This is a genomic window from Pseudomonas sp. S2_A10 (genome assembly GCF_054668465.1).
On the sequence record NZ_CP162773.1, the window covers coordinates 1778994 to 1836664 of the forward strand.

51 protein-coding genes and 2 pseudogenes (2 of these 53 cut by a window edge) are annotated in these 57671 nt (G+C 60.5%); 19 read left to right on the plus strand and 34 right to left on the minus strand.

The window, feature by feature from the left end:
- The 17 genes and pseudogenes from tssM to tssA form a co-directional block, all read right to left on the minus strand.
- Positions 1–685: the start of a type VI secretion system membrane subunit TssM gene (gene tssM, locus AB4N41_RS08240; RefSeq protein WP_016772512.1), read on the minus strand. Its footprint begins 2855 nt before the window's first position; only the first 685 of its 3540 coding nucleotides appear in the window; its start codon is at positions 683–685; the stop codon falls past the left edge of the window.
- A 14-nt stretch (positions 686–699) separates the two neighbouring features.
- A complete protein-coding gene (icmH, locus tag AB4N41_RS08245; RefSeq protein ID WP_016772511.1) occupies positions 700–1575 on the minus strand; it encodes a type IVB secretion system protein IcmH/DotU in 876 nt (291 codons plus the stop codon).
- A gap of 5 nt (positions 1576–1580) precedes the next feature.
- Positions 1581–2912 (minus strand): type VI secretion system baseplate subunit TssK, encoded by a 1332-nt coding sequence (gene tssK, locus AB4N41_RS08250; RefSeq protein ID WP_016772510.1) that lies wholly within the window; start codon positions 2910–2912, stop codon positions 1581–1583.
- A gap of 2 nt (positions 2913–2914) precedes the next feature.
- A pseudogene (tssJ, locus tag AB4N41_RS08255) lies at positions 2915–3414 on the minus strand (type VI secretion system lipoprotein TssJ).
- A 5-nt stretch (positions 3415–3419) separates the two neighbouring features.
- Positions 3420–4616 (minus strand): type VI secretion system-associated FHA domain protein TagH, encoded by a 1197-nt coding sequence (gene tagH / locus AB4N41_RS08260; RefSeq protein WP_016772508.1) that lies wholly within the window; start codon positions 4614–4616, stop codon positions 3420–3422.
- An 18-nt stretch (positions 4617–4634) separates the two neighbouring features.
- Complete coding sequence (locus tag AB4N41_RS08265) at positions 4635–4775, minus strand: hypothetical protein (RefSeq protein WP_003229566.1); 141 nt, start codon at positions 4773–4775, stop codon at positions 4635–4637.
- A 297-nt stretch (positions 4776–5072) separates the two neighbouring features.
- Positions 5073–6593: a sigma-54 interaction domain-containing protein gene (locus tag AB4N41_RS08270; RefSeq protein ID WP_056790872.1), complete on the minus strand. Its 1521-nt coding sequence runs from the start codon at positions 6591–6593 to the stop codon at positions 5073–5075.
- A 10-nt stretch (positions 6594–6603) separates the two neighbouring features.
- Positions 6604–9261 carry a type VI secretion system ATPase TssH gene (gene tssH / locus AB4N41_RS08275; RefSeq protein ID WP_024014823.1) on the minus strand — a complete coding sequence of 886 codons (2658 nt, stop codon included), beginning with the start codon at positions 9259–9261 and terminating at the stop codon, positions 6604–6606.
- Between the two features lie 11 nt (positions 9262–9272).
- Positions 9273–10280 carry a type VI secretion system baseplate subunit TssG gene (gene tssG, locus AB4N41_RS08280; RefSeq protein WP_056790879.1) on the minus strand — a complete coding sequence of 336 codons (1008 nt, stop codon included), beginning with the start codon at positions 10278–10280 and terminating at the stop codon, positions 9273–9275.
- Positions 10244–12031 (minus strand): type VI secretion system baseplate subunit TssF, encoded by a 1788-nt coding sequence (gene tssF, locus AB4N41_RS08285; protein WP_056790882.1) that lies wholly within the window; start codon positions 12029–12031, stop codon positions 10244–10246. Before tssF ends, tssG begins: the two co-directional genes overlap by 37 nt.
- 101 nt (positions 12032–12132) lie before the next feature.
- Positions 12133–12516 carry a hypothetical protein gene (locus AB4N41_RS08290; protein WP_236167786.1) on the minus strand — a complete coding sequence of 128 codons (384 nt, stop codon included), beginning with the start codon at positions 12514–12516 and terminating at the stop codon, positions 12133–12135.
- A complete protein-coding gene (locus AB4N41_RS08295) occupies positions 12513–13364 on the minus strand; it encodes a hypothetical protein (RefSeq protein WP_016772501.1) in 852 nt (283 codons plus the stop codon). Before AB4N41_RS08295 ends, AB4N41_RS08290 begins: the two co-directional genes overlap by 4 nt.
- A gap of 5 nt (positions 13365–13369) precedes the next feature.
- A complete protein-coding gene (locus tag AB4N41_RS08300; protein WP_122612774.1) occupies positions 13370–13873 on the minus strand; it encodes a PAAR domain-containing protein in 504 nt (167 codons plus the stop codon).
- An 11-nt stretch (positions 13874–13884) separates the two neighbouring features.
- Entirely contained in the window at positions 13885–14292 is a 408-nt protein-coding gene (gene tssE / locus AB4N41_RS08305) for a type VI secretion system baseplate subunit TssE (RefSeq protein ID WP_007920274.1), read from the minus strand.
- Between the two features lie 9 nt (positions 14293–14301).
- The gene (gene tssC, locus AB4N41_RS08310; protein WP_016772499.1) at positions 14302–15777 is read right to left on the minus strand and encodes a type VI secretion system contractile sheath large subunit; all 1476 of its coding nucleotides are present in this window, start codon (positions 15775–15777) and stop codon (positions 14302–14304) included.
- Between the two features lie 28 nt (positions 15778–15805).
- Positions 15806–16309: a type VI secretion system contractile sheath small subunit gene (tssB, locus tag AB4N41_RS08315; protein WP_016772498.1), complete on the minus strand. Its 504-nt coding sequence runs from the start codon at positions 16307–16309 to the stop codon at positions 15806–15808.
- Between the two features lie 32 nt (positions 16310–16341).
- Positions 16342–17904, minus strand: a complete 1563-nt coding sequence (tssA, locus tag AB4N41_RS08320) for a type VI secretion system protein TssA (RefSeq protein WP_252877123.1) — start codon at positions 17902–17904, stop codon at positions 16342–16344.
- A 698-nt stretch (positions 17905–18602) separates the two neighbouring features.
- On the opposite strand from tssA, the gene tssI reads away from it, so the two are divergent.
- The 6 genes and pseudogenes from tssI to AB4N41_RS08350 form a co-directional block, all read left to right on the plus strand.
- On the plus strand, positions 18603–20627 hold the full coding sequence (tssI, locus tag AB4N41_RS08325) for a type VI secretion system tip protein TssI/VgrG (RefSeq protein ID WP_252877124.1): 2025 nt from the start codon (positions 18603–18605) through the stop codon (positions 20625–20627).
- Positions 20624–21472 carry a DUF4123 domain-containing protein gene (locus tag AB4N41_RS08330; RefSeq protein ID WP_252877125.1) on the plus strand — a complete coding sequence of 283 codons (849 nt, stop codon included), beginning with the start codon at positions 20624–20626 and terminating at the stop codon, positions 21470–21472. Before tssI ends, AB4N41_RS08330 begins: the two co-directional genes overlap by 4 nt.
- Positions 21469–22260: a hypothetical protein gene (locus tag AB4N41_RS08335; protein WP_252877126.1), complete on the plus strand. Its 792-nt coding sequence runs from the start codon at positions 21469–21471 to the stop codon at positions 22258–22260. Before AB4N41_RS08330 ends, AB4N41_RS08335 begins: the two co-directional genes overlap by 4 nt.
- Positions 22257–24584, plus strand: a complete 2328-nt coding sequence (locus AB4N41_RS08340) for a lipase family protein (RefSeq protein ID WP_460138378.1) — start codon at positions 22257–22259, stop codon at positions 24582–24584. The genes AB4N41_RS08335 and AB4N41_RS08340 overlap by 4 nt, the downstream gene beginning before the upstream one ends.
- A 26-nt stretch (positions 24585–24610) precedes the next feature.
- Complete coding sequence (locus AB4N41_RS08345) at positions 24611–25231, plus strand: hypothetical protein (protein WP_143497966.1); 621 nt, start codon at positions 24611–24613, stop codon at positions 25229–25231.
- Between the two features lie 44 nt (positions 25232–25275).
- Positions 25276–25437: pseudogene (locus tag AB4N41_RS08350) on the plus strand (phosphatidate cytidylyltransferase); the annotation flags it as partial.
- 103 nt (positions 25438–25540) lie between these two features.
- Here AB4N41_RS08350 and AB4N41_RS08355 read toward each other — a convergent pair.
- The 3 genes from AB4N41_RS08355 to AB4N41_RS08365 form a co-directional block, all read right to left on the minus strand.
- Positions 25541–25816 (minus strand): HU family DNA-binding protein, encoded by a 276-nt coding sequence (locus AB4N41_RS08355; RefSeq protein ID WP_003213368.1) that lies wholly within the window; start codon positions 25814–25816, stop codon positions 25541–25543.
- Between the two features lie 190 nt (positions 25817–26006).
- Positions 26007–27155 carry an NAD(P)/FAD-dependent oxidoreductase gene (locus AB4N41_RS08360; RefSeq protein WP_252877128.1) on the minus strand — a complete coding sequence of 383 codons (1149 nt, stop codon included), beginning with the start codon at positions 27153–27155 and terminating at the stop codon, positions 26007–26009.
- Positions 27156–27174: 19 nt separating this feature from the next.
- A complete protein-coding gene (locus AB4N41_RS08365; protein ID WP_041476603.1) occupies positions 27175–27342 on the minus strand; it encodes a rubredoxin in 168 nt (55 codons plus the stop codon).
- A 201-nt stretch (positions 27343–27543) separates the two neighbouring features.
- On the opposite strand from AB4N41_RS08365, the gene AB4N41_RS08370 reads away from it, so the two are divergent.
- On the plus strand, positions 27544–28104 hold the full coding sequence (locus tag AB4N41_RS08370) for a chorismate--pyruvate lyase family protein (protein WP_076564594.1): 561 nt from the start codon (positions 27544–27546) through the stop codon (positions 28102–28104).
- On the plus strand, positions 28104–28994 hold the full coding sequence (ubiA, locus tag AB4N41_RS08375) for a 4-hydroxybenzoate octaprenyltransferase (protein ID WP_252877129.1): 891 nt from the start codon (positions 28104–28106) through the stop codon (positions 28992–28994). The genes AB4N41_RS08370 and ubiA overlap by 1 nt, the downstream gene beginning before the upstream one ends.
- A gap of 115 nt (positions 28995–29109) precedes the next feature.
- Here ubiA and AB4N41_RS08380 read toward each other — a convergent pair whose 3' ends face one another.
- On the minus strand, positions 29110–29493 hold the full coding sequence (locus AB4N41_RS08380) for a COG4315 family predicted lipoprotein (protein ID WP_252877130.1): 384 nt from the start codon (positions 29491–29493) through the stop codon (positions 29110–29112).
- Positions 29494–29644: 151 nt separating this feature from the next.
- On the opposite strand from AB4N41_RS08380, the gene phoB reads away from it, so the two are divergent.
- From phoB to AB4N41_RS08395, 3 genes are all read left to right on the plus strand, one after another.
- On the plus strand, positions 29645–30334 hold the full coding sequence (gene phoB / locus AB4N41_RS08385; protein WP_007896474.1) for a phosphate regulon transcriptional regulator PhoB: 690 nt from the start codon (positions 29645–29647) through the stop codon (positions 30332–30334).
- Positions 30335–30471: 137 nt separating this feature from the next.
- Entirely contained in the window at positions 30472–31758 is a 1287-nt protein-coding gene (gene phoR, locus AB4N41_RS08390) for a phosphate regulon sensor histidine kinase PhoR (RefSeq protein WP_460138414.1), read from the plus strand.
- Positions 31759–31881: 123 nt separating this feature from the next.
- Positions 31882–33222 (plus strand): hemolysin family protein, encoded by a 1341-nt coding sequence (locus AB4N41_RS08395; protein WP_016772486.1) that lies wholly within the window; start codon positions 31882–31884, stop codon positions 33220–33222.
- Positions 33223–33394: 172 nt separating this feature from the next.
- On the opposite strand, the gene AB4N41_RS08400 is transcribed toward AB4N41_RS08395, so the two are convergent.
- The 8 genes from AB4N41_RS08400 to AB4N41_RS08435 form a co-directional block, all read right to left on the minus strand.
- Positions 33395–34291 (minus strand): peptidoglycan DD-metalloendopeptidase family protein, encoded by an 897-nt coding sequence (locus AB4N41_RS08400; protein ID WP_252877131.1) that lies wholly within the window; start codon positions 34289–34291, stop codon positions 33395–33397.
- Between the two features lie 316 nt (positions 34292–34607).
- Positions 34608–35540, minus strand: coding sequence for a response regulator (locus AB4N41_RS08405; RefSeq protein ID WP_041476598.1), 933 nt, complete (start codon positions 35538–35540; stop codon positions 34608–34610).
- 176 nt (positions 35541–35716) lie between these two features.
- Positions 35717–36478 carry a phosphate signaling complex protein PhoU gene (gene phoU / locus AB4N41_RS08410; RefSeq protein WP_016772483.1) on the minus strand — a complete coding sequence of 254 codons (762 nt, stop codon included), beginning with the start codon at positions 36476–36478 and terminating at the stop codon, positions 35717–35719.
- A 119-nt stretch (positions 36479–36597) separates the two neighbouring features.
- Positions 36598–37431, minus strand: a complete 834-nt coding sequence (gene pstB / locus AB4N41_RS08415) for a phosphate ABC transporter ATP-binding protein PstB (RefSeq protein WP_041476597.1) — start codon at positions 37429–37431, stop codon at positions 36598–36600.
- Positions 37432–37524: 93 nt separating this feature from the next.
- On the minus strand, positions 37525–39195 hold the full coding sequence (gene pstA, locus AB4N41_RS08420; protein WP_016772481.1) for a phosphate ABC transporter permease PstA: 1671 nt from the start codon (positions 39193–39195) through the stop codon (positions 37525–37527).
- A 16-nt stretch (positions 39196–39211) separates the two neighbouring features.
- The gene (locus AB4N41_RS08425; protein ID WP_252878198.1) at positions 39212–41245 is read right to left on the minus strand and encodes an ABC transporter permease subunit; all 2034 of its coding nucleotides are present in this window, start codon (positions 41243–41245) and stop codon (positions 39212–39214) included.
- A gap of 504 nt (positions 41246–41749) precedes the next feature.
- Positions 41750–42748: a phosphate ABC transporter substrate-binding protein PstS gene (locus tag AB4N41_RS08430; protein ID WP_016772480.1), complete on the minus strand. Its 999-nt coding sequence runs from the start codon at positions 42746–42748 to the stop codon at positions 41750–41752.
- Positions 42749–42982: 234 nt separating this feature from the next.
- The gene (locus tag AB4N41_RS08435; protein ID WP_016772479.1) at positions 42983–44281 is read right to left on the minus strand and encodes an MFS transporter; all 1299 of its coding nucleotides are present in this window, start codon (positions 44279–44281) and stop codon (positions 42983–42985) included.
- Between the two features lie 377 nt (positions 44282–44658).
- On the opposite strand from AB4N41_RS08435, the gene AB4N41_RS08440 reads away from it, so the two are divergent.
- Positions 44659–45063, plus strand: a complete 405-nt coding sequence (locus AB4N41_RS08440) for an acyl-CoA thioesterase (protein ID WP_003229628.1) — start codon at positions 44659–44661, stop codon at positions 45061–45063.
- 57 nt (positions 45064–45120) lie between these two features.
- Complete coding sequence (locus AB4N41_RS08445; protein ID WP_252877132.1) at positions 45121–46020, plus strand: D-hexose-6-phosphate mutarotase; 900 nt, start codon at positions 45121–45123, stop codon at positions 46018–46020.
- 212 nt (positions 46021–46232) lie between these two features.
- On the opposite strand, the gene AB4N41_RS08450 is transcribed toward AB4N41_RS08445, so the two are convergent.
- The 5 genes from AB4N41_RS08450 to AB4N41_RS08470 all read right to left on the minus strand — a co-directional run bounded on the left by AB4N41_RS08450 (position 46233) and on the right by AB4N41_RS08470 (position 50048).
- A complete protein-coding gene (locus tag AB4N41_RS08450) occupies positions 46233–46769 on the minus strand; it encodes a DUF3299 domain-containing protein (protein WP_056790934.1) in 537 nt (178 codons plus the stop codon).
- A 93-nt stretch (positions 46770–46862) separates the two neighbouring features.
- Positions 46863–47108: a GlsB/YeaQ/YmgE family stress response membrane protein gene (locus tag AB4N41_RS08455; RefSeq protein WP_016772475.1), complete on the minus strand. Its 246-nt coding sequence runs from the start codon at positions 47106–47108 to the stop codon at positions 46863–46865.
- Between the two features lie 111 nt (positions 47109–47219).
- Positions 47220–48302 (minus strand): 5-(carboxyamino)imidazole ribonucleotide synthase, encoded by a 1083-nt coding sequence (locus AB4N41_RS08460; RefSeq protein ID WP_041476593.1) that lies wholly within the window; start codon positions 48300–48302, stop codon positions 47220–47222.
- Positions 48303–48312: 10 nt separating this feature from the next.
- A complete protein-coding gene (purE, locus tag AB4N41_RS08465; protein ID WP_007920220.1) occupies positions 48313–48804 on the minus strand; it encodes a 5-(carboxyamino)imidazole ribonucleotide mutase in 492 nt (163 codons plus the stop codon).
- Positions 48805–49139: 335 nt separating this feature from the next.
- Positions 49140–50048, minus strand: a complete 909-nt coding sequence (locus tag AB4N41_RS08470) for a LysR substrate-binding domain-containing protein (RefSeq protein WP_024014837.1) — start codon at positions 50046–50048, stop codon at positions 49140–49142.
- Between the two features lie 180 nt (positions 50049–50228).
- Between AB4N41_RS08470 and aspA the strand changes: the two genes are divergently transcribed.
- The 6 genes from aspA to AB4N41_RS08500 form a co-directional block, all read left to right on the plus strand.
- Positions 50229–51653, plus strand: a complete 1425-nt coding sequence (gene aspA / locus AB4N41_RS08475) for an aspartate ammonia-lyase (protein ID WP_016772472.1) — start codon at positions 50229–50231, stop codon at positions 51651–51653.
- A gap of 484 nt (positions 51654–52137) precedes the next feature.
- A complete protein-coding gene (locus AB4N41_RS08480) occupies positions 52138–53586 on the plus strand; it encodes an alanine/glycine:cation symporter family protein (protein ID WP_016772471.1) in 1449 nt (482 codons plus the stop codon).
- Between the two features lie 171 nt (positions 53587–53757).
- On the plus strand, positions 53758–54762 hold the full coding sequence (locus AB4N41_RS08485; RefSeq protein WP_056790937.1) for an asparaginase: 1005 nt from the start codon (positions 53758–53760) through the stop codon (positions 54760–54762).
- A 245-nt stretch (positions 54763–55007) separates the two neighbouring features.
- Positions 55008–56000, plus strand: a complete 993-nt coding sequence (locus tag AB4N41_RS08490) for an AraC family transcriptional regulator (protein WP_056790940.1) — start codon at positions 55008–55010, stop codon at positions 55998–56000.
- Between the two features lie 199 nt (positions 56001–56199).
- Entirely contained in the window at positions 56200–57225 is a 1026-nt protein-coding gene (locus AB4N41_RS08495) for a histone deacetylase family protein (protein ID WP_150637187.1), read from the plus strand.
- Positions 57222–57671, plus strand: partial view of a polyamine ABC transporter substrate-binding protein gene (locus AB4N41_RS08500; protein ID WP_150637189.1) — the beginning only. Its footprint extends 645 nt past the window's final position; only the first 450 of its 1095 coding nucleotides appear in the window; its start codon is at positions 57222–57224; its stop codon lies off the right edge, out of view. Before AB4N41_RS08495 ends, AB4N41_RS08500 begins: the two co-directional genes overlap by 4 nt.

Here is a 57671-nt window from a genome sequence, read left to right on the forward strand (position 1 = left end):
CCGGAATGGTCACCAGCACGCCGTTCAACGGACGACCGCGACGACGCTTGCGCAGCAGCTCCAGCAGGGTTGTCCAGGCGTTGCCGTCGACTTCGGCGTCCGGTTGAGTGGTGTAACGCCCGGCGGTGTCGATCAGTACACCGTGATCAGCGAAATACCAGTCGCAATGACGGGTGCCGAGGGTGTCGCGGGTCAGCTTGCGGTCGATCTTGTTGATCGGAAATTCCAGACCGGAAAAGTCCAGCAGGCTGGTCTTACCCGAGGCCTGCGGACCGATCAGCAGGTACCACGGCAAGTCACTGCGCCAGCGCTCGCTGCGACCGCGATACAGGCTCGACGTCTTCAGGGTTTTCAGCGCGTCCTTGAAACGCGCCTTCAACTCTTTCTGTTCTTCGTCGATCAGCTCTTCGCGGCGGATACGGTCCTGACCGTCCTCGCTTTCTTCCTCGGCTTTCTTGCGGATACCGGCGCGCCAGCTGACGAAGACCATGGTCAGGCCCCAGATCAGGAACAGCACGCTGATGGTCAGCAGGCGCGAGGTCGCGCTTTCCCAGAACTTGTAATCATCGACCGCCAACAACGGGCCGACGAACCACACCAGCAGCGCCACGAACAGCACCAGCAGCAGAGTCCAGACCCAGGTCTGGCGCAGGAAGGCGCCGACTTTCTTGAAAAACTTTTTCATCACACGTCCCTGTTTTACGGCTGCGCCTGCGGTTGCACCGCGGCTGGATCAAGCGGCTGATAAGGATGCAGAACGGTGTCGCGTTGTTCGCTCAGGACCCAGGCGAAGCCCGAATACATCACCACCAGGCAAACCAGAGTAAAGAGCACCACCATCCACGCCGGCACGATGCGCACCAGGTTGCGGCGCTGATCGTTGAGACCTTCCCAGTGCGGCGACAACTCGCGCGGCACGTCGCCACGCAACTGACGGATCTGCCGGTACAAGGCGTCGCGGATGCCTTCAAGCTCAAGCATGCCGCGCGCCTGCACGCGGTACTTGCCCTCGAAACCGAGGGACAGGCACAGGTACATCAGTTCGAGCATCGGCAGGTGCTTGACCGGGTTTTTCGACAGCCGATCGAGCAGCTGGAAAAACTTCTCGCCGCCGAAGGTTTCGTTGTGGAAGCTGCTCAGCAGGCTCATCTGCGACCACTCGCTTTCGTTGCCCCACGGCGTGGTCACGACGGCTTCGTCGACCACGGTGCAGAGCACGTAACGCGCGGCCATTACCTGGCTGCTTTCGGCGCCGTTGTGCAGGGCGCGTACTTCAAACAATTTCAGCCCGGCGGTCAGCCGTTCATTCAGCGCGTACAGGTCTTCGCGGGTCTCGCTGTGCTTGAGACGCACCACTTCCGAGAGCAGGTCGGACGAGGCCGCGACCAGCGAGTTGAGGCTGATGTTGAACGCCTCGGCCGGACGCAGGCGCGCGGCGTAGATCATGCGTTCTTCCAGTTGCTCGAAACGCGGCGGCGCGGCGAAGTCGGTCAGCGGACTCGATGCCGGTCCGTGGCCCTGACGGTCGAGCAGGACGGTTTTGTCGTCCTGGTTGTAATCCGTTTCCTTGATCATGTCGGTCAGTTCCTGATGGCCCAGAATTTCAGTTCAAGCTCGGCGAATTCGCCGGACACGTGGAACGCGAAACCGCCGGAGCGCTCGAGTTGTGCCAGGTCTTCGGAACTGAGTTCGAGGATGAAATAGGTTTTGTTCGAATGGAACGCGATCTGCCGTGGGGCCACCGGCAACGGTTTGACCTTGATCCCCGGCAAGTGCAGGTTGACCAGTTGGCGGATGCGCTCCACCGGGCCGACCTTGAGGTGCTGCGGCAAGCGCTGACGCAGTTCTTCGGAGTCGCAGTTGGCACTGGCTGCCAGCACGAACGAGGCCGAGCCGAGCAGTTTGTGATCGTGCAACGGCGAGACGATGATGCCGTACTGACGCGCCTGCAGGATCAGTTCGATGGCGTGCTGTTCGAGCACCATCGACAGCACTTGGCGGATCGCTTCCATCAGTTTGCGAAAGCTCGCGCCCTGATCGGCGTGGGAATAGCGGCTGTCCAGACGCGGGCGTTTGCTCTCGCCGGAGAAGGTCGCCAGATCGCCGAGCATGGTCAGCAGCGTGCGATACAACTCTTCCGGGTGAACCTGCTCAAGACCGAGGTAATGGCGCAGCAGCAGTTCGGTACGGTTGATCAGTTGCAGCATCATGAAGTCGCCGACTTCAGCGCCGCCGACCTTGCCGTTGGAGCGAATCCGCTCGGCGATGGTGTCGCCACGGTGGCTGAGCATGCTGATGACTTCTTTCAGGCACGACAGCAGATAGCTGGAGGCGTGGGCCTGAATGTAGGTCGGGACGAAATCCGGGTCGAGGCTGATCACGCCGTCGGGCGTGGTGTCGAGCACGTCGCAGATTTTCAGCTTCACGTAGGCCTGATCGCTCTGCTGCTCGCCGAGCAACAGTTTGAAATCCGGGCGACCGCAGCTGACCTGACTGGCGGAATCGTCGCCGGCATTGGAGTCGGCGACTTCGGCGTCATACGCGGTGTAGCGCGCGAGCACGTCGGATTGCTCCGGGCGCCGGGCCTCGATGTGGTTGCCAGTGACCAGCGGCAGCGCCAGATAGATCGGCGTGTTGCCGGTGTTCGGCGGCACGTCCAGCGCCAGCGGCTCAGTGTTGCCACCAAGTTCGAACAGGCTGCCGTCCGGCAGAATCCCCGAGGCTTCACTGATCACCAGTTTGCCCATGTTGAGGAACTGCAAGTCGATTTCCAGATTGAGAAAACCCCAGGTGTAGCCACCGAGCAATTGCGTGCGGGTTTTCATCTGGTGATCGTAATAACGATCGTTGTGCTGGAAGTGCTGCGGTCGCAGCAGCATGCCTTCCTGCCAAATGACTTTATGGGTGTTCATGATCAGTCATCCGCCTTGGCGAGCACTTGTTGGGTATTGCGGATACCGGCCTGATCGAGGGTCAGATCAGCCTCGGTGAGTTCCAGCGGAGTGATCTGCACGGTGTGGCGCCACTGGGTATCCGGCAGGTCGCGATAGGCGGCGAGGATGCCCACGTAACGGCTGCCCTCCTCCACGCTGAGTTTCAGTTCCACGGTTTCACCCGGGCGCAGTTCGAGTTCTTCGCTGGCCACCAGGTCCGGGTTGAGGGATTCCTTGGCGCGTTCGTAGAGGCTGAAGAAGTCAGCGTTCTCGAAGGTCACCGGGTGCTTGAGTTCGAACAGGCGCACGACGATCGGCGACGGCCGCCCGTTGAGGTCCGGATTGAGCTGATCGCTGCCGGTCAGCTTGAGGTTGATCTTGGTCACTTTCGAGTACGGCGACAGCGACGAGCAACCAGCGAGCAGCACCAGCACGGTGAGCGCAGTCAGCGTCTTGAAAAAGCGGTCGAGCGGCGAGACATGCGCATCATCCTTGGTGGTCGGTGTGGAGGGTGGAGATCAGGCGGATCTGTTCTTCGTAGGCCTGGGCAAAGTCGCGGGCCAGCAGACGCTCGCTCCAGTCATCGTCCTGACGCAGGGCCTGGTGATAGCGGCCGAACGCTCTCCAGCGCCCGCCCGACGTGGCGATCAACGGCTTGCTGTCGCGCTCGAAACGCAGGGTCAGTTGCTCCGGCGAGAAGTGCTCCAGGGTGCCACGCACAGCGGCGCGACTGGCGGTTAGCAGAGCCACTTGGTGCGCCTGCAAATCACGGAATGCGCGGGAGATCGCTTGCTCGGCGGGCAGATGGCCGGGCTTGCTTGGCTGCAACAGAATCTGCAGTGCTTCGCTCGGATCGACGGCGAATTTCAGCGGGTTCTTGTTGGTGCCTTGCACGGTGGTCTGGGCCAGACGCAATTCGTTTTTCAGCTCGGAGCGGGTGCGCAGGCTCTGCTGCAAACCGCCGATGCTCTGGCGCAGCAGCCGCGCAGCGTTCAGCGCCAGCGCTTCGCGTTCGTCGTGGCTGAGGCCTTTGACGTCGACGCCCAGCGCCGCGCCGAAGTGTTCCCAGAAACCTTCGCTCTGACGCTCGACGGCTTTCGGTGCAGGCGCCGGCTCAGGTTCGACCGGGGCGGCAATCAGCTCCGGGACCATCAGGCTTTCCATGTCGATGCGCGCGTAGTCGGCACGCTGACGGGAGTCTTCCGGCTTGGCGGTGGGCGACAGCAGCTCATCGATTTCCGAGTAGACGCGCTCTTGCTGTTCGAGGGCGTTGAGCGGGTCGAGGTCGAGGAACGCGTCGTCCGGAATGATGCTGCCAGCGGCGCGCGGGCGGCCGACTTCGCCGTCGAAGGTCGCCGGGTCACGAACCAGCCGCGCACGGATCTCGAAGTCGCCGAGAATGTAGGTGCTGCCGTGCTCGATGCGCACCGGCTCGCCCTTGTGCAGGCGCGCGCCGCTGCTGCCGTCCTGGACACCGTTGCTGCTGGTGTCGGTGAGGAAGAACGAGCCCTCGCGGTAGCTGACAATCGCGTGATGATTGGACAGGTGCCGCTTGCGGTCAGGGATGATCCAGTCACAGTCCTCGCCGCGCCCGATCACGCCGCCGGCCTGCTTGAAGGTCCGCTGGCACAGCTCGGTGGGCACGAACTGCTTGGTGTTCAGCATTTCGAAAACCAATTCCATGTTTGATGCTCCTTGCGGTCACTTGCCGCGATTGACCGCTTGCGGATCACCCAACGGGCGATAGTCGTTGTCGTTGAATTTGTAATTGCCGCTACAGCCGCCAAGGCCGCATAGAACGACGAGGGTCAGCAGGACAGCGTGCCAGTGACGAACAGACATCAGAGGGTCTCCAGGTGTAGACAAAGCACAAAGCGCCGACCCTTGCGGGCGGCGCTGAAATAAGTTTTTGAGGTGGGCTCGAAGCCTCTAGATCGAGGCCTTGAGCCATAGCCTGGAGGTACGGCGACCTCCCGTGGCGAGGGGACTTGTCCCCGTTGGGGTGCGCAGCGCCCCCAAAACCTGCCAGCGCGGTCTCTCAGTGAAACCGTATATGCCGGACTGCGACTGCTGCGCAGCCGGACGGGGATAAATCCCCTCGCCACAGGGTATGTGTTGGGTTCGAAGAAGTGCTGTAGCTCAACCATCAAAGTCACCCAAATTGATATTCAGGCGCCCGAGGCGGTACAGCAACGTGCGCCGCGGCAGGCCCAGTTCGCGGGCGGCGAGGGTCTGGTTGCCGTCGTTCTTGCGCAGACAATCGAGGAGCAAAGTGCGCTCGACTTGCTCCAGGCGTTCGCGCAGATTCAGGCCGCTGTTGTCTTCGGGCATCGGTTCCAGACGCAGGGAAAAATGCTCGGCGAGCAACTCGCCACCCTCGCAGAGCAACACCGCGCGCTCGACCAGTGCCTTGAGTTCGCGAACGTTGCCGGGGAAGGTGTAACCGCACAGATGCTCCAGCGCCGAGTCCGACCAGCGCACCGGGTCACGCTGCAAAAACGTGCAGGTCTTCTCGGCGAAATGCCGGGCCAGATCGAGGATGTCGCCTTCGCGCTGACGCAGGGCCGGCAGCTCGATCGGGAATTGTGCGAGGCGGTAGTACAAGTCCTCGCGGAACTTGCCTTCGCTGACCAGCGCCGCCAGATCACGGTGCGTCGCGGCGATGATGCGCACGTCGATCTTGTGCGTGTCGTTGGAACCCAGCGGACGAATCTCGCCTTCCTGCAACACACGCAGAATCTTCGCTTGCAGCGACAACGGCATGTCGCCGATTTCATCGAGCAGCAACGTGCCGCCATTGGCCGCGTCGAACAGCCCTGCGCGATCTCGATCGGCGCCGGTGAAGGCGCCTTTGCGGTAGCCGAACAGTTCGCTTTCCAGCAGGTTTTCCGGAAACGCCGCGCAGTTCTGCACGATGAACGCCTGGGAGCGACGCGGGCCGCAATCGTGGATCGCCCGCGCCACCACCTCCTTGCCGGTGCCGGTCTCGCCACGCAACAGCACAGTGTACGGGCTGTGAAGAATCTTGCTGATCAGCGAATAGGTCTGGCGCATCGCCGCGCTTTTGCCGATCAGGCCGTAGCCGCTGATGCTCGGCACGCTGCGTGTGGCGGTGGCCGATTCGGCGGCTGGCTGACGCAGGCGTTGCAGCAGATGCAGTTGGCCGAGCACGAACGAGCCGAGCTGGCCGAGGGAGTCGGCGAAACCCTGCAAGTCAGTGCGACGACGACTGGCACACAGCAACAAGCCCTCGACCGACTTGTGCTGATTGACCAGCGGCACGCACAACAGCGACTGCCACGGCGTGCTCGCCGCCGGTAGAAAACTGGTTTCGTGCAGGCTGCCGGTCAGGTCGTCGAGGCACACCACGCGGTTCTGGCACAGGGCGAATTGCAGCAGTTGCTCGCCGTTGTAATCCGCTGGCAGGCTCGCCGCCTGACGCGGTTGCAGCGCACCGTCGAGGCACTCGGCGTTCATCCCCAGGCAAGTGTGGGTGGCATCGAGCAGATACAGCTGCGTCAATTCACAGCCGCTCAGCTCGGCCAGGCCACGGACGAATTCACCCAGCAGCGCAGCACTGTCCGCCGCGCGCGAAAGACTGGCGAACTGCGCCAGCAACGCTTCGGCATAGACCAGTGGCTGCGGCACTTGAGTGAACATCACGCCCACCTCAGACGAACTCGCAGGTCACGCTGGAATTGCCGTCGAGCGTGGCATGCACACGCTTGAGGCTCTCGCCGGTCGCCATCGCGTCGAGCAGACGGTCGGCCACCAGCGGCAGTACGTGTTGATCGAGCAGATGATCGATCAGGCGCGCGCCGCTTTCGCTTTGCGTGCAGCGCTCGGACAGGTGATCGACGAGGTTCTGGCACCAGCTGAACTCCAACTGACGACGGTTCAGGCGCTCGCCGAGACGGCCGAGTTTGATCTCGATCAGCTCGCGCAGCACCGGGCCGCCCACCGGGTAGTACGGCACCACTTTCATCCGCGCCAGCAGCGCCGGTTTGAAGTGTTTGCTGAGTACCGGGCGAATGGTTTCTTCGAGCACTTCGGCGGTCGGCCGCGCGCCGTCTTCGCAGAGTTCGCTGATCTTGTCGCTACCGAGGTTCGAGGTCATGAGGATCAACGTGTTGCGGAAGTCGATCTCGCGACCTTCGCCATCGTTGGCCACGCCTTTGTCGAAGATTTGGTAGAACAGGTTGAGCACGTCCGGATCAGCCTTCTCGACTTCATCGAGCAACACCACCGAATACGGCTTCTGACGCACGGCTTCGGTGAGCATGCCGCCCTCGCCGTAACCGACGTAGCCCGGTGGCGCACCAATCAGACGCGAGACGGTGTGCTTTTCCTGGAACTCGGACATGTTGATGGTGGTGATGAAGCGGTCGCCGCCGTACAGCAGGTCCGCCAGAGCCAGCGCGGTTTCGGTCTTGCCGACGCCGCTCGGGCCGACCAGCAGGAACACACCGACCGGTGCATCAGGCTTGTTCAGACCGGCAGCGGTTGCGCGCATCGAACGATCCAGCGCGTGCACGGCTTGCTCCTGACCACGGATGCGTGTGCGCAGGTCGGTGGCGAAACTGGCGACCTTGGCGTTGTGCTCGCGGGCCAGTTGCGCCAACGGCACGCCGGTCCAGGCGCTGATCACTTCGGCAACCAGACGCGGGCAGACTTCGAAGCTGACCAGGCGTTCTTTGACTTGCGCGGCAGTCAACGCGGCGTGGGTTTCATGCAGCTGAGCTTCCAGAGCTTCGACGCTCTGGCCTTCTTCGACTTCGGCGACCACAGTTTCAATCACGGTGCCTTCGGCGTCTTCTTCCACGCTGACGGTCGGCTCAACAGCTGCAGCCTCGCGGGCCTTGGCCAGTTGCTGACGCAGTTCCAGCAGACGCTCGGCGAGCTCTTTCTGCTCAGTCCACAGGGTCTCGAGCGCAACCATCTCGCTTTCGGCTTCGTCCAGCCGCGCTTCCAGTGCTTCCAGCGCTTCGTGGTCGATCAGCAGACCGGCTTCGGCATCGCGGCGCAGGGCCTGACGCTGACGGCCGCCTTCAGCCAGTTCGCCACGCAGGCGCTCCAGACTTTCCGGGGCCGCAGCGAGGCTGATACGCACGCGGGCGCACGCGGTGTCGAGGACGTCTACAGCCTTGTCCGGCAGTTGCCGACCGGCCAGGTAACGCGCGGACAATTCAGCAGCGGACACCACCGCGTCATCGCGCAGGTAGATGCCGTGGCTCTTCTCGTAGACCTGAGCCAGACCACGCAGAATGGTCACCGCTTCGCTGACGGTCGGTTCGTGCAGTTGCACGGGCTGGAAGCGACGCGCCAGCGCCGGGTCTTTCTCGAAGTATTTCTTGTACTCGGCCCAGGTGGTCGCGGCGATGGTGCGCAGTTCGCCACGGGCCAGCGCGGGTTTCAGCAGGTTGGCCGCGTCGGAACCGCCGGCATTGCCGCCCGCGCCGATCAGGGTGTGAGCTTCGTCGATGAACAGAATGATCGGTTTTGGCGAGGCTTTGACCTCATCAATCACGCCTTTCAAACGACGCTCGAATTCGCCTTTGACGCTGGCGCCGGCCTGCAACAGGCCCATGTCCAGCGACAGCAATTCAACGCCTTTGAGTACCTGCGGCACTTCACCGGCAGCGATGCGCGAGGCGAGGCCTTCGACGATGGCGGTCTTACCGACACCGGCCTCACCGACGACGATCGGGTTGTTCTTGCGCCGACGGGCGAGGATGTCGACCATCTGCCGGATCGCGCCATCGCGGCACAGCACCGGGTCGAGTTTGCCGTCGCGGGCCTGTTGGGTCAGGTTGTGGGTGAAGCGCTGCAACAGCGACTCGCCTTGCGCCGCCGGCTTGCCGTTGGCCGCCGGTTGCTCCTGTTGCGACAGGGCAAATTCCTTCAGACGATCGATGTTCAGCTTGGCGAGCAGCGGTTGATAGCGGCTGCCGGCATAACGCATCGGGTTGCGCAGCAACGCCAGGATCAGCGCCGCGTCTTCGACCTGGGTCTGGCCCAGTTCGAGGTTGGCCACCAGCAGTGCGTCTTGCAGCCATTGCACCAGTTCCGGGGCGAACACCGGGTTGCGCGAAGCACTGTGCTCGACCCGCGACTGCAATGCAGCGGTCAGTTCACCGGCGTCGACGTCAGCATCTTGCAGCGCGCGCGACAGCAAGCCGTTCGGGCGCTCGAGCAAGCCCAGCAGCAAGTCTTCGACGAGGATCTTGCTGCCGCCACGGGCGACGCAACGCTCGGCCGAACGTTCCAGATCACGACGGGTTTCGGCGTCCAGCGCCTGGATGAGTTGTTGCAGGTCTACGTTGATCATGGCTCACGTCCTTAATGAATTTTGCTGCCCAGGGTTACCACGCCGTCCGCTTTCTCGCGTCCCAGCCAACTGGTCCAACCGAGGCGACAGGCGTTCTGCTCACCGATGCGCAGTTCGCGGATTTCTTCCTGGCGCAGGACCAGGCGAATGTCGTAATCGAGCGGGTCACGCAAGGTGAACCGCACCAGCGCGCAGAGCGGCTGGTAGCCGAACCCGATCGGCAGGAATTCATGGAATCGCTGCCAGTCGAGTTCGGTGATGTGAATGCGGAATTTGCCGCTGCGGTCGCGCACGTGCTCGCCCAGCACCAGGTCTTCGCCGAGTACGCTGTTGGCGCGGCCCAAACGATTGCGCTGCTCGTCGAGAATTTCCACGCGGCGCTCGATGCACTGCTCGATGACCAGGTCTTCGTGCTTGAAGTAGTAACGCAGCACGGCTTCGATCAACGCCGCCGAGTGCGCCCGCAAGCTGAGCAAACCGAGGTACGGCAGCAGGCGTTTCCAGTTGAGTTCCTTGGCCTTGCGGATCTCGTCGCCGCCCAGGCCGATCAGCGCAAAGAGTTGCGCCGAGAACGGGTCGATCGCGCCGCTCTGGAAGCTCGCGCGGTAGCGGTACTTGCGCCAGATCGGCAGCATCAGTCGTTGCAGGCGATGGTGGAACAGGTCGAGGAAATTGCGCGTCGGGTTGCCGTCCTCGCTGTCGCCCAGGGCTTGTTCGCCATAGAACGCTGGCAGCGGCGAACCGGAGCCGACCAGGCCGATCAGGTTGAAGCGCATGCGCGCGCGCATCTTGCCGTGCTCTTCGAAAAACTCGACGCGATCGACGTCGCTGCGCGGAAAGCCCAGGCTCGGGTTGGCCTGGAACTCGACCTGGTCGTACAGATCGTCTTCGCTCAGATGCGGGTGTGCCTCGCGCAGCCGGTCGATCACCAGCAGCACGGCCTGAAACAGCGAGTACTCGCGTATTACCTTGGTCAGCCCGCTTAAAGCAGGGGCTGCAGGCCCATACGTGGTGTCCATTGGTACACCTCTCCCTGTGTGCTTTTTACCCGCAGTTCATGGAATGAATTGAGACTGGCGTAAAGCGCGAAAAACTCGTTGAGAACCGAAGCGAAGACGAACAGGTCGCCTTCGCCGATATAGCCTTCCGGGTCGATGGTCAGTTCGGTGCGCAAACCGCGCACCGGCAGACCGCGATGCAGTCGGTCGACGTGGTGATGCTTGATGTGCTTGAGGCCGCCCAGCAGGCGCTTGCTGACCTTCTCCGCGTGCTGGTCGTAGTAGCGCGGCAGGTCGTAGGTTTCCAGAATCACCTTCAACGCATTGACGTCCGCCAGCGACAGATAGTTAAGCGACATGTTGCTGATCAGCTTCCACAGGAAGTCACGGTTCAGCGGCGGCGCGAAGCTCGGAGTGGCCGGGGTGATGTTGCGGAAACTGAGGAATTCCGGGGTCTGCTCGCTGGCCATGCAGATGTCGCCGAGCTTGAGCTTTTTCGGCAGGTTCTGGTTGGTGCACATCAGCTCGATCGACAGGGTTTCGTGGGCTTCGGTGTGGCGGATGCCGAAGCTCAGGTAAGTGTCGAGGCCGTCATGCAATAAGGACGAACGCTGGCGAATGCTGTAATGCGGACGGCTGTTGGGCACGTCGAAACTCGGGTCGTGCTCGAAGGACTCGAACGGCACGTATTCCTGATAACCGAGACCGCCGGGCTTCCAGCCAGTGACGGTTTCCACCGAGAACACACCGCAGTTTTCCAGGTCGTATTCCGCCGGTAGCAACAGGTACTCGTCCTGCTTGCCATCGAGACGGATCGGCAGCGCGTCGTGCTCGAACAGATTGACGATCGGCGTGCAGAACAGCTTCACGTTATCGAGGGTCGGGCGCATACGCATGATGCCGCTCTTGCGGATGTCGAAGCGCAGTTCGAGACCACGCATCTGCTTGAGCGTGTCTTCCGGCAGCGCCTTGAGAATGTCCAGACCGTTGACGTCGACGAACAGGAACTTGTCCTGGAAGGCGAAATATTCCTGCAGGTAGCGATAGCCACGGAAGGTGTTCAGCGGATACGGAATCAACGCTTCTTCTTCGGCAAAGCCCACTGGTTTGACCCGATCACCGGGAATCTTGAACGCCATCGGTTTGCCGCTGACGCCATCAATCGGCTTGCCGGCGGCGTCGAGCGGGATCAGCTCGATGCCTTCGAGGTTGCGCAGCAGGCTCAGATACAGCATCTGGCTGATGTAACGCTCACCGGCAAAGTGCAGGCGCAGCTTGCTCAGTTCCAGTTCGCCGAGGTGGCCGTCGGCGCTCATTTCCAGACGCAGGCTGAGCAGCGAACCGTCGCCCTTCACCGAGTAATTCAGCGCGGCAAGATCCAGCGGCAAGACTTCGGTCGGATAGCAGGTGCGGAAGCGGCAGCGCACGTCTTCTATCGGCTTGCTCTCGATCGGCGTATCGCGCTCAACCAGCAGCGCCGGGCCGGAACGCTTGAGCGGATCAAACTGCAAAATGCTGAACGCCGGCAGCGGGCGCATGTAGTTCGGCCACAGCAACTGCATCAGCGAATGGCTGAGCTCCGGCAGTTCGTCATCGAGCTTCTGGCGCAGGCGCCCGGTGAGGAATGCAAAGCCTTCGAGCAACCGCTCTACATCCGGATCCCGCCCGGCCTGCCCCAGATACGGCGCCAGCGCCGGACTACGCTCGGCGAAACGGCGACCGAGCTGGCGCAGTGCGGTGAGTTCGCTTTGGTAGTAGTGGTTAAAGGACACGGGGTACCTGCCTGGTAGTGGAACTCATTTAAAAAAACAGCAGAACAGTTCATGCGGGTAAGAAACTCCCCGCGGGCAATGTCGGCCATAACGCCCAACAGTCATGCTTTAACTTCTCGATTTGAAAAAAAAACGCGATCAATCAATTGGCCAGCAAATATCGCCGCAAAAGTCAGGACACCACCCATCGAGGTGTAAGCCATCGCACGGACGGGGTAGTGAGGCAAAAAATAGTACAAAATAATTCCCAGCATTAATGAGACAGACAGGACCTTTAATTTCAGCTTGGGGACAAAAAACGCTATAGCGTTCATCACCACAAAATACTGAACCATTAGATCCGGCGTCATACCGATGCCGATACCTCTCGATGTCAACCCGCCATACATATCGATATATACGTCGACACCGTAGTTATGCAAAGGAATATACAGGGCACATACTATCAGGTGTGGAATACAGGCAACTAAGCGACGAGCTTTCATTTATTCCATGCCCCGTACTGATCCATATCGCCTTGCGAAATTGGATTTATTAACTTCGCATTCGATACAGGCACATAAGGTGCGTCAGTAAGTTCAATTGTGTGCGGGATACCTTTATCGTATACCGTGTCTTTTTTCACAACCAACTTGCAGTTTTCTTTTGCCCACAATATCCCTCGCAATATGATGAAGTTATCGTAAACGTCTTTCGGTCCTCGCTCTGCTCCGGTATAGGCTTTGCCGTCGCCCCAGGTCACACCCGTTTCACCAGCCAGCTTTATTGCGAGTTCTACCTGCTTTGTTTCTCGCAGATATTTTCTATAGGTGTTAACCGCAAACGGCACCTGGCCAATGCCATCAGTCCAATACGGTTTATCCTCCATGAACACCATCAAGAACTCAGCACCGCCCACGGCACGGAATTTCCAGTCACCCGGCATTCCAGAGTGAAAAGTGAATGAAAACCGGTCGACGATTGCGAAGTCGATCAGCTCCTGCCAAGTAACATGTTTATAAGCCGCATGCGATTCTGATCCGGCCTGCGTTGTTTCCGGGTTGATCCAGACAAGCTCTCTATAATATCTGGCCAACGGTTCGAACCACTGACCCTTTTCTGCGTATAGTTTCTCCGCAGTGATAATTCTGAATGGAGAGTCATCCTTACCCGGTTTCAAGGCGAAGAGCGGCACACCACTTTTTCGCGTAATAATCCAGGCCAACGGAAGGTCAACTTTCTTAGGCTTTGTATCCTTGCTCTCAGTTGTTTCGGTAAGAACTTTAAGTGTAGTCACCTCGTCCTGAGTCACAAACGTGTAAGCGACACCATCGATGTTGATTACGGTCTCCATACCTACTAGTCCGCCGAAATATATATAGTTACAGGCTCTGCCGTCTTTCCAGTTGAAAAACCACCTGACATGCCTGTTGACGTTGAGCCTGTTTTCTCAATCCCGCTATCAGAGCGCATGATGTAGTTTAAATTTTCAACCGTTCTTCCATCTGCGGTTTTGAATTCAAAGACACGATTGAATATTCCAGGAATGATGACCGGCTCCGGCGGCACAAACGGCGCCGGCGTATGCGAATTGCCAATAATCACCGTCCCGGATCCGGCCGTGACCTTATTGCCGTGAGATCCAACCGAACCTACGGTCGCAGCCGGTTTTCCGTTGATCAACACGGTAGTCGCAAGGTCGCCGACCATCGCACCACCACACGCCGAGGCATCGCCTTGGCGGGCGGCCGCGAGGCCGTCGAAGAACACGTCGCCGGAACCGGCGGCGATCGGGTTGGTGCCGTGGCCGGGGAGCGGGCAAGCGGTGGGGTCGGATACGCGTGCTGCGGGTTTGCCAGACATCGGGGATCTCCTTAGGTGACCTTGACTTGACCGCTGCCATCCAGGCGCGCGGAGAAACTGACCTGACGCTTGAAACCCTCGACTTCCAGCAGGCCTTCGATACTGAAGGCCAGGCGCAGTTGATCGTGGTCACGCGGCAGGGAAATGACACGCACGTTGCTCAGGCGTGGCTCGTAGGCTTCGATGAAGTTTTCGATAGCCAGACGGGCCTGACTCAGCGAGTCGTGCAGGCTCAGGCGCATGTCATTGAGATCGGGCAACCCGTAGTCGGCCAGCGTTTGCACGCTGCCGGCCCGGGTGCTGAGCATTTTGGCCAGATGGGCAGCCACTGACGCCATGGCGCAAGCCTCAAGGCTGTTGCCCTTGCGTAGTTGTGCGTCGCCGTTGAGGCGTTCGAACAGGCTGCCGTATCCGTCCATGAGTCGCTCTTACTCTTTGTCCAGCTTGCCAACCAGCGACAGGGTGAAATCGGCACCCATGTACTTGAAGTGCGGACGCACGTTCAAGCTCACGCGGTACCAGCCCGGCTCGCCTTCAACGTCGCTGACGATCACTTGCGCAGCGCGCAGCGGACGACGGCCACGCACTTCGGCGCTCGGGTTTTCCTGGTCGGCAACGTACTGACGGATCCACTTGTTCAGTTCCAGCTCGAGGTCGGTACGCTCTTTCCACGAACCGAGTTGCTCGCGCTGCAGCACTTTCAAGTAGTGAGCCAGACGGTTGACGATCATCATGTACGGCAGTTGGGTGCCGAGCTTGTAGTTCAGCTCTGCCGCCTTGCCTTCTGCGCTGATGCCGAAGAACTTCGGCTTCTGCACCGAGCTGGCGGAGAAGAACGCCGCGTTGTCGGAGCCTTTGCGCATGGTCAGGGAGATGAAGCCTTCCTCGGCCAGTTCGTATTCACGACGGTCGGAAACCAATACCTCGGTAGGGATCTTGGTTTCGATTTCGCCCATGCTTTCGAAGTGGTGCAACGGCAGGTCTTCAACCGCGCCACCGCTCTGTGGGCCGATGATGTTCGGGCACCAGCGGAATTTGGCGAAGCTGTCGGTCAGCTTGGTGCCGAACGCGTAAGCGGTGTTGCCCCACAGGTAGTGCTCGTGGCTGTTGGCAACGGTTTCCTTGTACACGAACGATTTCACCGGGTTTTCTTCCGGATCGTACGGGTTACGCAGCAGGAAACGCGGCACGGTCAGGCCAACGTAGCGCGAGTCTTCCGAGGTACGGAAGCTCTGCCATTTGGCGAATTGCGGGCCTTCGAAGTGATCTTTCAGGTCTTTCAGATCCGGCAGGCCGGTGAAGCTTTCCAGACCGAAGAATTTCGGGCCGGCGGCAGCGATGAACGGCGCGTGGGACATGCACGAAACGCTGGCCACGTACTGCATCAGCTTGACGTCTGGCGAGCTTGGCGACATGTAGTAGTTGGCGATGATGGCGCCCACTGGCTGACCACCGAACTGGCCGTATTCAGCGGTGTAGATGTGCTTGTACAGGCCCGACTGCATGACTTCCGGCGAATCTTCGAAATCGTCCAGCAGGTCTTCTTTGGAGACGTTGAGGATTTCGATCTTGATGTTTTCGCGGAAGTTGGTGCGGTCGACCAGCAACTGCAGACCACGCCACGACGATTCCAGCGCCTGGAAATCCGGGTGGTGCAGGATCTCGTCCATCTGACGGCTGAGCTTGGCATCGATCTCGGCGATCATGCGGTCAACCATGGCTTTCTTGACCGGCTCACCGTTGTTCTGCGGCTTGAGCAGCTCTTCGATGAACGCCGACACGCCACGCTTGGCGATGTCGTAGGCTTCGTCGTCCGGAGTCAGACGGGTTTCGGCGATGATGCTGTCGAGAATGCTGTATTCGCCGCTGGCGGCGCTCTTCTCTTGTGCTGCGCTAGTGCTCATTGTGTTGGCTTCCTTGGCTACTGGAGTCTCAGGCGTCCGGGGCTGCGGCGTTCAGGCCCAGCTCACCGAGTACGCGACCGCGGGATTCGTCGTCGGCGAGCACGCCTTCGATCGCTTTACGGAACGCAGGTGCGTTACCCAGCGGGCCTTTGAGGGCCACCAGCGCATCGCGCAGTTCCATCAGTTTTTTCAGCTCAGGCACTTGCTCGACCAGGCTGGCCGGGTTGAAGTCCTTCATCGAATTGACGCGCAATTGCACGGCCAGCTCTTCAGCCTCGCCATCTTCCTGCAGACGGTTCGGCACGCTCAGCGTCAGACCCAGCTCTTGCTTGGCCAACACTTCGTCGAAGGTCATCTTGTCGATGCTGATCGGCTTGCGATCTTCGATTTTGCGATCGTCCTTGCGGTGGGTGTAGTCACCGATTGCCAGCAGCTTCAGCGGCAGTTCAATCTCTTCCTGAGCTCCGCCGGTGGCGGGTTTGAAGGTGACGTTGATGCGTTCCTTGGGGGCTACCGAGCCTTCTTTGGCCATGGCTTTTCTCCTTGCGGTTGTGGCCCTGGGGCCTATTCGAGTACCACTTCGAGGTCGAGGTGGCACAGCCTGCGATAAATCTCTTCCTTGCTTTCACGTACGGCGTGGTTCTGCGGCAACAACTCGCAGCAACTGTGCAGCAGGTGCAGCACTTGCAATGCAAGATCGGGCTCCCAGGCGTGCAGGCCTGAGTCCTGTAATGTCTGATCGAGGGTTTCGAGCTGGTTCTTGGCCAGTTCGTATTTCTTGGCCAGGAAACACAGCCGCGCGAGGCTGAACTGCCAGAAGAAGCGTTCACGGCCACCGTGGGCCGATTGCAGACCCTGCTTGAGAATCTGCACGGCCGGCTTCAAACCTTCCTTGCGCAGAATCGGCTGGACTTCCTCGAGGGCTTTTTCCCAGGCCGGCTGGGTTTCAACGTTCTCGCTTTCGACCTTGCGCGGCGCGCTGGCGCTTTGCAGATGCGGCATGACGTTGGCGGCGATCCACGCGCGGGTGGACGGATCGGCAAACGGCGCGCCGTCATGGAAGCGCAACTCGATGATGCCCGGCAGGCGCTGAATCAAAAGCGCGAAGTGGATTTCCACTTCGCGCATGGCCAGCTCGGCGTTAAGGTTCTGGAGACATTCCCAGACCATCCTCTGGCCATCGAACCAGAACGGCGCCTTCGCCAGGCTCGCCTCCAGTTCCACCAGCAGATCGGCGTATTTGCCCTGATCGAAACGGTCCTGATAGAGCTTGAGCTTTTCCAGCGGCAGACCGCGCAGCACGGTGATCTGCTCGGCGTTGCGCTCGGGCACTGCGTCGATGGTCATCCACAACAGCGTGCGATTGAGGCGCAGGGCACGCAGATCGGTAGCCTTCTGCTTGAGCCACCAGGCACACAACGGCCGGGCGCTGTCCTGCTGGGCGCGCAGGGCTTTGTGCGCATCCCGCTCGTTGTCGATCGGTGCGCCAGGAGTGAGCAGCTGGGTCGCGGCCTGCTTGACCTGCGCCACCGCCGCGCCCACCACGCCGGGTGCCGGCTGGTTGTCGGCGGCACGCTGGATCATGGTTTTCAGGCGGCGGGAGATCGGCAGCAGCAGTGGCGCGTCATCGCCCAGATGTTCAGTGCACGCGGCCTCAAGACCGGCCAGGTGCTCGGAGAGCTGCCGGAACATCGGCAACTGCTCTTTGATCGCAATGTTTTCGGTGATGACCTGCTCGAGACGCGGCACCAGCCAGCCGATCGCGGCGGCACGGGTGCGGGGTTTGAGCGGGTGGACGTCGGCCCAGTTGTTTTCCGACAGATGGTGCAGCAGACCGAGGCCGGCAAGCAGCCCGGGGAAGGATTCGCGCTGGTACAGCGACCAGGTCAGCCAGGCGCCGACACGCAGATCCTTGGATTGGGTACGCAGCAGATTTTCGCTGTTTTCGCGGATTTTCAGCCAGTCGATCTGCCCGCTTTCGTGCATCGACGAAGCCTTGGCCAGCTCACTTTCCAGCGCCTCGAATTCGCTCGAAAAACGAACGTCTTCGCCCGCAAAATTCTCTTTGGAAACAGAGACTTTTGCGAGTTCGAGGTAATGGGCGGAAAGTTTGCTTGAGTAGGACATCCATGGCCTTTATTAAGGATTACAGTCATGCGCGTGAATGGAGTTTCAGCAACGCGGGACAGTATCGAAGAGCAGTTCAGCGACTCATCCAATTGAGATGTGCTCTTTCAAGTGGGCGCATCGTAATCACTATGATGGCCACTAGCAAGCATCTGATTAAACAACAAGACGAACTGTTCATTGCGATCTGTAGGAGATCGCCCTATATGTCGCAGGGGTTTCCCTGATGCCGTTTATAAATCAGCGCATTTTCCCGGCTCCCGCCAAACCATTGTCCCAGAGCCTCGGCCGCAGCCGGGCGAGTTTACCTGACGCCCGCACCTTCGAGAGGCGTGCAGCATGCCAAATTCAAAAAAAAATAGAAGTAGGACACTTCCTAAAATGACCGGGTTCCATCGAGAAGTTTGCAGCGACAACGATCAATGCAAAAAGTGCCACTATAATGATGGCATTTCATTATTCTGAAACTTTACTCCCCCGGCAAATACTGGCACTTCGATAGTTATCCGAGCCGCATCCTACAGACACTTCTCGCATTCCAACCAAGACTTCCACACCGGAATACTCTGACAAATTTCAGGGATACTTCTTACATCAATTAGTTTGCCGCGCCGCTAGCTTGCCCTGGCAACTTTTCATGCGCGGCGATCAGGGAGGACGGTATCGCGCTTTGACTCACTTTGCTTAAGGACAAGCCCATGTTCTGCAAAGGCCACTGCGCGCCATTCTCACTGCATATCCCGGCCATTCGTCACGACTTCAAGGTGCTCGCGTTCACTGGCACCGAAGCGATCAGTCAGCTGTACGCATTTCGCATCGAGCTGGTGAGCGAGTACGCGGACTTCGATCTGGAAAGCCTGCTCAGCCAGCCTGCTTTTCTGCAATTCGGGTTAGCGGGCGAAGGCATTCACGGGCGGATCGAAAATGTCATGCTCGGCGAATCGGGAAAGCGCCTGACCCGCTATGAGCTGTCAGTGGTACCGGCGCTGCATTATCTGCAAATGAGCCACGACCAGCGGATTTTCCAGCAGCTGACAGTGCCGCAGATCATCGCGCAAGTGCTCAAAGGGCATGGCATCCAGGCCGATGACTTCACGTTCAATGTCGCCGCCGGTGAGCCTCGTGAGTACTGCACGCAATACAGCGAAAGCGACTTCCTGTTCATCCAGCGCCTGTGCGCCGAAGAGGGTATTGCCTGGCACCACCAGCATTCGCTCGACAGGCATTTGCTGGTGTTCAGCGACAGCCCGGTGTTCGCGCGCAAATTGGGCACCACACCCTTCAGGGTCGATAGCGGCATGGTCGCCGAACACCCGGTGGTCAACCACCTGAGCATGGGCTTCAACACACGTACCAGCACGGTCACCCGCCGCGACTATGACCTCAAGCGCCCAAGCCTGCTGCTGGAAAGCCGCTTCACCGCCGAGTTCACGCCGGCTCTGGAGGACTATCGCTATCCACTGCTGATCAAGTCCGAGAAGCACGGCAAACAGCTGGCGCGTCAGGCATTGGAGCGCCATCGCAGCGACTATCAATGGATTGAAGGCAAAAGCAATCAGCCGATTTTGCGCAGCGGTCACCTGTTCGAGCTGAGCGAACATCCCAGGGCCGACTGCAACGAGTTGTGGCTGCTGGTCAGTCTCAGTCACGAAGGCAAGCAACCGGCGGTGCTCGAAGAGGCTTTCAGCAGCGAGGCGAAACCTGCCGATGGTTTTTCCCAGGGTTACCGCAATACCTTCAGGGCCATTCCCGCAGAGGTGGTTTACCGTCCGCCTTTGCCCGCGCCAAGGCCCTTGCTGGTCTGCCAGACCGCGCGCGTTACCGGGCCTCCCGGAGAAGAGATCTTCTGTGATGAATACGGCAGGGTTCGTGTCGAGTTTCCCTGGGATCGCGCTGAACGCAACAGCGAAAAAAGCAGCTGCTGGTTACGCGTAGCGTCCAGTTGGGCAGGTGACGGATTCGGTGCGGTGACCATTCCCCGGGTCGACATGGAAGTGGTCGTGACCTTCCAGGAAGGCGACCCGGACCAACCGCTGATTACCGGCTGCGTCGCCAACAAGGTCAATGCCGTCGCTCATCCCTTGCCGGCGAGTAAAACTCGCACGGTATTACGCAGCCAGAGCTCACCGCGCAATGGCGGCTACAACGAGCTGTCGGTCGAGGATCGCGCCGGGCAGGAGAAGATCTACCTGCGCGCGCAGCGCGACCTTGAGCAACTGATCCTCAACGACAGCCGCAGCCTGATCACTCGTGACCGCCATGAGCATGTCGGCAATGACAGCACCAGTCTCATCGAGGGCAGGGATTCGCGCACTCATCAAGGGCTGCGCAGCACCGTGATCAACGCCGATGACTTGTTGCAGGTCAGCGGCACCAGCAGCCAGACCCTGGGCGCTCTGGTGATCCAGGCCGGCCAGCAGGCGCATGTCACGGCAAGCAACGTGGTGATCGATGCCGGCATGAGCCTGACGCTGTCAGCGGGCGGTCATCACGTCGTGATCAATGCCGGCGGGATTTTCAGCAGCGTGCCCATCGTTCAGGGCGGCGCGCCACTGCCGGGTCTCGCACCGCTACAACCGCTACAGGCAGAGGCTGGCCTGGTTCTTCCGAGCAGCGCCACACCGCTGTCGATCGTCAACAGCGCCCGCCAGCAGGCAGCGGATTTTTGCCCGCTGTGCGAAGCCTGCGCAGCGGGTCTGTGCGAGCTGGGAGAAGTCGCATGAGCCCGGTCGAACAATGGTTGCACGCTCAGTCCCGCGCCGGCTGCGATCTGTATCTGATGCTCGACACCGACGGCCACAGCGCAGAGCACGCTGCGTTGACCCGCGACCTCGGCACCGAGCGGTTTCGTCCGCTCTACACCGGCACGCCGGCCGAGTCGCTGGTGCCGACCGGCCCGCTGCTGTTGCAGATCGATACGGCGCAGCATCCCGCGATCCAGACCTTGCTCGCCACGCCCGAGCGCAATTGGGGCTGGCTGGCCAGTGCCCGTCACGTCGAACTTGATCTGCTGGCGGCGCATTGGCGCGAGCGCCTGATAACCGGCGAACGCCCGAATCAGGCGGTGTACCGCGTGCATGACAACCGGGTTCTGGGCCGTGCGCTGGCGCACCTGCAACCCGAGCACCGCGCGGCGTTTCTCGGGCCATTCAACAGCGTTTGCTATTGGCACGCAGAACGATGGAACGCCATCGACAACCCGGACCCCGGCCACCACCCGCTGCCGATGGATCCGCCGTGGCTGCACACGCCGACCCCGGAACTGATCTACGCCAACGTGCTGTTCGACAACACCCGCCGTTACCTGGTCGGCGAACACACCGAAGCCATGGCCGAGCTGGCCGAACAACTGGACGTCGATGAATGGTTGTGGGGCCTGATTCAACTGACGCACCTGTGGGGCTGGCAACAACCGGAGCACGTGCATTTCTTGCTGACCCGCAGTTTGCAGTTACCGGGATATCGGCCAGGCAAATCATGGCTGCCCAAACCCGGTGAAGATCCGGCGATGCATTTTGAGCGGGTATATCAGGAAGCGTTGTATTGGCAGGGAGAGGTAGGTCGATGAGGAACTTGAAACGAGGGTTGCTGCTGAGTGGTTGCCTGGGATTGCTGGTGGGTTGTACGACGGTGAAGACCCCGAACACCTTTACGTTTGTTCCGGATTTTCCACCTGGATTCAAGTACGACCTGACGGCCACCTATGTTCCGGCCAAGGGCCAAACATGCACCGTGCCTGGCGGGAGAAACACTCAGCTGGGATACAACAAAACCAATATGAAGTACCAAGGGACTTCCGAGATCCCGCTGTACAGAACCGTAAGCGAATGTCCGCTGGCGCTGAATTACATCGAGATCAAGGTCATCGGTATTTATGGTTCAGGGCGAAGCAACTTCAGCTATGACTACGCCTCGATTGCTGTACGTCCGGAGTTGCTGGAACGACAGATGGGTAGTTTCAGAGATGACGAGACAGCTGAGTTCTTTGGTGAGTGCATGTGGTCTTTTCGCACGGTGGGCCCGAAGCGTTATCTGATCAAACTGCTGACCTGCAAAAAAATGGATGCACAGGGCAATGTCGGGCGGAGCCGTCCTTTCACGGCGTACACGCTGACTCAGCTTTCTGGAAAAACGGTGACTCTGAAAATCCAATTATCTGAGCGGGAAAAGCCCGCTTTTGGTGACACGTGGGTAAAAGTGCCCGGCGGATGGAAGCGCTGCATGGGGAAAGCCTTTGAGGATCAGGATGCGTTCTGTTTCGGCAATTACAAAGACTTCAGCACATTCAGGATGGTAGACGAGCGCATCTGCACTATTTACCCCGATTGCACTGAAAACAAGGATCAGACCCCATGAGCATTGAGCCGACAGATTCCGGCATTGCGGCCTTTATGCAAGGCAACATCCACGCCTGCCCAAGACGCGGACAAGCCACAAGTTTTCAATTGGTGGACGAGTTCGGTGATGGCAAACCCTACGCCGGTTTGACCTACGAAGCCGTCGATTACGAAGATATTGTTTATACCGGCAAACTGGATTCCTCGGGCTCCGGAAAAGTTCTTGATCATTACTGCGGTCCCGTAACCCTGAAGCTCAGTCAGTTTTATCAGGGTAAAGAGGAAGTATATGCGCGACTGAAGGAACGACCGCACTACCCTCTCCCCATCACCGAACTCCAAGTCCGCGCCGAAAAAACCCGCTTCTTCCACAAAACAGGCACTCGCACCCAGGCCAACCCCGCCAAGGACCTGTCCGAAACCGATGCGTACTGCCAGGTCGAAGTCAGTGAACTGGTAAAATACATCGCCCACTTGCCGCCGCTGGCTGCTCGTCGCGACGCTCCGAAGAGGGCGGCGCACAAGCTCATGCGCCCCGCTGCGAAGTCCAGAGACTTCACGGTCGTCGATAAAACTTCTGCGGATGGCGGACTAACCATCTTGAGTGCGGCGGAGATGGCCACCGTCGAGTTGGGGTTTTCCCCGCCGCCGCCCAAGGGCGTCGCACTGCTGCCGAACAAACACCATGTGCTGGAAGTACGGCCGATGAGAGCGCTACGGCCAATGCTGTCGACAGGCGACGCGTTCTGCGCGCTCAACCTTTATCAGCTGTCGGTGATGGCGACGCTGAGCTACACCGATTTCGGACAGGAACCCAACACTCAACCGGTGCAGACCGACACGGTAAGCTTTCCGCTACAGCCCAGCAGCGGCAACTGGTTCGGCCACGCGCTGCCGCAGTTCGATGAGTTGTGGAAGGTCGATGACTCACAATCGCAGAAATACTATCCACTGTATGAAGACGTGCCGTATTCGAAACGCCTGGAAGTGGTGCCGTTTGACCCGAATCTTTACCCCGAAGTGAATGACCCCGCGTTAGGGAATCAACAAGAACACCCCGCCAGACTGCATTTTTTCGATGATCGCAAACAGGTCGAAAGCACGGACACTCAGGCTTTCATCTGCCACCACGACGAACTGATCCTGATCAGCGTACGCGGTACCAGTGAGATCTGGCCCGACGGCCGGCGTGACGGCGATGCCTATCAGGTTCCCTTTGCCGAAGGCGAAGGCAAAGTGCACCGCGGTTTCTACGGTGGCGCTTTGGCGGCTTATCCATTTATCGTGACTTATCTGGAAAAATTCTACAGCGGGCAAAAGCTGCTGATCACGGGTCACAGTCTGGGCGGTGCAGTTGCACTGATCCTGTCCGAGATGCTGAGACGCAACCTGGAGTTCTCCCCGCAAATCGTGCTCTACACCTACGGCGCCCCCCGCGCCGGCGACACCACCTTCATCGAAAGCGCCAAAGCATTGGCCCACCACCGCATCGTCAATCAGAACGACCCGGTTCCGAGCGTCCCCGCCACATGGATGAATACTTTCGCCAAGCCGAAGGAAATGTATGCGGCCAACGTGGGACTAGTGGCCCTGCATCCAGTTGGAGGTTTCGCATTTCTGATCCTGGGAATGATCAACTTACTGGGAGATGACTATGGGCATCACGGTGATTTGCGTCATTTCATGCCGGTGACATTTGGCGAAGGTCACAAGTCGTCGATTCTGTGGAAACCGGGTTGCAGCACGATCATCGATCACGGCTGCGCCAAGGCCCTGCACGCTACCAACGGCTTACCCGAACGCGAATCGTTTTTGCGGCAGTTGTTCTCCGCAGGTCACCACTCAATGGTCGGCAGCTACATCCCCGGCTGCTGGGCCAGCTTGCGCCGTTGGCAGGAAGCACTGCAGCTCAAGCGTTCGCTGGTGACCAATCGCGAATACGAGTGGATCAGCAGCGCCCTGGAGAATATTCAGCAACAGCTGCGGGCCGTTAAGCGCGATCTGCAAAACAACCACCGTTCTTACGTGCGAGAGCAGGAGCGCGCGCACAAGACGCTGATGCTCAATCAGGAAATAGACAAGATCAGCATGACCATGGCCCGCCTGACAGCGCTGCGCAGTCAACGGGTCACCGAGGTCGACGTTTACGGCAGCTATGCCGACCAGCCCGAATGGGTCGAGGAAAGTCTGCTGCGCTGGAACGCCCACCCTGAAAACCTGGTTCAGGAGCAACTGGCGATGATTCCGCCAGCCGCTGAAGACCACGATGCCGCTATCGCCGCGATGACCGGAGGGCATGCGGTTGGCGCGCCGTTTCGGCTGGATATTGATTCGTTCATTTAACTTAATCAGTCAACAAGGAAGTACCGATGCTCTCGTTGTCCCCCAAGTTAAACTTCGTCACTGCAACGCACTCGATCCGCGCTTTGTTATTGGCCAGCTTCATAATATTTGGAACTGGATGCAATTCGTTCTCCAGTTCGGCAACACTGAACATGGACATCCCTGCGAATTTTAGCGTCACCGCCGAAGCGTACTATCAGCCGTTTTCCCCATATTACTGTTACGCGCCAGAAAACTACGCAAGAGACCCCAACCTTGGAGTCAAAAAATTTAAACAACCTTGGCAACCCACTGCGCAGACCGCCAAGTTCAACGTCAAATTACTTCCCAGCATTGGGGGCTGTCTCACGCTCCTCAGCGAAATCAAGATCTGGATCATGGACATGACTGAGGATCCAGAGAAACTTGGCTTAAGCGCCGTCTGGATACATATTAATGACCTGGCAGATGAACCACTGGACGAGCATGGGTCGAACGAGAACTTGCTTTCAGTCGAGTGTAAATATGCGGACTCCCGGTTAAGTAAAGTCTTCAAATATGAATTGGTATGCAAAGGGCAGAGTACGAACGATGAAATTTTGGGCAGGCTACGAATTGAGCAATTCCAGGATAAGCCATTGCGATTAACAGTTCGGATGACCGAGTAGTCGGCGTGCTGCCCGATGCTTAAGTCCCAATGACTGCCGCAAGCTGGCTAGGCAGCTTGGTCATGTCCGCTATCAAACGCAGTCTGAGCGCGAAGGACTGGGGCACAATGATCAAAGGTCACGGCGGAATCCTCGATTGGATGGACTCGATATGCTTCGCGGCACCGCTCTTCTTTCACCTGACGCGTTACTTCTTCTCCGTCTGATCTAGACGAATGCTCCAACCACAAAAAATGGGCACCCGACCGCAATCGGTGTGCCCATTTTTCATTTGCGGTTCTCCCCGTCATTCAGGGGAGCACGCCGCCATCAAGGATTGACGCTGTCTTTCAACGATTTGCCTGGCTTGAACGCAACGGTGTTGCTGGCCTTGATCTTGACCGGTTCGCCGGTCTGCGGGTTTTTGCCGGTGCGGGCGCCGCGGTGGCGTTGCAGGAAGGTGCCGAAGCCGACCAGCGTCACGCTGTCCTTGCGGTGCAGGGCGCCGGTGATTTCTTCGAGGACGGCGTTGAGGACGCGATTGGCCTGTTCTTTGGTCAGGTCTGCCTTTTCGGCGATTGCAGCGGCGAGTTCTGGTTTACGCATTAGTGAAGCCCCTTTGACGGTTTTTTGTTGTTATGTCCGTGCTGTTCTCGTTGGAACAGCGCCCAAGGCGCCGCAGGCTCTACTCTGCGGCAGACGGGAGTGAGAATGGCACGCCGCCAACGGCGGCGCCAGTCTCCCCAAGACCTTTGTCGGGGCAAAAGAGCGGTGTTTGCGACAGAACGACCGGCATTTACGCCAGCAGCGGCGGCAGCTGTTTGTTGAGGGCCAGTTTTTCCATGACCGCCCCGCCGGTCAGGGCGTAACCGAGCAACTGACCGTCGGCACCGTGGCACAGCGCTTTGACGTCGGCGCCCTGCCCTTCGACGCTCCAAATGCCTTCGCTGCCCCGTGGCGGCGGCGAAACCACCAGCGGGCACACCGGGGTTTTCACGGTGATCGGCATCGGCCCGTAGCTGACCGCAGTCGGGTTTCCAGCGAGGGTTTGCGCCAACGCGCGCGCGCAGCTCATCAACGGCATCACGTAGAGCAGATTGAGCCCGTCGACTTCGGCGCAGTCGCCCAAGGCGTAGATGTTGGCGTGGGAGGTCTTCAGGTAACGATCGACCATCACGCCGCGATTGACCTGCACGCCGGCAGCCGCTGCCAGATCGATGCGCGGGCGCAGACCGATCGCCGAGACCACCACATCGCACGGGATGATCTGACCGTCGGACAGGTGCGCTTCCAGGCCATCGACTACTTTCTCCAGGCGGGTCAGCACCGGGCCGAGGTGAAACTTCGCCCCGATACTTTCCAGCCCGGCCTGCACGGCCGCCGCAGCGGCAGGATGCAAGAGCATCGGCATGACCTGTTCGCATGGCGCGACCAATTGCACTTCGTAGCCGCCGAGGATCAGGTCATTGGCGAATTCACAGCCGATCAGCCCGGCGCCGAGCAACAACACCCGACGCTTGCCCGCCGCTGCGGCACGGAAGCGCGCGTAGTCTTCCAGATCGTTGATCGGGAACACCAGTTCCCCGCCGTCGCCTTCGATCGGCACGCGCACGGTTTCCGCGCCCCAGGCCAGAATCAAGTCGCGATAGGGCACGGCTTCTTCGCCGATCCACAAACGTTTGTGGCCGGCGTCGATACCGCTGATGCGCGTGTGGGTGCGCACTTCGGCCTTCAACTGCTCGGCCATGGCGCCGGGCTCGGCCATGCTCAGGCCGTCGGCGTCCTTGTTCTTGCCGAAGCCGGTGGAGAGCATCGGCTTGGAGTAAGAGCGGCCGTCATCGGCGGTGATCAGCAGCAGCGGGGTTTCGCTGTCGAACTTGCGAAACTCGCGGGCCAGGTTGTAGCCCGCAAGCCCGGTGCCGATGATGACGACTGGTGCGCTCATGCCTTACTCCTCTATTTGCTTAGTTGATTTCAATCATTTCGAAGTCCATTTTGCCGACGCCGCAGTCGGGACACAGCCAGTCTGCCGGTACGTCTTCCCAGCGGGTGCCCGCCGCGATGCCGTCATCCGGCCAGCCCTCGGCTTCGTTATAGATCAGGCCACAGACGATACATTGCCACTTCTTCATTCAGGTACTTCCTCAGGGTTCAGGCGTAGTGCCGGCGCGGACGGTCGATGGGTGTTGCGCTGCCATCCTGCTCAGGGCGTTTTGTACTGAGGGTGCCGCGCAGATGCAAGCCTGTTCGGCGCAACGGCGGCCGGCGCCGCTCAATCCTGTCGCCTGCCATGGTAAGCTCGCCGCCTCATTTGCGGCCAATAATGACTCATTGTGCAACATTCAAATGCCTGCCCCGCCCCGCTCTGGCTGACCCAAGACCGCCTGACGCCCCGCCCCGATCCGTTGACCCTGGACTGGTTGTTCGACGAAGGTTCGCTGACCCGCCGTTTGACCCGTTTGTCCGAGGATGGCTTCAGCGTGTCGCCGCTGTTCGAAGGCTGGGACACCCTGCGCGCTGATGAATGCGCGGCGCTGGATCTGGCCGAGGGCAGCGAAGGCTGGGTGCGTGAGGTGTATTTGCGTGGTCATGGCGAAGCCTGGGTGTTTGCCCGCAGCGTCGCCTCGCGGGCGGCTCTGCAAGGTGATGGTTTACACATGGATGAGCTGGGCAGCCGCTCGCTGGGCGAATTGCTGTTTTGCGATCGGGCATTTCAACGCCGCGCCATTGAAGTCTGCCACTACCCTGAACAATGGTTGCCGCCAGCGGTGCAAGCCCCTGAATTGTGGGGCCGGCGTTCGCGTTTCGACCGTGGTGCGCTGAGCGTGCTGGTCGCGGAAATCTTCCTGCCGAGCCTGTGGGACGCCGCCCGCGCCCATCCGGAGAATTGCTGATGTATCAGAGCCTGCTCAAGTCCCTCAACCGTCTGAACCCGCGCGCCTGGGATTTCGTTCAGTTGACGCGCATGGACAAGCCGATCGGCATTTACCTGCTGCTGTGGCCGACGCTGTGGGCGTTGTGGATTGCCGGCAAGGGTTCGCCGTCGCTGGCCAACATCGTCATCTTCGTCCTCGGCGTGGTGCTGACCCGTGCCGGCGGCTGCGTGATCAACGACTGGGCCGACCGCAAGGTCGACGGCCACGTCAAACGCACCGCGCAACGGCCGCTGGCCAGCGGCCGGATCAGCTCGAAGGAAGCGCTGGTGTTCTTTGCCGTGCTGATGGGCATCAGTTTTCTGCTGGTGCTGTGCACCAATGCGCCGACGATCTGGCTGTCGCTGGGCGGTCTGGCGCTGGCATTCACGTATCCGTTCATGAAGCGCTACACCTATTACCCGCAAGTGGTGCTGGGCGCGGCGTTCTCCTGGGGCATGCCGATGGCCTTTACCGCCGAGACCGGCGAGTTGCCAGCGGCGGCGTGGCTGCTGTGGATCGCCAACCTGCTGTGGACGGTGGGCTACGACACTTATTACGCGATGACCGATCGTGATGACGATCTGAAGATCGGCGTGAAATCCACGGCGATTCTGTTTGGCGAGGCGGATCGGGTGATCATCCTCAGCTTGCAGGCATTGTCGCTGGCCTGCCTGATCCTGGCCGGATCGAAGTTCGAACTGGGGATCTGTTTCCACCTCGGCTTGCTGGTAGCTGCGGGATGTTATGCGTGGGAGTTCTGGTACACGCGCAGCAAGGACCGTATGCGTTGCTTCCAGGCGTTTTTGCACAACCATTGGGCAGGGTTGGCGATATTTGTCGGGATCGTGCTGGATTACGCACTGCGCTAATGCATGACACCTGTGGGAGCGAGCCTGCTCGCGAAGGCGTCATGTCAGTCACCTCTGCGATAACTGACACATCGTTTTCGCGAGCAGGCTCGCTCCCACAGCGTCTGGGTTGCATCTATTTGGCCTTGGCGACTTTCCACGCGCCGTCCATTTTGCCGTCGCCGGTCATGTCGCCGGCCTTCTTGTCCATCACGAAGGTGTACAACGGCATGCCCTGGTAGGCCCATTGCATCGTGCCGTCGTCACGCTTGATCACCGTCCAGTCGCCCATGGATTTGTCACCCGCCTGCGCCATCAGCGGCGGCCAGTTTGCCGCGCACTTGTCGTTGCACGCGGACTTGCCAGCGGAGTCCTTGGCGAAGGTGTACAGGGTCATGCCCTTGTGGTCGGTGTACATGCCGTCCTTCTCCATCGCCGGATCGGCCGCCATGGCCAGCCCCGGTAATGTCAGGGCGGCGGCCATCAGCAGGGCTTTGAACGAAGCAGTCATCTGAGTCATGGAAACCTTCTTTTGTGGTTGTCAGGATTCGGACTTAGAGCTTAGTCAAGGATGGGTGCAAATGTTGCGGGCCTGAAATACTGTCACACGACTGCAATAATTCCGTTATCTAATGCGGCGCAAGACAGTTAAATGACAAGAGGATTAAGGCATGGTTGGCAGGAGCATTCTGATCGTCGACGACGAAGCGCCCATTCGCGAAATGATCGCCGTGGCGTTGGAAATGGCCGGCTATGACTGCCTCGAGGCAGAGAACTCGCAGCAGGCTCACGCCATCATCGTCGACCGCAAACCGGACCTGATCCTGCTCGACTGGATGCTGCCCGGCACCTCCGGTATCGAACTGGCCCGGCGCCTCAAGCGTGACGAGCTGACCGGGGACATCCCGATCATCATGCTCACCGCCAAGGGCGAAGAGGACAACAAGATCCAGGGCCTGGAAGTCGGCGCCGACGACTACATCACCAAACCGTTTTCCCCGCGTGAACTGGTCGCCCGCCTCAAGGCTGTGCTGCGCCGCGCCGGTCCGACCGACGGCGAAGCGCCGATCGAAGTCGGCGGCCTGCTGCTCGACCCGATCAGCCACCGCGTGACCATCGACGGCAAACCCGCCGAGATGGGCCCGACCGAATACCGCCTGCTGCAATTCTTCATGACCCATCAGGAACGCGCCTACACCCGTGGCCAGTTACTCGATCAGGTCTGGGGTGGCAACGTCTACGTCGAAGAACGCACCGTCGACGTGCACATCCGCCGCCTGCGCAAGGCCCTCGGCGACGCCTACGAAAATCTGGTACAAACCGTGCGCGGCACCGGCTACCGGTTCTCCACAAAAGCATGAAAGCAGCTGCAAGCTTTCAGCTACAAGCGGCAAGAAACAGCGAGCCGCTCTGACTTGCAGCTTGTAGCTTGAAACTTGACGCTGCGGCTAAGGACGCCTCTGTGAATCAAAACTGGCATGGCACCCTGATTCGCCACATGTTGCTGCTGGTCACAGCGTGTCTGGTGATCGGGTTGATCACCGGCTATTACGGCTGGAGCCTCGCGTCGGGTCTGGGGCTTTATCTGGCCTGGACGCTCAAGCAATTGCTGCGTCTGCACGAATGGCTGCGCCAGCATCAACCCGACGAAGCGCCGCCCGATGGCTATGGTCTGTGGGGCGAGGTGTTCGACAGCATCTATCACCTGCAACGCCGCGACCAACGGGTGCGCGGGCGTCTGCAAGCGGTGATCGACCGGGTGCAGGAATCCACCGCCGCGCTGAAAGACGCAGTCATCATGCTCGACAGCGACGGCAATCTCGAATGGTGGAACCGCGCCGCCGAAACCCTGCTCGGCCTGAAGACTCCGCAGGACAGCGGCCAACCGGTGACCAACCTGGTGCGCCATCCGCGCTTCAAGGAATACTTCGAGCAGGACAGCTTCGCCGAGCCATTGGAAATCCCTTCGCCGACCAACGATCGCGTGCGCATTCAGCTGTACCTGACCCGCTACGGCAACAATGAACACCTGATGCTGGTCCGCGACGTGACGCGCATTCATCAGCTGGAACAGATGCGCAAGGACTTCATCGCCAACGTCTCCCACGAGCTGCGCACACCGCTCACGGTGATCTGCGGCTATCTGGAAACCCTGCTGGACAATGTCGAAGAAGTGAACCCGCGCTGGAGTCGAGCTCTGCAACAGATGCAGCAACAGGGCGGGCGCATGCAGACGCTGCTCAACGATCTGTTGCTGCTGGCCAAGCTGGAAGCCACCGACTATCCGTCGGACAACCAGCCAGTGCAGATCGACACCTTGCTGCAATCGATCACCAGCGATGCGCAGCAGTTGTCCGGGGCGAAGAACCAGCGCATCAGCCTCGAGGCCAATGCCGGAGTGCTGCTCAAGGGCAGCGAAGCGGAGTTGCGCAGCGCGTTCTCCAATCTGGTGTTCAACGCGGTCAAGTACACCCCGGCCGAAGGCAACATCCGCATTCGCTGGTGGGGCGACGATCAGGGCGCGCACCTGAGCGTGCAGGATTCCGGCATCGGTATCGACAGCAAACACCTGCCGCGCCTGACCGAACGTTTCTACCGCGTCGATTCCAGCCGCAACTCCAACACCGGGGGGACCGGCCTCGGCCTGGCCATCGTCAAGCACGTGCTGCTGCGCCACCGCGCGCGAATGGAGATCAGCAGCGTGCCCGGCCACGGCAGCACGTTTACCTGCCATTTCGCCCCGGCCCAGGTGGCCAGCGCACGGGCGATCAGCGCCACCGAGTGACGCCGCCCGGCACACGCCACTAGGCAATCGCACGGTCAGCCGCTACATTGGCTGACTTGTGCCTGCCTTTCAGGCGCTGTTTCTCCCTAATTTCGAATCACACGGAACCCGCAAAACTCCATCATGGACCCTTCCCCTGGCTTGTCCCTCGCAACCATTTTTGCCGACTTCGGCATGATTCTTTTTGCTCTGATCCTGGTTTTGCTCAACGGCTTTTTCGTTGCGGCGGAATTCGCCATGGTCAAACTGCGCTCGACCCGGGTCGAGGCCATCGCTGAACAACACGGCTGGCGCGGACACATCCTGCGCACCGTGCACAGTCAGCTCGATGCCTACCTGTCGGCGTGTCAGCTCGGCATCACCCTCGCCTCTCTCGGTCTGGGCTGGGTCGGTGAACCGGCGTTCGCGCATATTCTCGAGCCGCTGCTGAGCGCAGTCGGCGTCGACTCGCCCGAGATCATCAAAGGCGTGTCGTTCTTCACCGCGTTCTTCATCATTTCGTACCTGCACATCGTGGTCGGCGAGCTGGCGCCCAAGTCATGGGCGATCCGCAAACCCGAGCTTTTGTCGCTGTGGACCGCGGTGCCGCTGTACCTGTTCTACTGGGCGATGTACCCGGCGATCTACCTGCTCAACGCCAGCGCCAACGCGATTTTGCGTATCGCCGGGCAAGGTGAACCCGGCCCGCACCATGAACACCATTACAGCCGCGAAGAACTGAAATTGATCCTGCACTCCAGCCGTGGCCAGGATCCGAGCGATCAGGGCATGCGCGTGTTGGCTTCGGCGGTGGAAATGGGCGAGCTGGAAGTGGTCGACTGGGCCAACTCCCGCGAAGACCTGATCACCCTGGAGTTCAACGCGCCGCTGAAGGAAATCCTGGCGATGTTCCGTCGCCACAAGTTCAGCCGTTATCCGGTGTACGACAGCGAGCGCCAGGAGTTCGTCGGCCTGCTGCACATCAAGGATCTGCTGCTGGAACTGGCCGCGCTGGACCACATTCCAGAGTCGTTCAACCTGGCCGAGCTGACCCGCCCGCTGGAGCGCGTGTCGCGGCACATGCCGCTTTCGCAGCTGCTGGAGCAGTTCCGCAAGGGTGGCTCGCACTTCGCCGTGGTCGAAGAGGCTGACGGCAACATCATCGGCTACCTGACCATGGAAGACGTGCTGGAAGTGCTGGTCGGCGACATTCAGGACGAGCACCGCAAGGCAGAGCGCGGCATCCTTGCCTATCAGCCGGGCAAGCTGCTGGTGCGTGGCGATACGCCGTTGTTCAAGGTCGAACGTCTGCTGGGCATCGATCTTGATCACATCGAAGCGGAAACCCTTGCCGGGCTGGTTTACGAAACCCTGAAACGGGTGCCGGAAGAGGAAGAAGTGCTGGAAGTCGAAGGCCTGCGGATCATCATCAAGAAGATGAAAGGGCCGAAGATTGTTCTGGCCAAGGTGTTGATGCTCGATTGATGGGAGTTTGGGGGGCTCTTGTGGCGAGGGGATTTATCCCCGTTGGACGGCGCAGCCGTCCCAAAACCATTGAATGCAGTCAGTTAGTACAGAGTTGCAATATTTGGGGCCGCTTCGCGGCCCAACGGGGATAAATCCCCTCGCCACAAAAACCCTCAACACCCTATCGCGCCTACTGCTTGCCCAACGCAAAGTTGGGCAACGCCCCCAGCGGCTGGTTGAACTGATAGGGAATCGACACCAGCCCCTCTCCGGTATTGCGCTGCACCACGAAGTGCAGGTGCGGGCCGCTGCTGTTGCCGGTGTTGCCCGACAGCGCCAGCGGGCTGCCGACCTTGACCCGCTGGCCTTCGCGCACACTCACCGAACCCTGTTTCAGATGCAGGTACACGCCCATGGTGCCGTCGTCGTGCAGCACCCGGACGAAATTGCCGGAGGCATCGGTACCGCGCCCGCTCTGGGAATTCTCGGTTTTCACCACTACTCCCGCTCGCGCGGCGATGATCGGCGTGCCCACCGGCATGGCGATGTCCATGGCGTAGCGGTTCTTCGGCCCGTAGTGGCTGTACTGGCCGTTGGCGCCCTGACTCAGGCGAAACGGCCCGCCACGCCAGGGCAGCGGATAGCGATAGCTCTGCGCGCTGCCTGCGGGGTCGCCCAGCGAGTACTGGAACTGCGGCGAATACACCAGCGGCTGGTCACGGCTGATCGCCGTCAGCAGCGCCAGCCGAGTGTTGCTGCGCGGTGGCAGCACACGACGGATCGCCCGCACGGGCACGCCGCGCACATTACTCGTGCCAATGAAGGCCAGGGCAACCTCGACCGGCGCGTACAAATCGTTGCGCGCAAACACCACGTCGACGCCTTTCTGCTTCTTGATGTCCAGGTACACCTGGCGGTCGAGGCGCTCGACCATACGGTCCTGAAACACGAAAACCTTTGCGTCTTTGCTCGGGCGGTCGCTGTACGAGACCACGCCGTTGGCATCGGTGGATTTGTAGATGGTCATGGCCATCGCCAGCTGGGAGGCCAGGCAGAGACCGCAGAAAAACAGCAGGCGCGCGAGCATGGGCAAAAGTCTGTCGAAGGAAGGCCTGGGAATCAGCCTAGCAGCTGAGACAGACCAGGCTAGTCGACAGATGTTTCAAATGATCGTCCCCACGCTCTGCGTGGGGATGCAGCCCGGGACGCTCTGCGTCCCCTGCACAGAGGACGCGGAGCGTCCGGTTGAGGCATTCCTTTGCTGCGCGTGGGAACGATCAGAGCACGGGAGACAAGTGGTGTTTTGGCTGGCCCCTTCGCGAGCAGGCTCGCTCCCACATTTGGAATGCGTTCCAGGGTGGGAGCGAGCCTGCTCGCGAAGGCGGCATATCGGGCGACGAAGCTTACGCGCCGGGTACGAAATGCTTCTGCGCCGTGCCCCGGGCGATCAGGCGCGAGATGTAGTCGAGCTTCTGCGCATCCTGGTCGACAAAGCGGAAGGTCAGTTGCAGCCAGTCGCTGTCGGCTTTCTGCTCGTGGGCGACGATGGCGTGCAGGTAACCATTGAGCCGCGCGATCTCGGCGTTGTCGCCCTGCTCCAGATCGAGCACGGCGCTGTCGAGGATCTGCGGCAGGGTTTCGGTGCGCTTCACCACCAGCAGGGCTTCCTTGATGCTCAAGGCCTTGATCACGCATTGCTGAGTACCGCTCGGCAGGCGCAACTGGCCCTGACCACGACCGCCCACCGGCGCCTTGGATGCACCGGGCGCCTGAACTGGCGGGCTGTTGAGCAAACCGCGCGACGGCGCAGCGGCTGGAGCGGGTGCAGCAGCGGCAGGCCTGGCCGCAGCGCCGCCGACCACGGCAGGCTTGCCGCCGGTCAGTGCGCTCAGGGAATCGTTGCCGAATGCCGAATTCATCTTGGTCGGCGCGCTGTTCATCAAGGTGTCGAGCTTGCCGACCTTGTTCAGTGCCTGCTTGACCTTGGTCAGCAGCTGCTCGTTGGTGAACGGCTTGCTGACGTAACCGGATACGCCGGCCTGAATCGCCTGCACGACGTTTTCCTTGTCACCACGGCTGGTGACCATGACGAACGGCATGGTCTTGAGGTTGTCCTGCTCGCGGCACCAGGTCAGCAGTTCGAGGCCGGACATTTCCGGCATTTCCCAGTCGCACAGCACCAGGTCGAAAGCCTCTTTGGCCAGCATCGCCTGGGCCTTTTTGCCGTTGATGGCGTCCTCGGTGCGGATCCCCGGGAAGTAATTACGCAGGCACTTTTTCACCAGGTCACGAATGAACGAAGCATCGTCCACGACCAACACACTGATCTTGCTCATCCAACACCCCTATTAAAATCCCGGCAAGCATAACGCTGGCTGATGGCACATTGCCAAAACTCTTCAGTCACGCCGGGACTTTTCGTTCGCGGGTGCTGCTTTTAATACGAATCCGCTTCTGAAAAGCAGAAACAAAAACGCCCGGCCAGAGGGCCGGGCGCTTTTCTCAGGCAATCTTACTTATCGTCAGCTTCGCCCGGAACATTAGCGGTTTCAGCGCTTGTGCCTTCAACTTCTTCTTTCATGCGCTTGAGGCCCATGTGGCGCACGTCGGTGCCGCGCACCAGGTAGATCACCAGTTCGGAGATGTTGCGCGCATGATCGCCGATGCGCTCCAGTGAACGCAGAACCCAGATGATGCTCAGCACCCGCGAGATAGAGCGCGGGTCTTCCATCATGTAGGTGGCCAGCTCACGCAGGGCGGTTTTGTATTCGCGGTCGATGATCTTGTCGTACTGCGCCACCGACAAGGCCAGATCGGCGTCAAAACGCGCGAAGGCGTCCAGCGCATCGCGCACCATGTTGCGTACCTGGTCGCCAATGTGACGAACCTCGACGTAACCGCGCGGCGCTTCGCCTTCTTCGCACAGCTGGATGGCACGACGGGCGATCTTGGTGGCTTCGTCGCCGATACGCTCGAGGTCGATCACCGATTTGGAAATGCTGATGATCAAACGCAGGTCAGAGGCTGCCGGCTGACGACGGGCGAGAATGCGCAGGCATTCTTCGTCGATGTTGCGTTCCATCTGGTTGATCTGGTCGTCGATCTCACGGACCTGCTGAGCCAGGCCGGAGTCGGCCTCGATCAGCGCCGTGACCGCGTCGTTGACCTGCTTCTCGACCAGCCCGCCCATGGCAAGGAGGTGACTGCGCACTTCCTCCAGTTCAGCGTTGAACTGCGCGGAAATGTGATGGGTAAGGCCTTCTTTGGAAATCATTGTTCGCTCCGCGAAAGTTGCAAGCTTCAAGCTGCAAGCTTCAAGCAGTTATGTATAAGTCCTGATATCGCACCAATTCTTTCTTGCCGCTTGAAGCTTGCGGCTTGCCGCTGCTGCAATCAGCCATAGCGACCGGTGATGTAGTCTTCGGTCTGCTTCTTCGCCGGATTGGTGAACAGAGTATCGGTGTCGCCGAATTCCACCAGTTTGCCCATGTACATGAACGCGGTGTAGTCGGACACCCGTGCCGCCTGTTGCATGTTGTGGGTCACGATGACGATGGTGAACTTGGACTTCAGCTCGTAGATCAGCTCTTCGACTTTCAGCGTCGAGATCGGGTCGAGAGCCGAGCACGGTTCGTCGAGCAGCAGCACTTCCGGCTCGACCGCGATGGTGCGCGCGATCACCAGACGCTGTTGCTGACCACCGGACAGGCCGAGGGCCGAGTCGTGCAGACGGTCTTTGACCTCGTCCCACAATGCCGCGCCTTTCAACGCCCATTCAACGGCTTCGTCGAGGATGCGCTTCTTGTTGATGCCCTGGATGCGCAGGCCATAGACCACGTTTTCGTAAATGGTCTTCGGGAACGGGTTGGGCTTCTGGAACACCATGCCGACGCGACGACGCAGTTCGGCAACGTCTTCGCCCTTGCGATAGATGTTGTTGCCGTACAGGTTGATCGCGCCCTCGACACGGCAGCCGTCGACCAGATCGTTCATCCGGTTGAAGGTACGCAGCAGCGTCGACTTACCGCAGCCGGACGGGCCGATGAACGCCGTCACGCGCTGTTTCGGGATGTTCATGCTGACGTCGAACAGTGCCTGTTTGTCGCCGTAGTAGAGGCTCAGGCCCGGCACTTCGATGGCGACGGTTTCCTGCGCCAGGTTGAGGCTCTGCTTGTCGCGGCCCAGGGCAGACATGTTGATGCCGTGGCTGTGTGTTTCGTGCTGCATGGGTCTCACTCCGTTCGTAGCTGCAAGCTTCTGGCTGCAAGCTGCAAGTTTGAGCAAAAGCGGCTTGTAGCTTGCCGCTTGTGGCTAATGGCTTTAGCTATCCAGTGCTTTGTATTTTTCGCGCAGGTGGTTGCGGATATACACCGCCGACAGGTTCAGCGTCGCGATCACCAGCACCAGCAGCAGCGCGGTGGCGTACACCAGCGGGCGGGCTGCTTCGACGTTGGGGCTCTGGAAGCCGACGTCATAGATGTGGAAGCCCAGGTGCATGATCTTCTGGTCCAGGTGCAGGTACGGGTAGTTGCCGTCCACCGGCAGCGACGGCGCCAGTTTCACCACACCCACCAGCATCAGCGGCGCCACTTCACCGGCGGCACGGGCCACGGCGAGGATCATCCCGGTCATCATGGCCGGGCTGGCCATCGGGATAACGATTTTCCACAGCGTTTCCGCTTTGGTCGCGCCGAGGGCCAACGAGCCTTCACGCACGGTACGAGGAATCCGCGCCAGACCTTCTTCGGTCGCCACAATCACCACCGGCACTGCCAGCAGCGCCAGGGTCAGCGAGGCCCAGAGCAGGCCCGGCGTACCAAAGGTCGGCGCCGGCAGTGCTTCAGGGAAGAACAAGCGGTCGACCGAACCACCCAGCACGTAGACGAAGAAGCCCAGACCGAACACGCCGTAAACGATCGCCGGTACGCCGGCGAGGTTGTTCACCGCGATACGAATGACGCGAGTCAGGGTGTTCTGCTTGGCATATTCGCGCAGGTACACCGCTGCCAGCACGCCGAACGGTGTAACGATCATCGCCATGATCAGGGTCATCATCACAGTGCCGAAGATCGCCGGGAAGATCCCGCCTTCGGTGTTCGCTTCACGCGGGTCGTCGGAGAGGAATTCCCAGATCTTGCTGAAGTAGAAACCAACCTTGGTCAAGGTGCTCATGCCGTTTGGCTGGTAGGCATGCACGACTTTGCCCAGACCGATTTCGATTTCCTTGCCGTTGGCGTCACGGGCGGTCAAGGCGTCGCGGTTGAACTGTGCATGCAAATCAGACAGACGTGCTTCGATGTCTTTGTAGCGCGCGTCCAGCTCGGCGCGCTCGGACTCCATGTCCGCTTGTGCGGTGGCGTCGAGTTTGCCCTCCAGCTCCAGTTTGCGCCCGTGCAGACGGATTCGCTCGAGGCCGGCATTGATTGCGCCGATGTCGGTTTTTTCCAGCGTCTTCAGTTGAGCCGCAAGATCGTTCACCCGATCGATGCGCGCTTGCAGTTCAGGCCAAGCGGCCTCGCCTTCGGCGATGACCTTGCCGTCCTGTTTGACGTTGACCAGGTAGCCGTAGAAGTTGCCCCACTCGCGACGCTCGATCGCCATCAATTCTGGCGGTGTGGTCTGCTTGGTCAGCCACTCGCCGACGATCCAGGTGAAGTCGTTGCCGTTCAGGTCACGGTTGCCGACCTTGATCAGCTCGCGGGTCATGAATTCCGGACCTTCGTCCGGCACCGGCAGACCGGCGCTCTTCAGACGTGCGCGCGGCACTTCTTCTTTCTGCACCACTTCGCCGATCACCAGGTGATTGGCCTGGCCCGGTACGTCGTAATGCGCGTGGATCAGGTCCGCCGGCCAGAAGTGACCGAGACCGCGCACGGCAATCACCGCCAACAGACCAATGGTCATGATGACCGCGATGGACACCGCGCCACCGCTGATCCAGACGCCCGGGGCGCCGCTCTTGAACCATCCTTTCAGGGAGTTCTGTTTCACAGACTTCTACCTTTGCTTAAAGCGACGAGTATTTCTTGCGCAGACGCTGACGAATCAGTTCTGCCAGGGTGTTCATGACGAAGGTGAACAACAGCAGCACCAGCGCCGAGAGGAACAGCACGCGGTAGTGGCTGCCGCCGACTTCCGACTCGGGCATTTCCACCGCGACGTTGGCGGCCAGGGTGCGCAGGCCTTCGAACAGGTTCATCTCCATCACCGGGGTGTTGCCGGTGGCCATCAGCACGATCATGGTTTCGCCGACCGCACGGCCCATGCCGATCATCAGCGCCGAGAAGATGCCCGGGCTGGCGGTCAGGATCACCACGCGGGTCATGGTCTGCCATGGCGTCGCACCCAGGGCCAGCGAACCCAGGGTCAGGCCGCGCGGCACACTGAACACGGCGTCTTCGGCGATCGAGTAGATGTTCGGGATCACCGCGAAACCCATGGCCAGACCGACCACCAGGGCGTTGCGCTGGTCGTAGGTGATGCCCAGGTCATGGGAGATCCACATGCGCATGTCGCCGCCGAAGAACCAGTTCTCCATGAACGGGCTCATGTACAGCGAGAGCCAGCCCACAAACAGGATCACCGGAATCAGCAGCGCACTTTCCCAGCCGTCCGGGACTTTCAGGCGGATCGATTCAGGCAGGCGGCTGAAGGTGAAACCGGCGACCAGAATGCCGATCGGCAGCAACATCAGCAGGCTGAAGATGCCCGGCAGATGCCCTTCTACATATGGAGCCAAGAACAGACCGGCGAAGAAACCGAGGATCACCGTCGGCATCGCTTCCATCAGTTCGATCACCGGTTTGACCTTGCGGCGCATGCCCGGGGCCATGAAGTACGCGGTGTAGATCGCCGCAGCGACGGCCAGTGGCGCGGCCAGCAGCATGGCGTAGAACGCGGCTTTCAGGGTGCCGAAGGTCAGCGGCGACAGGCTCAATTTCGGTTCGAAATCGGTGTTGGCGGCGGTCGATTGCCAGACGTATTTAGGCTCGTCGTAGTTCTCGTACCAGACCTTGCTCCACAGCGCGCTCCACGATACTTCCGGGTGCGGGTTGTCGAGCAGCAACGGCTGCAGCTTGCCGCCGGCTTCGACGATCACCCGGTTGGCGCGTGGCGACAGACCAAACAGGCCCTGGCCTTCAACCACCTGATCGACCAGCAACGTGCGGTGTGCGGTGCTGTGGAACACGCCGAGCTTGCCGCTGGCATCGAGGGCGAGGAAGCCTTTGCGGCGCTCTTCGGCAGCGATTTCAACGATCGGCGTGGTGCCCATCTGGAAGGTGCGGATCTGCTTCAGACGCTGCTCGCCATCGGTATCGCGAGCCATGAACCACTGGGCCAGACCGCCCTTGGAATCGCCGACGATCAGCGAGATACCGCCGACCAGCTGCGCGGTGGCGGTGACTTGGGCGTCGGCATTTTCCAGCAGTTTGTAGCGCCCGTTGAGGCTCTTGTCGCGCAGGCTGAACACGTCGGCCTGAGCACGCCCGTTGACCACGTACAGCCACTGCTGGCGCGGGTCGACGAAGATGTTTTTCACAGGCTCGGTCATCTGCGGCAGATCGATGCGCGTCTGCTCGTTGGTGACTTCGCCGGTCATCATGTTTTCTTCGCTGGTCAGCGACAGCACATTGAGTTGCGAGCCGGTGGAGCCGACCAGCATCAGCGTCGAGTCGGTGGCGTTGAGGCTGACATGCTCCAGCGCGCCGCCGCTTTCGTTCAGCGCAATTGGCGCCTCGCCATACGGATATTCAATGGCCGGGCTGATGGTTTTCTTGCCGTCCGGGTAGCTGACTTTATAGGTGTGACGGAACACCAGCGCCTGACCGTTGGACAGGCCCACGGCCACCAGCGGATGACCCGGCTGGTCTTCGCCGATGGACGTCACGGTAGCGCCCGCTGGCAGCGGCAGTTCGACACGTCTCAATTCAGCGCCACTGTCGAGATTGAAGAACAGTGCCTGGCCCTTGTCGGATACACGCATGGCCACCTGATTCTGCTCCTCGAGCGAGATCATCAGCGGCTTGCCGGCGTCCTGCATCCAAGCCGGGGTGATCGAATCTTTCGCGGTCAGGTCGGCACCTTGAAACAGTGGCGCAACGACGTAGGCGAGGAAGAAGAAGATCAGGGTGATGGCCGCTAGCACCGCGAGGCCGCCGACGAGGACGTACCAACGGGTGAAGCGATCCTTGAGCGCGCGAATGCGGCGCTTGCGTTGCAGCTCAGGCGTATTGAAGTCAATGCGCTTGGGAGGGGAAGACGTAGTCATTGGGGAATTGGCCAGATCATTCATGCGCACACCCTAGCGATCCTGTATGACAGAAAGATGACAGTGCAGTGACGCAGCAAATCCGCCAGCCGGAAGTCCGGCAGCGGAGTCGAGAATTCGAGGTTGTGAAACCTGTGCAGGAGCTGTCGAGGGAACCGAGGCTGCGATCTTTTGATCTTGCGATCAGAGGCCAGATCAAAAGATCGCAGCCTCGTTTCACTCGTCAGCTCCTACACGGTTCCAGCAGGTCCGGGGGGTTGCCCCGGATCTGCGGTGTTACTTCTTGGCGACAGCGCCGCCTTCTTGCAGACCGAGGTCAGCCAGTGCTTTGGCAGCAACCTTGGCTGGCAGCGGGATGTAGCCGTCTTTCACTACCACTTCCTGGCCCTGCTTCGACAGCACCAGCTTCACGAACTCGGCTTCCAGCGGGGCCAGAGGCTTGTTCGGGGCTTTGTTGACGTAAACGTAGAGGAAGCGCGACAGCGGATACTTGCCGTTCAGGGCGTTTTCTTCGGTGTCTTCGATGAACTCGCCGCCTTCTTTCTTGGCCAGGGCTACGGTTTTCACGCTGGCGGTCTTGTAGCCGATGCCCGAGTAGCCGACGCCGTTAAGCGAGCTGCTGATCGACTGCACCACCGACGCCGAACCTGGTTGTTCGTTGACGTTTGGCTTGTAGTCACCTTTGCACAGGGCTTCTTCCTTGAAGTAGCCGTAGGTGCCGGACACCGAGTTACGGCCGAACAGCTGGACCGGCTTGTTGGCCAGGTCACCGGTCACGCCCAGGTCACCCCAGGTCTTGACGTCAGCTTTGGCACCGCACAGGCGCGTCGAGGAGAAGATCGCATCGACCTGAGCCATGGTCAGGTGCTTGATCGGGTTGTCCTTGTGCACGAACACGGCCAGGGCATCCACGGCAACCGGGATCGCCGTCGGCTTGTAGCCGTACTTCTGCTCGAAAGCCTGCAGCTCGTTGTCCTTCATCTTGCGGCTCATCGGGCCCAGGTTAGCGGTGCCTTCGGTGAGTGCAGGTGGCGCGGTGGAAGAACCGGCAGCCTGAATCTGGATGTTGACGTTCGGGTATTCTTTTTTGTAGTTCTCGGCCCACAGGGTCATGAGGTTTGCCAGGGTATCGGAACCGACGCTGGACAGGTTGCCCGACACACCAGTGGTCTTGGTGTAGCTCGGGATAGCAGGGTCAACAGCGGCGAACGCGTTGGCAGTCGCAACGCCAGCAGCGACAAAAGTCATTGCCGCCATCAAACGCTTCAGTTTCATGCCTTACTCCTAGCAGATAGGGTGTGTTAAGTCGGGGCCAAGTATCAGCAGGCCATGTGAACACTCTATGGCTGAAATATGACAATTGGATGAAAGGCCAGCATCGGGTTTTGCTGGATGATTTGTGGCGTCCCCATTCGCGAGCAGGCTCGCTCCCACAATTGAAATGCATTCCAACTGTGGGAGCGAGCCTGCTCGCGAAGTGGCCGGTATTGGTGGAGTAGATCCTGGGCTTTAGCGCCCTTTCTTCCAGAGCCAGGCGCCTACCAGAATTCCCATCCCGCACAGCACTGCCACATAGTAGGCAGGCCCCATCGCGCTTTCCTTCAGCAGCAGGCTCACCACCATTGGCGTCAGGCCACCGAAGATCGCGTACGCGACGTTGTACGAGAACGACAGGCCACTGAAGCGAACCACCGGCGGGAACGCTTTGACCATCACGTACGGCACCGCGCCGATGGTGCCGACCAGCAAACCGGTCAATGCGTACAGCGGGAACAACCAGTCCGGGTGGTCGGCGAGGCTGTGGTAGAAGGTCCAGGAGCTGATCAGCAGACCGAGGCAGCCAAAGACGAAGACGCGACCGGCGCCGAAGCGATCGGCCAGCGCGCCAGCGCCAATGCAGCCGAGGCTGAGGAAGACGATGGCCAGGCTGTTGGCCTGCAGCGCCGTGGTTGGCGAGAAGTGGTAGACCGTTTGCAGCACGGTCGGGGTCATCAGGATCACCACGACGACGCCAGCCGAGAGCAGCCAGGTCAGCAGCATCGAAATGGCGATGGCGCCGCGATGATCACGCAGCACCGCGCGCAACGGCACTTCTTCGGCCAGTGCCTTGCGCAATTGCAGTTCGGCGAACACCGGTGTCTCGTGCAGCCAGCGGCGCAGGTACACCGAGAACAGGCCGAACACGCCGCCGAGCAGGAACGGGATCCGCCAGGCGTAATCCGACACTTCGGCTGGCGTATAAATGCTGTTGATCGCAGTGGCGACCAGCGAGCCGAGGAGGATGCCGGCAGTCAGGCCGCTGGTGAGCGTGCCGCAGGCATAACCGATGTGCTTTTGCGGTACGTGTTCGGAAACGAAGACCCACGCTCCCGGCACCTCACCGCCAATAGCGGCGCCCTGGATCACCCGCATCAGCAGCAACAGGATCGGCGCCCAGATACCGATCTGCGCGTAGGTCGGCAGCAGGCCCATGATCAGCGTTGGCACCGCCATCATGAAAATGCTCAGGGTGAACATCTTCTTGCGCCCCAGCAGGTCACCGAAGTGCGCCATGACGATGCCGCCCAAAGGACGTGCCAGATAGCCGGCGGCGAAGATGCCGAAGGTCTGCATCAAGCGCAGCCACTCGGGCATGTCGGCCGGGAAGAACAGCTTGCCGACGACGGTGGCGAAGAAAACGAAGATGATGAAATCGTAGAACTCCAGCGCCCCGCCGAGGGCGGACAGCGACAGAGTCTTGTAGTCATTGCGGGTCAACGGTCGTGCGGGTTGCTCGGGCTGCGCGAGGCTCGAAGGCGCTGTGGTCATGGCAAGGGCTTCTCTTATAGTCGAATCTGTCGCCACAACAACGCTGGCGGTGGCTTGGACAGGTTCGGCACCATAGCAAATTGTTCGAAAAAGCACATAGAGGCGCGTAATTGACGGTCGAAATCAGAACCGGGTGGTCGTCGCGGGGTCTATCGACCGATATACTCGCCACCTGCGCAGGATTTGTAAGAGGTTGCTGTGCGAAAACGTTGTTGGCCCGTCCTTTGCTCGGGATTTAGCCTTTTTCGCAGAGTTTCCCTTTAGGCGCCTGATGGAAAACGTGACGAACGCAGTGTGTTCGGTGTTGAATCGTTTTTCTTGAAGACGGCTACCACCCGCAATACCCACGAAGAGTCACGGGTCAGAGGCCCCTCGGCATGATAGAGCTCGAACAAGAAGATCCGATCCCACAGGGCGACCTGGCCCTGCAAATCACCGCACTTCCCCGCGAAACCAACGGCTTTGGCGATATTTTCGGCGGCTGGCTGGTCGCGCAGATGGATCTGGCCGGCACCGCCATGGCCAGCCGGGTGGCCGGTGGCCGCGTTGCCACTGTCGCCATCGACCGCATGGCGTTCCTCGTCCCGGTCGCGGTCGGCGCGCAGTTGTCCTTTTATACCCAGACCCTGGAAATCGGACGCAGCTCGATCCAGATGATGGTCGAAGTGTGGAGCGATGACCCACTCTCCAGCGAATGGCGCAAGGTCACCGAAGCGGTTTTCGTTTTCGTCGCCATCGACGGCAGCGGTCGCACCCGTTCGGTGCCGCCACGCGCGCGTTAAACCTCGCGACCGTTTTGCGGTCGATAGTCGTCCCCAGTGTCTGATCGAGAGTTGCCCATGAACACGCCCAACGTTGAAGCCGTGAAACAGGATGAACTGAACTGCTGGCGCATCCGCCACGGCAAGGCCGAAGTGCTGGTGGCCCAGCAAGGCGCGCACATCCTCAGTTATCAGATCGACGGCCAGCCGCCGATCATCTGGCTCAACGACAAGGCCGAGTTCAAGACCGGCAAAAACATCCGCGCCGGCGTGCCGGTGTGCTGGCCGTGGTTTGGCAAATTCGAACGCAACCCGAGCAGCGTGCAGGCCATGTACACCGGCGAGCAGCCGGCCCCCGCGCACGGTCTGGTGCGGGCGATGGACTGGGAGTTGGGCAACATCGAATCAGAGGCTGACGGCATCAAGGTCGAATTCAAGCTGCCCTACCCGGAAGGTGGCCTGCCGGGCTGGCCCCACGAAGTCGATCTGACCCTGACCCTGCATCTGGCGGATCAACTGCATTACAGTCTGACCAGCCATAACCGGGGGACTGACAGCGTCACGCTGAGTCAGGCGCTGCACACCTATTTCGCCGTGAGTGACGTGCGTAATGTGCATGTCGACGGCGTGGCCGGGCTCAACTACATCGAGACCCTGGACGACTGGAACACGGCCAGCCAGAGCGGCGATCTGCATTTCGCCGGCGAGACCGACCGCATCTACCTCAATGCTCCGCCGCAATTGAGCATCGTTGATCCGACCTGGGAACGACGCATCGTGCTGACCTCTACCGGCTCGCGCACTGCGGTGATCTGGAACCCGTGGATCGACCGCGCCGCCGCACTGCCGGACATGGACAACGATGGCTGGCAACGCATGCTGTGCATCGAAACGGCGAATGTGATGGATGATCTGGTGACCCTGGCGCCGGGGGCGAGCCATACCATGGGTGTCAGCGTAGCTGCTACGCCGCTCTAAGCTCTAGCACCATACAAAAGGGCAAAGAGCCCTGTGGCGAGGGGATTTATCCCCGCTGGGTCGCGCAGCGGCCCCCGCTTTTTTTAAATCAAAAGCTGGGGCCTGCTGCGCAGTCCAGCGGGGATAAATCCCCTCGCCACAGATAAATCCCTTCACCACAGATAAATCCCCTCACCACAAAGGCTCGCTCCCAAATTTATGCGCGGCGCGCTTTAGAGGTCAGCTTCCTGCACCACCCGCACCTTCTCCGCCTCCAGCGCATACGCCGCATCCGCCAGGTCATTACTGACCTTTTCGATTTTAAGCGTGCCGGTCACCCAAAGCGGTGTGTAGATGTCCTCCAGCTTCAACCCTTTTGGATACCGCACCAGCACCAGTTGATTCGGCGGTGGTGGCGGCACGTGGATGCAGGCGCCCGGATACGGCACAAGGAAGAACAGCGTGCTGCGGCCCTTGGCATCCGACTCAAGCGGCACCGGGTATCCGCCGATGCGGATGTGTTTGTCGTTCATCGACGCTACGGTTTTCGTCGAATACATCACCGCTGGCAGACCTTTGGCCTGCTTCATCCCGCCCTTCTCGGTGAAGGTGCCGGTGGCTTCGGGGGAGTTGTGGTCGATTTCCGGCATGGCCTCAAGGGCCTTTTGATCCGACTTGGGCATCAGTTCCAGCCAGTCGGTTTCCGGCAGTTCGCCGGCGTGGGCGAGATAGCTGCCCAGCAAGAGGAGAGTCAACAGAAGACGGCGCATGAAGGTGCTCGGCAGGCAAAGGAATGGACGGTAAGTCGCCGCGCATTCTAGCCCTCCCGGCCGCGCTGGCCGAGAGGGCTTTGTCGCTTTCGATCAGTTCTTTTTGATCAGACCGTAGATCACCAGCAACACCACAGCGCCGACCAGTGCGCCGAGGAAACCCGCGCCCTCGCCCGCCTGATAGATGCCCAGAGCCTGGCCGCCGTAGGTGGCCGCCAGCGAACCGCCGATACCGAGCAGGATGGTCATGATCCAGCCCATGCTGTCATCGCCCGGTTTCAGGAACCGAGCCAGCAGGCCGACGATCAAGCCGATAAAGATGGTTCCGATAATTCCCATGGCATTTCCCTCTGATTTGGAAGATATGCGAAAGACTAGCCAGTGTTTCGCATCCTGCCATGAGAGAACGGCGGCCCCTGAATGGTTCCGCCGCGGCCACATGAAACTGGTTTACTCGGCGATCAGCGCTTCGACCTTGATGATCTGCGCTTGCAGCGTGGCCATGTCAGCGCAGCGCAGGTTGGCGTGGCCGACCTTGCGTCCGGCCTTGAAAGCTTTGCCGTAGTGATGCAAGTGGCAGTCTTCGATAGCGATGACTTTCTCCACCGGCGGCACTACGCCGATGAAGTTGAGCATCGCGCTCTCGCCGACCTTGGCGGTCGAACCCAGCGGCAGGCCGGCCACGGCGCGCAGGTGGTTTTCGAACTGGCTGCACTCGGCACCTTCGGTGGTCCAGTGCCCGGAGTTGTGCACGCGCGGGGCGATTTCGTTGGCTTTGAGGCCACCGTCGACTTCGAAAAACTCAAAAGCCATCACGCCGACGTAGTCGAGGTGTTTGAGCACGCGACTGGAATAATCTTCCGCCAGCGCCTGCAACGGGTGATCGGTGCTGGCCACCGACAGCTTGAGAATGCCGCTGTCGTGGGTGTTGTGCACCAGTGGATAGAACTTCGTTTCGCCATCGCGGGCACGCACGGCGATCAGCGACACTTCGCCGGTGAATGGCACGAAGCCTTCCAGCAGGCAGGCAACGCTGCCCAGTTCGGCGAACGTACCCGCCACGTCTTCCGGTTTGCGCAGGACTTTCTGGCCCTTGCCGTCATAACCCAGGGTGCGGGTTTTCAGCACGGCCGGCAGACCGATGGAAGCGACGGCGGCATCCAGGTCGGCTTGCGACTGGATGTCGGCGAAGGCCGGGGTCGGAATGCCGAGGTCCTTGAACATGCTCTTTTCGAACCAGCGGTCACGAGCAATGCGCAGGGCTTCGGCGCTCGGGTACACCGGCACGAATTGCGAGAGAAACGCCACGGTTTCGGCCGGGACGCTTTCGAATTCGAAGGTCACCAGATCGACTTCATCGGCCAGTTGGCGCAGATGATCCTGATCGCCGTAATCGGCCCGCAGGTGTTCGCCCAGCGCGGCCGCACAGGCGTCCGGCGCAGGGTCGAGGAAAGCGAAGTTCATGCCCAGCGGAGTGCCCGCCAGGGCCAACATGCGACCCAACTGGCCGCCACCGATTACACCGATCTTCATCTCAACAACCTCAGGCAATACGTGGGTCTGGATTGTCCAGGACGCTGTCTGTCTGCTCGGCACGGAAGGTTTTCAGTACCGCGTGGAACTGCGGGTGCTTGGCGCCGAGGATGCTCGCCGAGAGCAGGGCGGCGTTGATTGCGCCAGCCTTGCCGATGGCCAGGGTGGCAACCGGAATGCCAGCTGGCATCTGCACGATCGACAGCAGCGAATCGACGCCCGAGAGCATGGCCGACTGCACCGGCACGCCCAGCACCGGCAGGTGGGTCTTGGCCGCACACATGCCTGGCAAGTGGGCTGCGCCACCGGCACCGGCGATGATCACCTCAATGCCGCGGCTTTCAGCCTCTTCGGCGTACTGGAACAGCAGATCCGGGGTGCGGTGGGCAGAGACCACCTTGACCTCGTACGGGATGCCGAGCTTTTCCAGCATATCGGCGGTGTGGCTAAGGGTGGACCAATCGGACTTGGAGCCCATGATCACGCCAACCAGTGCACTCATCGTCGCGCCTCTTCTCTCTGGAGCGCCCGCAGGCGCGTCATAAAACAACAAGCCACGCAGGTTGCGTGGCTTGATTGTACGAAAAATGGCCGGACGTGCCGGCCGAAGGCCGCGCAGTATACCGCAAAGAAAGCAATAAACAGCCCCCGAAACGACCATCTGTCAAATGAGCGAAACGCCCGGTTTTATTGACCTTGAGGTCAGCGAAAGAACACCGCAAAAATCCCCCTGTGGGAGCGAGCCTGCTCGCGAAAGCGTTGCGTCAGACGATACCTCAGCGCCTGAAACTCCGCATTCGCGAGCAGGCTCGCTCCCACATTCGATCTTCATCAGCTTCAAGCGCTTTGTGCGGCGCCACCTTCTAGTTTTCGCCACAGCAACCGCACGTTGGCCTTGCGCACCAGGGCGCAGCGGTACAGGCGGATCTCCAGCGGCACATGCCATTGCGGGCCGCCGCACACCACCAGTTCACCGCGGGCCAGTTCGGCGCGTACGCTCAGTTGCGGCACCCAGGCAATGCCGAGGCCTTCCAGGGCCATGCTTTTCAGGCTGTCGGCCATCGCGGTTTCGTAGATCGTGGTGAAACGCAACTGGCGCTGGCGCAGCAAGCCGTTCACCGAACGCCCAAGAAACGCCCCGGCGCTGTAAGCCAGCAACGGCACACTCGCCTCGCCTTCCAGATCGAACAGCGGTTTGCCATCCAGATCTGCCGCGCACACCGGCAGCATCTCGGTCTGGCCCAAGTGCAGCGACGGGAAAATCTCCGGGTCCATCTGCATCGCCGAATCCGGGTCGTAGAACGCCAGCATCAGATCGCAGCCACCTTCACGCAAAGCGTGCACGGCGTCGCCAACGTTGGTCGCCACCAGCCGTGTGGCGATGTTCAGCCCTTCGTTGCGCAACTGGGCGATCCAGCGCGGGAAAAAGCCTAGCGCCAGCGAGTGCGCCGCTGCGACTTGCATGACCTCGCCCTGCCCGCCTTCCAGATGATGCAGGTGGCGCAGCACTTCACCGAGTTGTTCGACCACGGTGCGCGCAGTCACCAGAAACAACTGCCCCGCCGCCGTCAGTTCGACCGGCGTGCGCGAGCGATTGACCAGAGTCAGCCCCAGCGCCGCTTCGAGGCTGCGGATCCGCCGACTGAATGCCGGCTGGGTCACGAAGCGCCGTTCGGCCGCCTGAGAGAAGCTGCGGGTGGCGGCCAGGGCACTGAAGTCCTCGAGCCATTTGCTTTCCAGATTCATCACGTCCTCCCGGACACGCACCAAAACAGGTCACACGTCTGCCGCACAGGCGGCGTCACACGGGCATTATGCCGAATGTGCATAGGGCAGTGCTGAACAGCATTGGCCCAAAAATCCCCACAAGCCTAGCATTCGCAGCGTTCCGGCACAGACCGGGTCCTTATCGAGATGATTTCTATCATGTCCTCCGCTGCATCTTTCCGCACAGAAACCGACCTGCTTGGCGCCCTCGAAGTACCGGCCCATGCGTATTACGGCATCCAGACCCTGCGAGCGGTGAATAACTTCCGCCTCTCGGGCGTTCCGATTTCGCATTACCCGAAACTGGTTGTGGGCCTGGCGATGGTCAAACAGGCCGCCGCTGACGCCAACCGCGAGCTGGGTCACCTGAGCGAAGCCAAGCACGCTGCCATCAGCGAAGCCTGTGCGCGATTGATCCGCGGCGATTACCACGAAGAGTTCGTGGTCGACATGATTCAAGGTGGCGCCGGCACCTCCACCAACATGAACGCCAACGAAGTGATCGCCAACATTGCTCTGGAAGCGATGGGCCACGAGAAAGGCGAGTACCAGTACCTGCACCCGAACGACGACGTGAACATGGCGCAGTCGACCAACGACGCCTACCCGACGGCGATCCGCCTGGGTCTGCTGCTGGGTCACGACGCGCTGCTGGCCAGTCTCGACAGCCTGATTCAGGCCTTCGCGGCCAAGGGCAAAGAGTTCGACCACGTCCTTAAAATGGGCCGTACCCAGCTGCAAGACGCCGTGCCGATGACCCTCGGCCAGGAATTCCGTGCCTTCGCCACCACCATGGGCGAAGACCTCGCGCGTCTGAAGACGCTGGCCCCGGAGCTACTGACCGAAGTCAACCTGGGCGGCACCGCGATCGGCACCGGCATCAACGCCGACCCGCGTTATCAGGCACTGGCTGTTCAACGTCTGGCTTTGATCAGCGGGCAACCGCTGGTACCGGCCGCCGACCTGATCGAAGCGACCTCCGACATGGGCGCGTTCGTGCTGTTCTCCGGCATGCTCAAGCGCACCGCGGTCAAGCTGTCGAAGATCTGCAACGACCTGCGCCTGCTGTCCAGCGGCCCACGCACCGGCATCAATGAGATCAACCTGCCGGCGCGTCAGCCAGGCAGCTCGATCATGCCCGGCAAGGTCAACCCGGTGATCCCGGAAGCCGTGAACCAGGTCGCGTTCCAGGTCATCGGTAACGACTTGGCGCTGACCATGGCAGCCGAAGGCGGCCAGCTGCAACTGAACGTGATGGAGCCGCTGATCGCTTTCAAGATCCTCGACTCGATCCGCCTGCTGCAACGTGCCATGGACATGCTGCGCGAGCACTGCATCGTCGGCATCACCGCCAACGAAGCGCGCTGCCGTGAACTGGTCGAGCACTCGATCGGTCTGGTCACCGCACTGAACCCGTACATCGGCTACAAAAATGCCACCCGCATCGCCCGTATCGCCCTTGAAAGCGGCCGCGGCGTGCTGGAACTGGTGCGCGAAGAAGGTCTGCTCGACGAAGCCATGCTCGCCGACATCCTGCGCCCGGAAAACATGATTGCCCCGCGTCTGGTTCCGCTCAAAGCCTGAGCCGACGCGAACTTGTAGCACCGCTCACCAGGTCGAGGGACTAGACACCTCTCACCTTTTGAGGGCTTGGGGATTTTGTCCCCGAGCCCTTTTTTTTAACTTCTTTGCGGGCAGGACGTTAGATGCTTTGTGTATTCGATACCGCCAAGATCGCAGCCTTCGGCAGCTCCTACAGGATTGACGTGCACCTGTAGGAGCTGCCGAAGGCTGCGATCTTTTGATTTGCAGCAACCTCGTTTCGTCGCTTGCACCACTACCGTGCAGACGGGCGCGCCACTGATCGGTATAGTGCCGCCCCTCTTCGCGTGAGCGGTCGTCGGTAACGAGGCCATAACCCATGCGAAACCCGAACTAATAACAAAACCCGCGATATGGATCCGGGACGAAACCTTCGCCTCACCCGTCGTGCCGCGCGCAGGCCGGTGTAACACGATGTTTCTCCGATCCAGCATTTGCACCCACAAAAAACAGCGAGGATAAATCCATGCTCGAAGTCATCAACGACTTCCTCTCAGGGAAAGTACTGATCGTGCTCATTGTCGGGCTCGGTAGTTACTTCACGATTCGCTCGCGTTTCGTTCAACTGCGTCATTTCTTCCACATGTTCGCGGTGTTCCGCGACAGCCTCAAAGGCAGCGCCGGGCAACTCAGCTCGTTCCAGGCCTTGATGCTCAGCCTCGCCGGCCGCGTCGGTGCAGGCAACATCGCCGGTGTCGGCATCGCCGTGACTCTCGGTGGTCCGGGTGCGGTGTTCTGGATGTGGGTGACCGCACTGGTCGGCATGTCCAGCAGCTTCTTCGAGTGCACCCTGGCCCAGGTCTACAAGCGCGCGGATGGCGACGGCCTGTACCGTGGCGGTCCGGCCTACTACATCCAGCACGGGCTCAAGCTCAAAGGCATGGCGATAGTGTTCTCCGTTCTGCTGCTGGTCACCTACGGTTTCGCCTTCATCGGCCTGCAGTCCTACACTGTGACCCACTCGCTGCAGAACGCCTTTGACTTCAACCCGCAACACACCGGTATCGTCCTGGCGGTGCTGCTGGCCATCACCTTTATCGGCGGGATCAAGCGCATCGCTTCGGTGTCCGACCTGCTGGTACCGATCAAGACCCTGGCCTACATCGGCGTGACCCTGTACGTGATCGGCACCCAGATCGAACACGTGCCGGCCATGCTGGAAACCATCTTCAAGAGCGCCTTCGGCCTCGACCCGGCCTTTGCCGGCCTGCTCGGCAGCGCCATTGTCATGGGCGTGAAGCGTGGCGTGTTCGCCAACGAAGCGGGCCTGGGCAGTGCGCCGAACGTTGCCGCCGTGGCCGCCGTCAAGCACCCGGGCGCGCAGGGCGTGGTCCAGGCTTTCAGCGTGTTCCTCGACACCTTCGTGATCTGCACCTGCACCGCGCTGCTGATCCTGCTGTCGGGCTTCTACACCCCGGGTTTCGAAGGTGACGGCATCGTCCTGACCCAGAACTCGCTGGCCGCGGTGGTCGGTGACTGGGGTCGCATGTTCGTCAGCGTCGCGCTGTCGCTGTTCGTCTTCACCTGCATCCTCTACAACTACTACCTGGGCGAGAACAGCTTGCAGTTCCTCAGCCGCAACCGCGCCCTGCTGATGCTGTTCCGCGGCCTTGTGCTGGCGCTGGTGGTATGGGGTTCGATGCAGGACCTGACGACGGTGTTCGCCTTCGCCGACATCACCATGACCTGTCTGGCCTTCGTCAACCTCGTGGCCCTGGCCATGCTGTTCAAGGTCGGCCTGCGGGTGATGCGCGACTACGACGAGCAGCGTCGCGCCGGCGTCAAACAGCCAGTGTTTGATTCGAGCAAATTCGCCGATCTGGATCTGGATCGCAACGCCTGGCCGGTGAACCCGCCAGCAGCGGCGGGCCAGACTGAAACTGCGCCGCAAGGCGTACCTGCAGCGCAACGCTGACAGGTGAATGACGGGCGCATCCCCTGCGCCCGTCAGTTATTGTGATGCAATAACTTGTAGGAGTGAGCCTGCTCGCGATGGCGGACTTTCAGCCAACATCATTGTTGAATGACACACTGCTTTCGCGAGCAGGCTCGCTCCCACAGGGCCCTCATCGTTTCGGAGAATCCTATGAGCTCGTCGACCTATCCCGCCGCTCAACACGTCATGGTGCTCTACACCGGTGGCACCATCGGCATGCAGGCCAGCGCCAACGGTCTGGCCCCGGCGTCCGGTTTCGAAGCGCGGATGCGCGACTACCTGCACAGTCAGCCTGAGCTGGTAGTGCCGCAGTGGCAATTTCGGGAAATGTCGCCGCTGATCGACAGCGCCAACATGACCCCGGCCTACTGGCAGCAACTGCGCGAAGCGGTGGTCAATGCCGTGGACGTGCAAGGCTGCGACAGCGTGCTGATTCTGCACGGCACCGACACCCTGGCCTACAGCGCGGCGGCGATGAGTTTTCAGTTGCTCGGCCTGCATGCCCGCGTGTGTTTCACCGGTTCGATGCTGCCGGCGGGCGTGACCGACAGTGATGCCTGGGAAAACCTCGGCGGCGCGCTGGTCGCCCTCGGCCAGGGCCTGGCGCCAGGCGTGCACCTGTACTTCCACGGCGAACTGCTGGCGCCGACCCGCTGCGCGAAAGTGCGCAGCTTCGGCCGCCATCCGTTCAAACGCCTGGAGCGTCAGGGCGGTGGTGTGAAGGCGCCTTCGATTCCAGGCGCGCTGAACTACAACCAGCCGAAGCAACTGGCGAAAGTCGCGGTGTTGCCGCTGTTTCCCGGCATCAGTGCCGAAGTCCTCGACGGCCTGCTCGACAGCGGCATTCAAGGTCTGGTGCTGGAATGCTACGGCAGCGGGACCGGGCCGAGCGATAACCCCGAGTTCCTCGCCAGCCTTGGCCGTGCACGGGATAACGGCGTGGTGGTGGTGGCAGTGACGCAATGCCATGAAGGCGGGGTCGAGCTGGATGTCTACGAGGCTGGCAGCCGCTTGCGGGGTGTTGGCGTGTTGTCCGGTGGCGGCATGACCCGCGAGGCGGCGTTCGGCAAGTTGCATGGCTTGCTGGGAGCCGGGCTGGAAACGACTGAAGCGCGACGGCTGATCGAGCTGGATTTGTGTGGTGAGTTGATCTGAGCACGGCGCTGGATTGCCCCTCACCCTAACCCTCTCCCAGAGGGAGAGGGAACTGACCCTGTTGTCTTGCGCTATATACCGACCTGATAAACAGTGTCGATTATGGATTCGGCGGCGGTGTCTCACGTCGGTGTATTTCTGCAATATCCCCCGTTCGGCCCCCTCTCCCTCTGGGAGTGGGCTGGGGTGAGGGCCTGCGGCATGCAACTTGCTGCGTTCCAGCCACCTCCAGGCTGGAAGATCCCATGCTCCACTCCCACCTCACCACCCTCAACGCGGTCTCGCTGATCCTCAACACGTTCAAGGCCGAAGGCCTGTCGAGCGAGGCGCTCCTGGCCGGCAGCGGCATCGTGGCGGCGGATCTGCAGCGGGCCGATACGCGCATCACCACCCATCAAGAGATGCAGGTCTGCACCAACGCGGTCGCGCTCAAGCGTGACATCGGTCTCGAATTGGGCCGGCGCATGCACGTGTCCTGTTACGGCATGCTCGGTTACGCCCTGCTGACCTGTGCCACCTTCGGTGACGCTTTGCGTCTGGCAATCCGTTATCCGGCGCTGTTGGGCACGTTGTTCGAACTGAGCCTGGAAGACGATGGCGAGCAGGTCTGGTTCGTCGCTGCTGATTACCGTGAAAGCGCGGCGATGGCGGTGTTCAACGCCGAATTCTGTCTGGTGTCCCTGAAAGTCATCTGCGACGACTTGCTCGGCCATTCCCTGCCGCTGCGCGCCACGCGCTTCGAACATGCAGCGCCGGACTACCGCGACAGCTACGCCGAACCCTTTAACTCGCCAATGCACTTCTCGGCCAAAGACAACGCCTTCGCCTTCGACCGCCACTGGCTCGATCAGCCGCTGCCGCTGGCCGACGCGATCACTCATCAGGCCATGGCCGAACGTTGCCGCAAGCAGAATCTTGAGTTCACCGGACGTCAGGCCTGGCTGGGGCGGATTCGTCAGTTGCTCAGCGCACAATTGAATGCCGCGCCGGGGCTCGAGGGGCTCGCGCAGCAAATGAAGTGCTCACCGCGCACCCTGCGCCGGCATTTGAAAGACATGGGCAGCAGCTATCAGGAACTGCTCGATGAACTGCGCTTCGAACGGGCCAAGCAGATGTTGTGTGAGGACCAGTTGCCGATCTATCGGATCGCCGAGACGCTGGGCTTCAGCGAGACCGCGAGTTTCCGTCATGCATTTGTGCGCTGGAGTGGCGTGGCGCCGAGTCAGTTCAGATCCTGAAGATCAAAAGATCGCAGCCTTCGGCAGCTCCTACAGGGATCGGTGAGCTGCCGAAGGCTGCGATCTTTGGCTGTGAGGGGCGAATTGCGGTCAGAGGTTTTGGCCATATCGATCCCCTTTTGGCCGCTCCCGACATTCTCCGATTCAAACTGCGCCGCAACACTGAAAGCCACCGAATCAGCCTTGCGGAGAACAACAAATGCTGACGATCTACTCAGACGATCACCACTTGCACCATGGCCGCTGCGAACTCATCGATGGCCAGCTCAAGCCGTGCTTCGAGATGCCGTCGCGTGCCGACCATGTGCTGCAACGCGTGCAGAAGCAAAACCTCGGTGCGGTCGAAGCGCCGAAGGATTTCGGCCTGGAGCCGATCGCGCGCATTCACAGCCGCGACTATCTGGAATTTTTCAAAGGTGCATGGCAACGCTGGACCGAGTTCAACACCGACGGCGACCTGCTGCCCTACACCTGGCCGGCGCGGACCTTGCGTGCGATCAAACCGACCAGCCTGCACGGCCAGCTCGGTTATTACAGCTTCGACGGCGGCGCGCCGATTACCGCCGGCACCTGGCAAGCGGCCTACAGCGCGGCGCAAGTGGCGCTTACCGCGCAGGCTGAAATCCAGCGTGGCGCACGCGCGGCCTTCGCCCTGTGCCGTCCGCCGGGACATCACGCCGCCAGCGACTTGATGGGCGGTTATTGCTACCTCAACAATGCCGCCATCGCCGCTCAGGCCTTCCTCGATCAGGGCCACAAGAAAGTCGCGATCCTTGACGTCGACTACCACCACGGCAACGGCACTCAGTCGATTTTCTATGAACGCAGCGACGTCCTGTTCACTTCGATCCACGGTCACCCGGAAGCGGAGTTTCCGTTCTTCCTCGGCTATGACGACGAGCGTGGCGAAGGCGCCGGTGAAGGGTTCAATTTCAACTATCCGCTGCCGGCCGGTTCCGGCTGGGATGTCTGGAGTGCAGCGCTGGATCAGGCCTGCGACGAGATTGATCGCTACGGAGCGGACATCGTTGTCGTCTCCCTCGGCGTCGATACGTTCAAGGACGATCCGATCTCGCAGTTCAAACTCGACAGCCCGGATTACCTGGCCATGGGCAAGCGCATCGCCGCCCTCGGCAAGCCGACCCTGTTCGTCATGGAAGGTGGCTACGCGGTGGAAGAAATCGGCATCAACGCAGTGAACGTGCTGGAAGGTTTCGAACAATGAAAAAGCGACTGATCGCCTCGGCGCTGTGCGCAGCCATGCTGAGCGCTGGCGCCCACGCCGAAGAACGCACGCTGCGCGTTTATAACTGGTTCGACTACATCACGCCCAAGGCGCTGGACGACTTCAAGGCACAGAACAGCCAGACCAAACTGATCTACGACATCTTCGACACCAACGAAGCGCTCGAGGCCAAGCTGCTCACCGGCAACTCCGGCTATGACGTGGTAGTGCCGTCCAACGTGTTCCTCGCCAAGCAGATCGAGGCCGGAGTGTTCCAGCCGCTTGATCGCAGCAAGTTGCCGAACTGGAATCATCTCGATCCGAAGCTGATGAAGCTGATCGAAGCCAATGATCCTGGAAACAAATTTGCCGTGCCGTACATGTACGGCACCATTCTGATCGGCTTCAACCCCGCCAAGATCAAAGCAGCCCTGGGCGATAACGCG

What these genes read in the sequence shown, in the direction of transcription:
- tssK (WP_016772510.1), bottom strand. Translation starts at nt 2,912, where the DNA reads ATGAACACCCATAAAGTCATTTGGCAGGAAGGCATGCTGCTGCGACCG.
- tssE (WP_007920274.1), bottom strand. Translation starts at nt 14,292, where the DNA reads ATGGACGGATACGGCAGCCTGTTCGAACGCCTCAACGGCGACGCACAA.
- tssI (WP_252877124.1), top strand. Translation starts at nt 18,603, where the DNA reads ATGTTCTGCAAAGGCCACTGCGCGCCATTCTCACTGCATATCCCGGCC.
- tssB (WP_016772498.1), bottom strand. Translation starts at nt 16,309, where the DNA reads ATGGCCAAAGAAGGCTCGGTAGCCCCCAAGGAACGCATCAACGTCACC.
- AB4N41_RS08330 (WP_252877125.1), top strand. Translation starts at nt 20,624, where the DNA reads ATGAGCCCGGTCGAACAATGGTTGCACGCTCAGTCCCGCGCCGGCTGC.
- tssC (WP_016772499.1), bottom strand. Translation starts at nt 15,777, where the DNA reads ATGAGCACTAGCGCAGCACAAGAGAAGAGCGCCGCCAGCGGCGAATAC.
- AB4N41_RS08295 (WP_016772501.1), bottom strand. Translation starts at nt 13,364, where the DNA reads ATGGAGACCGTAATCAACATCGATGGTGTCGCTTACACGTTTGTGACT.
- AB4N41_RS08455 (WP_016772475.1), bottom strand. Translation starts at nt 47,108, where the DNA reads ATGGGAATTATCGGAACCATCTTTATCGGCTTGATCGTCGGCCTGCTG.
- AB4N41_RS08495 (WP_150637187.1), top strand. Translation starts at nt 56,200, where the DNA reads ATGCTGACGATCTACTCAGACGATCACCACTTGCACCATGGCCGCTGC.
- AB4N41_RS08335 (WP_252877126.1), top strand. Translation starts at nt 21,469, where the DNA reads ATGAGGAACTTGAAACGAGGGTTGCTGCTGAGTGGTTGCCTGGGATTG.
- tssG (WP_056790879.1), bottom strand. Translation starts at nt 10,280, where the DNA reads ATGGACACCACGTATGGGCCTGCAGCCCCTGCTTTAAGCGGGCTGACC.
- phoR (WP_460138414.1), top strand. Translation starts at nt 30,472, where the DNA reads ATGTTGCTGCTGGTCACAGCGTGTCTGGTGATCGGGTTGATCACCGGC.
- AB4N41_RS08380 (WP_252877130.1), bottom strand. Translation starts at nt 29,493, where the DNA reads ATGACTCAGATGACTGCTTCGTTCAAAGCCCTGCTGATGGCCGCCGCC.
- phoU (WP_016772483.1), bottom strand. Translation starts at nt 36,478, where the DNA reads ATGATTTCCAAAGAAGGCCTTACCCATCACATTTCCGCGCAGTTCAAC.
- AB4N41_RS08395 (WP_016772486.1), top strand. Translation starts at nt 31,882, where the DNA reads ATGGACCCTTCCCCTGGCTTGTCCCTCGCAACCATTTTTGCCGACTTC.
- tagH (WP_016772508.1), bottom strand. Translation starts at nt 4,616, where the DNA reads ATGGAATTGGTTTTCGAAATGCTGAACACCAAGCAGTTCGTGCCCACC.
- AB4N41_RS08345 (WP_143497966.1), top strand. Translation starts at nt 24,611, where the DNA reads ATGCTCTCGTTGTCCCCCAAGTTAAACTTCGTCACTGCAACGCACTCG.
- AB4N41_RS08400 (WP_252877131.1), bottom strand. Translation starts at nt 34,291, where the DNA reads ATGCTCGCGCGCCTGCTGTTTTTCTGCGGTCTCTGCCTGGCCTCCCAG.
- AB4N41_RS08445 (WP_252877132.1), top strand. Translation starts at nt 45,121, where the DNA reads ATGAACACGCCCAACGTTGAAGCCGTGAAACAGGATGAACTGAACTGC.
- AB4N41_RS08460 (WP_041476593.1), bottom strand. Translation starts at nt 48,302, where the DNA reads ATGAAGATCGGTGTAATCGGTGGCGGCCAGTTGGGTCGCATGTTGGCC.
- AB4N41_RS08300 (WP_122612774.1), bottom strand. Translation starts at nt 13,873, where the DNA reads ATGTCTGGCAAACCCGCAGCACGCGTATCCGACCCCACCGCTTGCCCG.
- AB4N41_RS08480 (WP_016772471.1), top strand. Translation starts at nt 52,138, where the DNA reads ATGCTCGAAGTCATCAACGACTTCCTCTCAGGGAAAGTACTGATCGTG.
- AB4N41_RS08340 (WP_460138378.1), top strand. Translation starts at nt 22,257, where the DNA reads ATGAGCATTGAGCCGACAGATTCCGGCATTGCGGCCTTTATGCAAGGC.
- AB4N41_RS08485 (WP_056790937.1), top strand. Translation starts at nt 53,758, where the DNA reads ATGAGCTCGTCGACCTATCCCGCCGCTCAACACGTCATGGTGCTCTAC.
- AB4N41_RS08430 (WP_016772480.1), bottom strand. Translation starts at nt 42,748, where the DNA reads ATGAAACTGAAGCGTTTGATGGCGGCAATGACTTTTGTCGCTGCTGGC.
- AB4N41_RS08490 (WP_056790940.1), top strand. Translation starts at nt 55,008, where the DNA reads ATGCTCCACTCCCACCTCACCACCCTCAACGCGGTCTCGCTGATCCTC.
- purE (WP_007920220.1), bottom strand. Translation starts at nt 48,804, where the DNA reads ATGAGTGCACTGGTTGGCGTGATCATGGGCTCCAAGTCCGATTGGTCC.
- phoB (WP_007896474.1), top strand. Translation starts at nt 29,645, where the DNA reads ATGGTTGGCAGGAGCATTCTGATCGTCGACGACGAAGCGCCCATTCGC.
- AB4N41_RS08450 (WP_056790934.1), bottom strand. Translation starts at nt 46,769, where the DNA reads ATGCGCCGTCTTCTGTTGACTCTCCTCTTGCTGGGCAGCTATCTCGCC.
- AB4N41_RS08435 (WP_016772479.1), bottom strand. Translation starts at nt 44,281, where the DNA reads ATGACCACAGCGCCTTCGAGCCTCGCGCAGCCCGAGCAACCCGCACGA.
- AB4N41_RS08270 (WP_056790872.1), bottom strand. Translation starts at nt 6,593, where the DNA reads ATGTTCACTCAAGTGCCGCAGCCACTGGTCTATGCCGAAGCGTTGCTG.
- AB4N41_RS08425 (WP_252878198.1), bottom strand. Translation starts at nt 41,245, where the DNA reads ATGCAGGACGCCGGCAAGCCGCTGATGATCTCGCTCGAGGAGCAGAAT.
- icmH (WP_016772511.1), bottom strand. Translation starts at nt 1,575, where the DNA reads ATGATCAAGGAAACGGATTACAACCAGGACGACAAAACCGTCCTGCTC.
- pstB (WP_041476597.1), bottom strand. Translation starts at nt 37,431, where the DNA reads ATGCAGCACGAAACACACAGCCACGGCATCAACATGTCTGCCCTGGGC.
- AB4N41_RS08360 (WP_252877128.1), bottom strand. Translation starts at nt 27,155, where the DNA reads ATGAGCGCACCAGTCGTCATCATCGGCACCGGGCTTGCGGGCTACAAC.
- AB4N41_RS08355 (WP_003213368.1), bottom strand. Translation starts at nt 25,816, where the DNA reads ATGCGTAAACCAGAACTCGCCGCTGCAATCGCCGAAAAGGCAGACCTG.
- tssA (WP_252877123.1), bottom strand. Translation starts at nt 17,904, where the DNA reads ATGTCCTACTCAAGCAAACTTTCCGCCCATTACCTCGAACTCGCAAAA.
- AB4N41_RS08405 (WP_041476598.1), bottom strand. Translation starts at nt 35,540, where the DNA reads ATGAGCAAGATCAGTGTGTTGGTCGTGGACGATGCTTCGTTCATTCGT.
- AB4N41_RS08265 (WP_003229566.1), bottom strand. Translation starts at nt 4,775, where the DNA reads ATGTCTGTTCGTCACTGGCACGCTGTCCTGCTGACCCTCGTCGTTCTA.
- AB4N41_RS08440 (WP_003229628.1), top strand. Translation starts at nt 44,659, where the DNA reads ATGATAGAGCTCGAACAAGAAGATCCGATCCCACAGGGCGACCTGGCC.
- ubiA (WP_252877129.1), top strand. Translation starts at nt 28,104, where the DNA reads ATGTATCAGAGCCTGCTCAAGTCCCTCAACCGTCTGAACCCGCGCGCC.
- AB4N41_RS08290 (WP_236167786.1), bottom strand. Translation starts at nt 12,516, where the DNA reads ATGAAAGCTCGTCGCTTAGTTGCCTGTATTCCACACCTGATAGTATGT.
- AB4N41_RS08365 (WP_041476603.1), bottom strand. Translation starts at nt 27,342, where the DNA reads ATGAAGAAGTGGCAATGTATCGTCTGTGGCCTGATCTATAACGAAGCC.
- aspA (WP_016772472.1), top strand. Translation starts at nt 50,229, where the DNA reads ATGTCCTCCGCTGCATCTTTCCGCACAGAAACCGACCTGCTTGGCGCC.
- AB4N41_RS08470 (WP_024014837.1), bottom strand. Translation starts at nt 50,048, where the DNA reads ATGAATCTGGAAAGCAAATGGCTCGAGGACTTCAGTGCCCTGGCCGCC.
- tssH (WP_024014823.1), bottom strand. Translation starts at nt 9,261, where the DNA reads ATGATCAACGTAGACCTGCAACAACTCATCCAGGCGCTGGACGCCGAA.